51 protein-coding genes, 1 tRNA gene, 1 pseudogene and 1 riboswitch are annotated in these 55,729 nt (G+C 72.0%); of the genes and pseudogenes, 31 read left to right on the top strand and 22 right to left on the bottom strand.

Translation table 11 applies throughout. The annotated features are described in order from the left end of the window. Positions 1-109: 109 nt before the first annotated feature. Genes ACFC0G_RS14530 through ACFC0G_RS14520 form a run of 3 tightly spaced genes read right to left on the bottom strand, consistent with a single transcriptional unit; the run spans position 110 to position 4,028 of the window. A complete protein-coding gene (locus tag ACFC0G_RS14530) occupies positions 110-709 on the bottom strand; it encodes a DUF6262 family protein (RefSeq protein WP_376402544.1) in 600 nt (199 codons plus the stop codon). Further along, the gene (locus tag ACFC0G_RS14525) at positions 706-2,910 is read right to left on the bottom strand and encodes a tyrosine-type recombinase/integrase (protein ID WP_376402541.1); all 2,205 of its coding nucleotides are present in this window, start codon (positions 2,908-2,910) and stop codon (positions 706-708) included. The genes ACFC0G_RS14530 and ACFC0G_RS14525 overlap by 4 nt, the downstream gene beginning before the upstream one ends. After that, positions 2,907-4,028 carry a tyrosine-type recombinase/integrase gene (locus ACFC0G_RS14520; protein ID WP_376402538.1) on the bottom strand — a complete coding sequence of 374 codons (1,122 nt, stop codon included), beginning with the start codon at positions 4,026-4,028 and terminating at the stop codon, positions 2,907-2,909. The genes ACFC0G_RS14525 and ACFC0G_RS14520 overlap by 4 nt, the downstream gene beginning before the upstream one ends. Before the next feature lie 123 nt (positions 4,029-4,151). On the opposite strand from ACFC0G_RS14520, the pseudogene ACFC0G_RS14515 reads away from it, so the two are divergent. Further along, positions 4,152-4,592, top strand: a pseudogene (locus ACFC0G_RS14515) (HNH endonuclease family protein); the annotation flags it as partial. A gap of 60 nt (positions 4,593-4,652) precedes the next feature. Next, a complete protein-coding gene (locus tag ACFC0G_RS14510) occupies positions 4,653-5,399 on the top strand; it encodes an N-acetyltransferase (RefSeq protein WP_376402536.1) in 747 nt (248 codons plus the stop codon). Between the two features lie 7 nt (positions 5,400-5,406). Here the strand turns inward: ACFC0G_RS14510 and ACFC0G_RS14505 are convergent, their stop codons facing one another. Both ACFC0G_RS14505 and ACFC0G_RS14500 read right to left on the bottom strand, forming a co-directional pair. Continuing rightward, positions 5,407-6,228 (bottom strand): hypothetical protein, encoded by an 822-nt coding sequence (locus tag ACFC0G_RS14505; protein ID WP_376402533.1) that lies wholly within the window; start codon positions 6,226-6,228, stop codon positions 5,407-5,409. Positions 6,229-6,337: 109 nt separating this feature from the next. Beyond that, positions 6,338-7,129: a DUF4190 domain-containing protein gene (locus tag ACFC0G_RS14500; protein WP_376402530.1), complete on the bottom strand. Its 792-nt coding sequence runs from the start codon at positions 7,127-7,129 to the stop codon at positions 6,338-6,340. Positions 7,130-7,319: 190 nt separating this feature from the next. Between ACFC0G_RS14500 and ACFC0G_RS14495 the strand changes: the two genes are divergently transcribed. From ACFC0G_RS14495 to ACFC0G_RS14480, 4 genes are all read left to right on the top strand, one after another. Continuing rightward, positions 7,320-9,551, top strand: a complete 2,232-nt coding sequence (locus tag ACFC0G_RS14495) for an N-6 DNA methylase (RefSeq protein ID WP_376402527.1) — start codon at positions 7,320-7,322, stop codon at positions 9,549-9,551. 98 nt (positions 9,552-9,649) lie between these two features. Beyond that, positions 9,650-10,246: a hypothetical protein gene (locus ACFC0G_RS14490; protein ID WP_376402524.1), complete on the top strand. Its 597-nt coding sequence runs from the start codon at positions 9,650-9,652 to the stop codon at positions 10,244-10,246. Beyond that, positions 10,243-11,823, top strand: a complete 1,581-nt coding sequence (locus ACFC0G_RS14485; protein WP_376402521.1) for a protein kinase — start codon at positions 10,243-10,245, stop codon at positions 11,821-11,823. The genes ACFC0G_RS14490 and ACFC0G_RS14485 overlap by 4 nt, the downstream gene beginning before the upstream one ends. Before the next feature lie 122 nt (positions 11,824-11,945). Further along, a complete protein-coding gene (locus ACFC0G_RS14480; RefSeq protein WP_376402519.1) occupies positions 11,946-12,353 on the top strand; it encodes a hypothetical protein in 408 nt (135 codons plus the stop codon). Between the two features lie 77 nt (positions 12,354-12,430). Here ACFC0G_RS14480 and ACFC0G_RS14475 read toward each other — a convergent pair whose 3' ends face one another. After that, positions 12,431-13,231, bottom strand: coding sequence for an ArsR/SmtB family transcription factor (locus tag ACFC0G_RS14475; protein WP_376403290.1), 801 nt, complete (start codon positions 13,229-13,231; stop codon positions 12,431-12,433). Positions 13,232-13,381: 150 nt separating this feature from the next. Here ACFC0G_RS14475 and ACFC0G_RS14470 point away from each other — a divergent pair, with 150 nt between their 5' ends. From ACFC0G_RS14470 to ACFC0G_RS14445, 6 genes are all read left to right on the top strand, one after another. Then, on the top strand, positions 13,382-13,777 hold the full coding sequence (locus ACFC0G_RS14470; RefSeq protein ID WP_376402516.1) for a VOC family protein: 396 nt from the start codon (positions 13,382-13,384) through the stop codon (positions 13,775-13,777). Positions 13,778-14,196: 419 nt separating this feature from the next. Then, a complete protein-coding gene (locus ACFC0G_RS14465; protein WP_376402513.1) occupies positions 14,197-15,027 on the top strand; it encodes a helix-turn-helix domain-containing protein in 831 nt (276 codons plus the stop codon). 23 nt (positions 15,028-15,050) lie between these two features. Continuing rightward, the gene (locus tag ACFC0G_RS14460; RefSeq protein ID WP_376402510.1) at positions 15,051-15,353 is read left to right on the top strand and encodes a CopG family transcriptional regulator; all 303 of its coding nucleotides are present in this window, start codon (positions 15,051-15,053) and stop codon (positions 15,351-15,353) included. Beyond that, positions 15,350-15,766 (top strand): type II toxin-antitoxin system VapC family toxin, encoded by a 417-nt coding sequence (locus tag ACFC0G_RS14455; RefSeq protein ID WP_376402507.1) that lies wholly within the window; start codon positions 15,350-15,352, stop codon positions 15,764-15,766. Before ACFC0G_RS14460 ends, ACFC0G_RS14455 begins: the two co-directional genes overlap by 4 nt. 92 nt (positions 15,767-15,858) lie before the next feature. Beyond that, complete coding sequence (locus tag ACFC0G_RS14450; RefSeq protein ID WP_376402504.1) at positions 15,859-16,587, top strand: DUF2625 domain-containing protein; 729 nt, start codon at positions 15,859-15,861, stop codon at positions 16,585-16,587. Beyond that, complete coding sequence (locus ACFC0G_RS14445) at positions 16,584-17,084, top strand: GNAT family N-acetyltransferase (protein WP_376402501.1); 501 nt, start codon at positions 16,584-16,586, stop codon at positions 17,082-17,084. The genes ACFC0G_RS14450 and ACFC0G_RS14445 overlap by 4 nt, the downstream gene beginning before the upstream one ends. 34 nt (positions 17,085-17,118) lie before the next feature. Here ACFC0G_RS14445 and ACFC0G_RS14440 read toward each other — a convergent pair whose 3' ends face one another. After that, positions 17,119-17,934 (bottom strand): tetratricopeptide repeat protein, encoded by an 816-nt coding sequence (locus tag ACFC0G_RS14440; RefSeq protein WP_376402499.1) that lies wholly within the window; start codon positions 17,932-17,934, stop codon positions 17,119-17,121. A 9-nt stretch (positions 17,935-17,943) separates the two neighbouring features. Further along, entirely contained in the window at positions 17,944-20,280 is a 2,337-nt protein-coding gene (locus ACFC0G_RS14435) for a YfhO family protein (protein WP_376402496.1), read from the bottom strand. A gap of 126 nt (positions 20,281-20,406) precedes the next feature. Between ACFC0G_RS14435 and ACFC0G_RS14430 the strand changes: the two genes are divergently transcribed. From ACFC0G_RS14430 to ACFC0G_RS14420, 3 genes are all read left to right on the top strand, one after another. Beyond that, on the top strand, positions 20,407-21,402 hold the full coding sequence (locus ACFC0G_RS14430; protein WP_376402493.1) for a glycosyltransferase family 2 protein: 996 nt from the start codon (positions 20,407-20,409) through the stop codon (positions 21,400-21,402). A gap of 80 nt (positions 21,403-21,482) precedes the next feature. Next, the gene (locus tag ACFC0G_RS14425) at positions 21,483-22,133 is read left to right on the top strand and encodes a SurA N-terminal domain-containing protein (RefSeq protein WP_376402490.1); all 651 of its coding nucleotides are present in this window, start codon (positions 21,483-21,485) and stop codon (positions 22,131-22,133) included. Positions 22,134-22,275: 142 nt separating this feature from the next. Continuing rightward, entirely contained in the window at positions 22,276-23,241 is a 966-nt protein-coding gene (locus tag ACFC0G_RS14420) for a nucleoside triphosphate pyrophosphohydrolase (protein WP_376402487.1), read from the top strand. 54 nt (positions 23,242-23,295) lie between these two features. Here the strand turns inward: ACFC0G_RS14420 and ACFC0G_RS14415 are convergent, their stop codons facing one another. Beyond that, a complete protein-coding gene (locus ACFC0G_RS14415) occupies positions 23,296-24,513 on the bottom strand; it encodes a globin domain-containing protein (protein ID WP_376402484.1) in 1,218 nt (405 codons plus the stop codon). 81 nt (positions 24,514-24,594) lie between these two features. Here ACFC0G_RS14415 and ACFC0G_RS14410 point away from each other — a divergent pair, with 81 nt between their 5' ends. From ACFC0G_RS14410 to ACFC0G_RS14370, 9 genes are all read left to right on the top strand, one after another. Beyond that, a complete protein-coding gene (locus tag ACFC0G_RS14410; protein WP_376402481.1) occupies positions 24,595-25,842 on the top strand; it encodes a cytochrome P450 in 1,248 nt (415 codons plus the stop codon). Between the two features lie 184 nt (positions 25,843-26,026). Then, the gene (locus ACFC0G_RS14405) at positions 26,027-27,115 is read left to right on the top strand and encodes a transglycosylase family protein (protein ID WP_376402478.1); all 1,089 of its coding nucleotides are present in this window, start codon (positions 26,027-26,029) and stop codon (positions 27,113-27,115) included. Positions 27,116-27,373: 258 nt separating this feature from the next. After that, positions 27,374-27,547, top strand: a riboswitch (cyclic di-AMP (ydaO/yuaA leader). Between the two features lie 3 nt (positions 27,548-27,550). Beyond that, positions 27,551-28,291 (top strand): transglycosylase family protein, encoded by a 741-nt coding sequence (locus tag ACFC0G_RS14400; RefSeq protein WP_376402475.1) that lies wholly within the window; start codon positions 27,551-27,553, stop codon positions 28,289-28,291. A 370-nt stretch (positions 28,292-28,661) separates the two neighbouring features. Then, positions 28,662-29,948 carry a phosphopyruvate hydratase gene (gene eno, locus ACFC0G_RS14395; protein ID WP_376402472.1) on the top strand — a complete coding sequence of 429 codons (1,287 nt, stop codon included), beginning with the start codon at positions 28,662-28,664 and terminating at the stop codon, positions 29,946-29,948. A 90-nt stretch (positions 29,949-30,038) separates the two neighbouring features. Beyond that, positions 30,039-30,509: a septum formation initiator family protein gene (locus tag ACFC0G_RS14390; protein WP_376402469.1), complete on the top strand. Its 471-nt coding sequence runs from the start codon at positions 30,039-30,041 to the stop codon at positions 30,507-30,509. Between the two features lie 40 nt (positions 30,510-30,549). Beyond that, a complete protein-coding gene (locus ACFC0G_RS14385; protein WP_376402466.1) occupies positions 30,550-31,092 on the top strand; it encodes a DUF501 domain-containing protein in 543 nt (180 codons plus the stop codon). Continuing rightward, positions 31,089-32,003, top strand: coding sequence for an exopolyphosphatase (locus tag ACFC0G_RS14380; protein ID WP_376402464.1), 915 nt, complete (start codon positions 31,089-31,091; stop codon positions 32,001-32,003). The genes ACFC0G_RS14385 and ACFC0G_RS14380 overlap by 4 nt, the downstream gene beginning before the upstream one ends. Before the next feature lie 380 nt (positions 32,004-32,383). Then, positions 32,384-33,763 (top strand): NAD(P)/FAD-dependent oxidoreductase, encoded by a 1,380-nt coding sequence (locus ACFC0G_RS14375; RefSeq protein WP_376402461.1) that lies wholly within the window; start codon positions 32,384-32,386, stop codon positions 33,761-33,763. A 171-nt stretch (positions 33,764-33,934) separates the two neighbouring features. Next, positions 33,935-35,248, top strand: a complete 1,314-nt coding sequence (locus tag ACFC0G_RS14370; RefSeq protein ID WP_376402458.1) for a class I SAM-dependent methyltransferase — start codon at positions 33,935-33,937, stop codon at positions 35,246-35,248. A gap of 62 nt (positions 35,249-35,310) precedes the next feature. Here ACFC0G_RS14370 and ACFC0G_RS14365 read toward each other — a convergent pair whose 3' ends face one another. Beyond that, the gene (locus tag ACFC0G_RS14365) at positions 35,311-37,842 is read right to left on the bottom strand and encodes an ABC transporter permease (protein WP_376402456.1); all 2,532 of its coding nucleotides are present in this window, start codon (positions 37,840-37,842) and stop codon (positions 35,311-35,313) included. Between the two features lie 87 nt (positions 37,843-37,929). After that, positions 37,930-38,700 (bottom strand): ABC transporter ATP-binding protein, encoded by a 771-nt coding sequence (locus tag ACFC0G_RS14360; RefSeq protein WP_030315258.1) that lies wholly within the window; start codon positions 38,698-38,700, stop codon positions 37,930-37,932. Positions 38,701-39,079: 379 nt separating this feature from the next. Here ACFC0G_RS14360 and ACFC0G_RS14355 point away from each other — a divergent pair. Beyond that, positions 39,080-39,166 (top strand) — tRNA-Leu (locus ACFC0G_RS14355). Positions 39,167-39,223: 57 nt separating this feature from the next. Here the strand turns inward: ACFC0G_RS14355 and ACFC0G_RS14350 are convergent. Continuing rightward, positions 39,224-39,838 carry a hypothetical protein gene (locus ACFC0G_RS14350; protein WP_376402453.1) on the bottom strand — a complete coding sequence of 205 codons (615 nt, stop codon included), beginning with the start codon at positions 39,836-39,838 and terminating at the stop codon, positions 39,224-39,226. 183 nt (positions 39,839-40,021) lie between these two features. Here ACFC0G_RS14350 and ACFC0G_RS14345 point away from each other — a divergent pair, with 183 nt between their 5' ends. Further along, the gene (locus tag ACFC0G_RS14345) at positions 40,022-40,921 is read left to right on the top strand and encodes a Bax inhibitor-1/YccA family protein (RefSeq protein WP_376402450.1); all 900 of its coding nucleotides are present in this window, start codon (positions 40,022-40,024) and stop codon (positions 40,919-40,921) included. Between the two features lie 66 nt (positions 40,922-40,987). Here the strand turns inward: ACFC0G_RS14345 and ACFC0G_RS14340 are convergent, their stop codons facing one another. Next, complete coding sequence (locus ACFC0G_RS14340) at positions 40,988-41,545, bottom strand: TetR/AcrR family transcriptional regulator (protein WP_376402447.1); 558 nt, start codon at positions 41,543-41,545, stop codon at positions 40,988-40,990. Positions 41,546-41,646: 101 nt separating this feature from the next. Here ACFC0G_RS14340 and ACFC0G_RS14335 point away from each other — a divergent pair, with 101 nt between their 5' ends. Continuing rightward, positions 41,647-42,519, top strand: a complete 873-nt coding sequence (locus ACFC0G_RS14335; RefSeq protein WP_376402444.1) for an alpha/beta fold hydrolase — start codon at positions 41,647-41,649, stop codon at positions 42,517-42,519. Between the two features lie 53 nt (positions 42,520-42,572). After that, on the top strand, positions 42,573-42,902 hold the full coding sequence (locus tag ACFC0G_RS14330; RefSeq protein WP_376402441.1) for a hypothetical protein: 330 nt from the start codon (positions 42,573-42,575) through the stop codon (positions 42,900-42,902). A gap of 109 nt (positions 42,903-43,011) precedes the next feature. Here ACFC0G_RS14330 and ACFC0G_RS14325 read toward each other — a convergent pair whose 3' ends face one another. From ACFC0G_RS14325 to ACFC0G_RS14315, 3 genes are all read right to left on the bottom strand, one after another. Beyond that, the gene (locus tag ACFC0G_RS14325) at positions 43,012-43,884 is read right to left on the bottom strand and encodes a hypothetical protein (protein WP_376402438.1); all 873 of its coding nucleotides are present in this window, start codon (positions 43,882-43,884) and stop codon (positions 43,012-43,014) included. A gap of 351 nt (positions 43,885-44,235) precedes the next feature. Further along, positions 44,236-45,456, bottom strand: a complete 1,221-nt coding sequence (locus ACFC0G_RS14320) for an acetyl-CoA C-acetyltransferase (RefSeq protein ID WP_376402435.1) — start codon at positions 45,454-45,456, stop codon at positions 44,236-44,238. A 253-nt stretch (positions 45,457-45,709) separates the two neighbouring features. Beyond that, on the bottom strand, positions 45,710-46,732 hold the full coding sequence (locus tag ACFC0G_RS14315) for an SGNH/GDSL hydrolase family protein (protein ID WP_376402432.1): 1,023 nt from the start codon (positions 46,730-46,732) through the stop codon (positions 45,710-45,712). A gap of 103 nt (positions 46,733-46,835) precedes the next feature. Between ACFC0G_RS14315 and ACFC0G_RS14310 the strand changes: the two genes are divergently transcribed. Both ACFC0G_RS14310 and ACFC0G_RS14305 read left to right on the top strand, forming a co-directional pair. Further along, positions 46,836-48,224 (top strand): cystathionine beta-synthase, encoded by a 1,389-nt coding sequence (locus ACFC0G_RS14310; protein ID WP_376402430.1) that lies wholly within the window; start codon positions 46,836-46,838, stop codon positions 48,222-48,224. A 441-nt stretch (positions 48,225-48,665) separates the two neighbouring features. Then, entirely contained in the window at positions 48,666-49,511 is an 846-nt protein-coding gene (locus ACFC0G_RS14305; protein WP_376402427.1) for a MurR/RpiR family transcriptional regulator, read from the top strand. A 33-nt stretch (positions 49,512-49,544) separates the two neighbouring features. Here ACFC0G_RS14305 and ACFC0G_RS14300 read toward each other — a convergent pair whose 3' ends face one another. The 6 genes from ACFC0G_RS14300 to ACFC0G_RS14275 form a co-directional block, all read right to left on the bottom strand. After that, positions 49,545-49,916: a hypothetical protein gene (locus tag ACFC0G_RS14300; protein WP_376402424.1), complete on the bottom strand. Its 372-nt coding sequence runs from the start codon at positions 49,914-49,916 to the stop codon at positions 49,545-49,547. Between the two features lie 83 nt (positions 49,917-49,999). After that, complete coding sequence (locus ACFC0G_RS14295) at positions 50,000-50,392, bottom strand: roadblock/LC7 domain-containing protein (RefSeq protein WP_376402421.1); 393 nt, start codon at positions 50,390-50,392, stop codon at positions 50,000-50,002. A 41-nt stretch (positions 50,393-50,433) separates the two neighbouring features. After that, the gene (locus tag ACFC0G_RS14290) at positions 50,434-51,252 is read right to left on the bottom strand and encodes a transcriptional regulator (RefSeq protein WP_376402418.1); all 819 of its coding nucleotides are present in this window, start codon (positions 51,250-51,252) and stop codon (positions 50,434-50,436) included. Then, the gene (locus ACFC0G_RS14285) at positions 51,249-51,680 is read right to left on the bottom strand and encodes a hypothetical protein (RefSeq protein ID WP_376402415.1); all 432 of its coding nucleotides are present in this window, start codon (positions 51,678-51,680) and stop codon (positions 51,249-51,251) included. The genes ACFC0G_RS14290 and ACFC0G_RS14285 overlap by 4 nt, the downstream gene beginning before the upstream one ends. A gap of 140 nt (positions 51,681-51,820) precedes the next feature. Then, on the bottom strand, positions 51,821-52,300 hold the full coding sequence (locus tag ACFC0G_RS14280; RefSeq protein WP_376402412.1) for an SRPBCC family protein: 480 nt from the start codon (positions 52,298-52,300) through the stop codon (positions 51,821-51,823). Between the two features lie 150 nt (positions 52,301-52,450). Beyond that, positions 52,451-53,776 (bottom strand): diaminopimelate decarboxylase, encoded by a 1,326-nt coding sequence (locus ACFC0G_RS14275; protein WP_376402409.1) that lies wholly within the window; start codon positions 53,774-53,776, stop codon positions 52,451-52,453. A 105-nt stretch (positions 53,777-53,881) separates the two neighbouring features. Between ACFC0G_RS14275 and hutU the strand changes: the two genes are divergently transcribed. Then, positions 53,882-55,597: a urocanate hydratase gene (hutU, locus tag ACFC0G_RS14270; protein WP_376402408.1), complete on the top strand. Its 1,716-nt coding sequence runs from the start codon at positions 53,882-53,884 to the stop codon at positions 55,595-55,597. The last annotated feature ends 132 nt before the right edge of the window (positions 55,598-55,729 follow it).

The following is a 55,729-nucleotide window of genomic DNA, read 5'->3' as shown; positions in this document are numbered from 1 at the left end:
ACGACCGGGACCGTGCATCGGCGAAGCCCTGACCACTTCGCCGATGTCCCTCGCGGCTGTCCGGCAGAAGGCACGGAAGACGCTGCGAGCTATGGCCGTACAGCATGGGCTATGGAGACGGAACGGCCCGCATCGCACGGCGGAGACTTGCCCGCGCGGCGGTGAGATCGTCTTCCGCCTCGTGCAACTGGCCCTCCAGGGAGGCGATCCGATCCCTGGCCACTGATAGCTCTTGGTCCAGAGCGGTGTTCCGCCGCTCCAGCTGCTGCACTCGCTCGATCAGCTCGTTTCGGTTCACCCCGTCCAGCTCGGCACCGAGAGACAGCCGGACCCGGTTCCGGAGCCGGTCGCGTTCCTTCTTGAGGTCCTTGATCTCTTCGCGTGCCAGGGCGAGATCCGTCCGCAGCCCGGCAGGGGACACCTGTTGTGCTTCCGAAACGGTGGAGTTCTGACGTCCCTGCTCTCGCTGGGTGGTGATGCCGTCCTGAACGGCCTGGTGCACCTGGGGCTGGTTGTAGACGAACCACGTGGACACGGCCGCCTCCCGCGCCACCTGAGCGACGGTGACACGCCGTCCCGTACGGAGAAGGCCGTCTACTGCCTCAAGCGAGCGCCTGGTCTTGGCCTCACTGTCCTTGGCGCGGCTGGTGCGCAGACGCTCGACTCGCGCATCCCGGTCGTTGGAGCTGGAAGAGTCGGGGCGTTTCATTCAGGGCTCCGTGTTGTCAGCGCTTGCAAGGGGACGAAAGCCGCCGCGGAACGCGCCTTGCGCAGCTCGCGCGAAGCGGATTCGACGGCTGCCCGTTCCTCGGCGGGCATCGCTTCGAGTTTTCGCCGCATCTCGTCGGCCGACTTCGAATAGGCGCGGATCTGGTCGTCGAGATTGCGCACGACCCAGTCGGCAGCCTCCATCGCCCGGGCGGCCTCCTTGTCGGCCCGCAAGTCCGCGATCTGCTGTTCCAGGGCTGGCAGGTAGGAGGGATCGGGTCGGTAGAAGTCGCAGCCGGCGCACTGGAAGCGGATGCGACAGTGCCCACCCCCGGCCTTGACGTTGCTCGGTTCGGTGCAGCCGCCGTACGGAACCCCGACGCTCTCCACCTCATAGGCCAGAGGGTCGCTGAAGCCACGGGATGCACCGTGCCGGTCGACGGCGAGCGCCGCGACCGTTCGTATGGCCTCCTGCTTCCGGCTGAGGGAGACCTTGTAGTACCCCATGGTGACGTCCAGCGAACGGTGGTCCATGAGTTCCCGAAGGACATCGGGGCGGGTGCCCGCGTCCGCGTGACGCTGGGCGTACGCGTGTCGGAAGCCGTACGGAACGACCTGGGTGCGGTCGTGGGCAAGCGGGGCGCCGTCCTCGTCGAGTCGGTCGTCCACGAGGTCCGGGATCAGCTCGTCGACCCAGTCGCGGAAGATCCTGTTGCAGAATTGCGCGGCAGTCAGATGACCACGGCGCGGGCGGTTGCGCTGCCCTGGCGAAGGAAACAGCCACTGGGTACATCCCGGTACGGTCGGCAGCGTGTCGAGTTCCTTCTGCCAGGCTTCGACCACCTGGGCGGTGCTCTCCGAGACCGGCAGCCGACGGCCGTGCCGTCGCCGCTTGTGGTTGTCGTAGATCAGCGTCGGTTTGCCGTCGACTCGCTGAAGGCAGTCGCGGCGCAGGCTGGTGACCTCACCTGGACGTCGACCGGTGTCCCGGAGGACTGCATAGACCACCTGGTACATCCGCGTGAAGTCGGCGGCCGTCCAGCCGCCGCTCGCGTACGCCGTCGAGGTGCCCAGCAGGTCGAGGTGCGCGTCGAGCTGGGCGATGACGTGCTCGGGGATCGCACGGCCGAGGTCGTCCTCGGTCACCTCCACGGCGGCGATGGAATGGAAGCGGGGATTGAGCGCGAACCCGCCGGGCACGTGGTCCATCATCCCGGCCTGGCGTGCGTACTCCAGGAGCGTGCGCCAATGGCGGAGCAGAGCCCGGCGGTGACTGGTGGAGTAGTCGTGGCCGTCCTCGGGACGCTTGGTGATCCGGAACATGTCCACCACGGCGTTCATGTCCGCCATGGCGAGGAGCTCCGGCTCCTCCCCATGAGGCCTTTCTGCCAGGGCGGAGGATGCGATGGTCGCCGCGTAGACGGTCTGGCGAAGATCGATGACGTTGGGGCGTGCGGTACGGCCGTACTCCTTGACCAGCTCCCGCAGCCATCGCTGCCGTACCGGGCGGAAGTCGATGTCGCCGTGGACAGCGGCGTACTTGCGGCCACGCCCGGCGGTCAGTCCGATCAGGGCGCATTGCCACACGTCGCCCGAGCTCGGGTCGACGCCCTCGAACTCGACGCGGGCGCGGCGGACATGCAGGAGGATTCCGTTCAGGACACCAGCGGTTGCCGCGGGGAGCCCAGCGGGGAAGTTGGCGTCCAGGTCGAGGAGTGAGCTGAGACCGGCGGGGAGACCGGCCACGATGCGGCGTACGCGCTGGGGGCCCAGGCTGATCCCGGCGGCGTCACGCTGCTGAAGCCCGTACAGGATCTCCTGGCGAACCGCCGGGCTCGCACCGGCGAGCGAGAACTGGGAGACGCCCGGCATCGCCCCGCCCACCGAGGTGTTGGGCCTGCGGCGGGACGGAACCGGGGCGTGCGTGGTGTCGAAGTCCGCAGGGTTTCCCTGGAGGTAGCGGGCTTTTCTGCAGGCATCGCAGCGGGACCCATTGCTGGCCACATGGGTGGGACAGGCGGCCACGAAGCAGACGAACACGCTGGTCGTCGGGTTGCCGGGAGCGGCAGTGAACAGTGCCTGGTTGGGGTCCCATTCATCTGCGCGCCAGCCGGAGAGGAGACGTGCTGCGAGCCACGACGGCCACTTTGACCCGCTGGGGTCGGGAAGAACGGCAGCGGAGCGAAGGAGCGCATGGGTCATCGCCCTACCTCCAGCGGGAGGCTGTCGACGGCTGCGCGGAGATCCTCGTCCTGGGCGTGCAGGTACACGGCGGTACTTGCCGAGGAGGCGTGGCCCAGGAGGGTCTGCACGACGTCCGGAGCGACTCCGTTACGGATCCAGCGGGTGGCGGCCGTGTGCCGCATCATGTGCGGTCGGGCGCTCAAGCCACAGCGCCTCCCGATCCGTTCGATCACCTGCTTGGCGTTGGAGTACGACAGGGGACGTCCCGCGTGGATGCCGACGAGATTGACGAAGACGTAGTCGCACGCGTCCGAGCCGGCCATCTGCTCCCGCTCGGCGAGGTGCTCGCGGTATCGGTGCACCACTTCCGGCGTGAGCGGAACCATGCGATGACGCCCGGCCTTGGCCCGTGCCCCGTTGCTGTTGTCCTGCCGGGGCCTGACGTGCAGGTGTGCGCCACCGGTTCGACAGCCGAGGTGTGTGGAGTCGGGGAGCAGATGCATGTCCTCACGCCGCAGCCCGAGGACTTCACCGATGCGGAGGCCCGCCGCCACCAGGACGGTCAGCAGCAGCCGGTCACGCGCGGTACGAGCGGCATCGAGGACCTGATCCATCTGGGCGCCGGTGAGAGTCTGTGGCGCCTGCTCGATCTCCGGCGCCTTCAGTACACGGGCTTTGACCATCAGATGCTGGCCACCCTCGCCGGGGTTGAAGCCGGCCGGGGCGTGGGTGAGGAAGCGCGGCTCGCTGAGACGGGCGGCGACCTCGTGATCCACGTGGCCCTGGACGGCGCAGAAGCGGAGGAACTCGCACACCGCAGTGAGCGTGGCGTTGACCGTCTTGCCGGACGGAAGCCGCCCGTACCGGGTCGGTGTCCGCTCGATGTGGAACTTGAACAGACTCATGTCCCCGAGCCGGACGGTCCTCCAGTCGGTGCCCCGCGCCGCGCACCAGTTGAGGAAGCGACCGATTCTGGGGATGTACGCGCGCTGTGTCTGTGGTGATCGCCCGACTCCGCGCAGGTACAGGGAGAACTCGCGGGCTTCGGGATGAGGCGCGTACGTCTCCTCCTCGACCAGGAGCCAGGTGACCTCGCCGGTGGCAGGTGAGACGGCCTTCTCTGTGCGTAACGTCACGGGATCTACTTCCTGTCTCCAATGTCTCTCATGTGCCTCATGGCATGACTGATAACAGCGAGGGACAGGAATGGGTTACGCCTGTGCCTCATGTGCATCGGACTCAGGAGGGAGATAGAGATAACCCGCGACGACATACTCAAGCGCGACCTGACCGGCGTCCGCTTCACGGACGGCCACTGCAAGGTCGCCTCCGGCACCCTCACCGACGACCCGTACACCGGCACGACCGTCGCGTACGTCCGCGGGCGCAGCAAGGTCGACATCGACCATGTCGTGGCGCTCTCCGACGCCTGGCAGAAGGGCGCCGGGAAGTGGGACGCGGACACCCGCCGCCGCTTCGCCAACGACCCGCTCAACCTGCTCGCCGTCGACGCGTCGACGAACCGGCGCAAGTCCGACGGCGACGCCGCGACCTGGCTCCCGCCGAACAAGGCGTACCGCTGCACGTACGTGGCCCGGCAGGTCGCCGTGAAGAAGAAGTACGGGGTGTGGGTGACCGGGGGCGAGCGGGACGCGATGAAGCGGGTGCTCGGCGGCTGCCCGCAGCAGAAACTCCCGTAGGGAGCCGACCCGTCGGGAAAATCGTTTTGGCGGGCCGAAGATGATCTTTATCCTGCTCGCATGGACCTGAACATATCGACCCTCGCCGCACGCCCCGAGCTGGAAGGGCCGATGTGGAGCATGCTCGACCTCTGGCCCGAGTTCATGATGTACGACCCGGTCGGCTGGGCGAACATCGGCCGGATCGTGCGCGAGCTGCCGGAGTACGTCCTCGTCGCCACCGACACCGAGGGCAAGGTCGTCGCCCGCGGCTTCAGCGTCCCCTTCCGGATGGACGTCGACGGCCGCCGCGAGCTGCCGCCCCGGGGCTGGGACGAGGTGCTGCTCTGGGCCTTCTCGGACCTGCGGGCCGGCCGTGAGGCGGACACCGTCAGCGCGATCGAGATCACGGTCGACACGAGCGCACTGGGCAACGGCGTCTCGCACCGGATGCTGGCCGCCATGCGGGAGAACGTGAAGCGGCTCGGCTTCTCGGAGCTCGTCGCCCCGGTCCGTCCCAACGGCAAGCACCTGGAGGCCGGGTCCTCCATCCACGAGTACGCCTTCCGCACCCGCGAGTCCGACGGCCTGCCCGTCGACCCGTGGCTGCGGGTGCACGTCCGCGCGGGCGGTGTCATCGAGGCGGTGGCCCCGGCGTCGATGACGGTCTCCGGCTCCGTCGAGCAGTGGCGGAAGTGGACGGGCCTGCCGTTCGACACGGACGGTCCGGTCGAGGTCGACAAGGCCCTCGTCCCGGTCCACTGCGAGGTCTCGCGCGGCTACGCGGTCTACGTCGAGCCGAACGTCTGGGTGCGTCACACCATCTGACGTTCTTTCAGTCGAGGGCGGCGATGTCCTTGGCCGGCGGGGCCTTCACCTCGACCGGCCGGTCGTAGTGCGAGAACGTGATCGTCCCCGGCTCGTCGCCGCCCGTCGTGACGAGCCTCAGGATGTACGGCTCGCCCTCGGTGGCGACGTAGACGGTGTTCGTCTCGGCGCCGGCCGTGCCGCCGGCGGTGCCTCCGGCGGTGCTGTCGGCGGTGCCGTCGGCCGTGCCGCCCGGCTCCGTCAGCTTCAGCGCCTTCCGTCCGCCGACGGTGGTCTCCCCGCCCTTCGCGATGCCGCTCCCGCCCTGCTCGAACTGGGCGAGGAGCCCCTTCAGGTCGCAGAGCGCCAGCATGTCCCGGGTGTCGGGGTCGTTCACGGGCGTCTTCGTCCAGCGGCCCCTGAGCTGCGTGAGCAGCGCCTGCTGGACCTCCGGGCTCTCGCCCTTCCCCTGCGCGCGCAGGAACGACTCGTCGAAGCGCAGGTACGCGTTCTCGTCGTCGGCCTTGATCAGCTCGACCGTGCCCGTCGCGCCGACGGTCAGCGTGCCCGTGCACTTCCCCCGGGTGTCCACGGAGAGGTAGGCCTTCAGCGGCTCCCCGTCGGACATCACGTCGACGTCCAGCGTCAGGGACTTCGCCGTCTTCGTCGCCGCGACGGCCCGGTCCAGGATCTGCGGGCCGGTCGACTCCCCGAAGGGGCCCGTGGGCCCGGGCGCGGGCTTCGCGGACGCCGGGCCGCCCCCGAACGGGCCGCAGGCGGTGGCGGAGAGCGCGACGGCCGCGCAGAGAAGGCTGACGGCGAGCGGGCGGCGGCGGGGCGTGACGTGCATGGTGACGGTGTCTCCGAGGGGATGGTGCGGGGGAGTCGTACGGGGGATGGGGGCCCCGCGGGGCCCCCGGTCCGGGTGGCGGCCGCCCTGGGCGGCCGGTGGTCCTGCGTCAGCCGAGCTTCAGCTCCCACTGCGAGGCGTTGTAGTCGAAGCCGGGGTTCACCTCGACGGTCAGGTTCTTGGCGTCCTTCGGGGCGTCGAAGGCGACGGTGAGGGTGGCCTTCTTGCCGGGCAGGACGGCGCCCTGGAAGCCCGCGCCGACCTTCTCGTCGAAGATCTGCTCCGCCTCGACACCGTTGGCGCCGGCCCGCGCGCTCAGCTGGACCCCGACGGCGTCGAAGTTCTTCTTGCCGCCGTTCTCGACGACGACCGTGACCTGGTAGGCCTTGTTGCCCTTGGTGTGGCCGACCGCGTACTCGCTCGCGGTGTACGGCTTCGGGGCCGAGACCGTGACCTTGAGGTCGTCGTCGTAGACCGAGGTGTCGCCGTCCTCCAGGGCCTTCCCCTTGTCCGCCGCGCCGGCGTCACCCGACGGGGCCTCGGTCTTCTTCGGGTCCTTCGGGGCCGAGTCCTTGATGCTCTTGTCGATCTCGTCCACCGCGTCGCTGACCGCCGTGACCGTGATGATCAGGCCGACCGTCGCGAGGATCAGGGACACGAGGCCGAGGATCGCGCCGGTGAGTGTCACGCCCTTGTTGTTCGCCTCGCCCCGCTTCACGCGGCCCTTGCCGACGAGGCCCAGGACCAGGGCGATGAGGCCGAGGGTGCCGGCCAGCCAGAAGAGCAGCGGGATGAGGCCGGAGACCGTACCGATGATGCCGAGGATCAGGGCCGCGGTGCCGAGCCCGTTGCGCATGACCTGCCGCGGGGCGGCGGCCGGGACCTGGGTGTCGTACGACATGGGTGTGTCCTCCCGGACAGAGAAGCTGTCTGAAGCGATGGGTCAATCACAGCAGAGCTTGTGAACCGAGTCAACACGGTTCACGGAAAACGAGTTCGCTCACACTGTGAAGTGGTTTCGTGGACCTTCGGCAGTAAGATCGATGTCACACGAGGGCGTGCATGCGCGTGGACGAGGGCGAGTCAGGGAGATGAGTCAGGTGCCGGAGAGGGCAGCAGACGCGGGCTCGGGAGACGTGGGCTCCGGAGAGGTGACCGCCGCCGGGATCGCCCGGCTCGCCGGGGTCGGCCGGGCCGCCGTCAGCAACTGGCGCCGCCGCCATCCCGACTTCCCCAAGCCCGTGGGCGGGACGGAGGCCAGCCCCTCCTTCGCCCTCGCCGATGTCGAGCGGTGGCTCCGCGACCAGGGCAAGCTGGCCGAGGTCCCGCTGCGCGAGCGCGTCTGGCAGCAGATCGCGGGCCACCCCGCCGGCGCCGTCACCGCCCTCGTCCACGCGGGCTGCGCCCTCCTTCTCGTACGGGACCGGTCGGCGGCCTGGCCGGCGCTCGCCGCGCTCCCGGACGAGCGGCTCACGGGCGTGCTCCCCGTCGCCTTGGAGGAGACGCTGACCGAGCGCCTCGGCCCCGAGCGGGCCGTCCTCACCCCCACCTCCTCCGCGCTCGTCCCCTCCGTCCCGCTCCTGCGCGGGGTCGCCGAGCTCGCGGCGGAGACGGGCGGGGTCCGGCCCGCCTTCGAGTTCCTGCTCGGCCGGCACCTCGACGCCAACCCCCGGCAGTACACGCTGACGCCGCCCGGCCCCGCCTCCCTGATGGCCGCCCTCGCGACCGGCGTCCCGACCGGGGGCAAGGACGGCGCCGCCGGGGGTACCTCCGACGGCACTCCCGGCAGCACCCTCGACAGCACCCCCCACGGCTTCGCCGCCCCGCTCACCGTCCTCGACCCGGCCTCCGGCACCGGCGGCCTGCTCAGCGCGGTCGAGCGGCCCGGCGCGCTCAGCGGCCAGGACGCCGACCACGACCTCGCCGCGCTCACCGCGCTGCGCCTGGCCCTCGCGACCGACGCCGACATCCGTGTCCGCACCGGCGACAGCCTCCGTGCCGACGCGTTCCCGACGCTCGCCGCCGACGCCGTCCTCTGCCACCCGCCGTTCAACGAGCGCAACTGGGGCCACGACGAACTGGCCTACGACCCGCGCTGGGAGTACGGATTCCCGGCCCGTACGGAGTCCGAGCTCGCCTGGGTGCAGCACGCCCTGGCCCGCCTCCGCCCCGGCGGCACCGCCGTCCTCCTCATGCCGCCGGCCGCCGCCTCCCGCCGCTCCGGCCGCCGGATCCGCGCCGACCTGCTGCGCCGGGGCGCCCTCCGCGCGGTCGTCGCCCTCCCGGCCGGTGCCGCACCCCCGTACGGCATCCCGCTCCACCTCTGGGTCCTGCGCAAGCCCGTACCCGGCGAGCGCCCCGCCGCCGAACTGCTCCTCGTCGACACCGCGTCCGAGCACACCGGCCAGGGCCGCGACGGCCAGGGCAGGGACGGCAGGGACAGCAGGGACCGGCTCGACTGGCCGGCCGTCCACGCGGCCGTACTGGACGCCTGGACGGCCTTCGACCGGGACGGGACCGTCGTCCCGACGCCCGGGGAGAGCCGCGCCGTCCCCGTCATCGAGCTCCTCGACGACGACGTCGACCTCGCCCCCGCCCGTCATCTGCCGCCCCCGGCCGCCGCCGAGGGAGCGACCCAACTGGCCCTGGTCCGCGAGCGTCTCGCCGAGACCCTGCACCGGACCCGCGAGCTGACGCCGCCGCCCGTGACCGGCCCGGCCGCGGCGGCCGGCGCCACGGCGGGACCCCTCACGGCCACGGCCGGCACGACCACCGTCGGTGAACTCGCGCGCGCCGGGGCCCTGACCCTGCACGCGGGCGGCGCGGGAACGGCCCCGGCCGGCACCCCCGTCGCGGTCCTCACCGACCACGACGTCCTCGCCGCCCAGCAGCCCTCCGGCACGCTCCCCGACGGCCCGCCCGAGGAACCGGTCCTCCTCGCCGCCGGTGACGTCGTCGTCCCGGTCCTCGGCGGCGGCGCGGCCGTCCGGGTCGTCGACGCCCACGCCGAGGGCGCCGCCCTGGGCCGGAACCTCCAGCTCCTGCGCCCCGACCCGGCGGCCCTCGACCCGTGGTTCCTGGCCGGATTCCTCCGGGCCACCGCCAACACCCGGCAGGCCAGCAGCTACGCCTCCACCGCGACCCGGCTCGACGTGCGCCGCCTCCAGCTGCCGCGCCTGCCCCTGGCCGAACAGCGCCGGTTCGGCGAGCGGTTCCGCGCCCTCGCGGAGTTCGAGGAGAGCCTGCGGCAGGCCTCGCGGCTCGGCGAGCAGCTCGTGCAGGGCCTGTACGACGGCCTGGCGGACGGCACGGTCGCGCCCTGATCCGGTTCGACAACGGTTCCGGACAACCCGGAACCGTTGTCGGCGACGGTGTATACGCTCGTACTCGACCCGATCCGTTCGAGCAGGAGCAGCAGCCGATGTACGGCCCCCCGCAGGCCCCGCAGCCGTCGCCGACGCCGCCAGGCCCCGCCTCCGGCGGCCTGATCGCGCTGCGCGTCCTCTTCGTCGCGCTCCCGCTGCTCAGCTGCGGCTTCCTGGCCTGGGCGCCGATGCTGCGGCTCGCGATCCTCACGGGCAAGGTGCGGGACTGGGTGTTCTGCGGCCTGACCTTCGTCGTGGCCACCGCGCTCTTCGTGTACATGGGCGTCACGGGCGAGAAGGAGAGCAGCGACCTGGAGGCCTTCGTCGGGGTGGGCACGATCCTGGCGCTGGGGGCGGGTTCGATCGCCTACTACCTGGTCGGGGAGATCCGGCACCACGACCGCCGCCGCGCGATGCCGCTGCCGGGTCCGGTGCCGCCCCCGTACCGGCCGCTCGGGTACGTGTACGGGCCGGACGGAGCCCCCGTCACGACGACACCGAGCGGGGGCCCGGCTCCGTACATCTGCGCCCCTCCGGCCCCGGCCCAGCCGCAGCCGCCCACCGCGCCGCGCATCGATCAGGTCCGTGCCGAGCTCGACGAGCTGAGCGATCTGCTGCGCAAGGACGGACGGGAAGGCGAAGGCAGCAGGTGAACGGACGTGTCATCGGCGGGCGTTACGAGCTCGCCACCGTCATCGGGCAGGGCGGCATGGGCCAGGTCTGGACGGCGTACGACGGGCGGCTCGACCGCCGGGTCGCGGTGAAGCTGCTGCGCCCCGCCGGGATCGTCGGGCCCGCGACCGCCGCCGGCGAGCTGCGGCGCCGGTTCGTGCGAGAGTGCCGGGTCACGGCGCAGGTCGACCACCCGGGCCTGGTCACCGTGCACGACGCCGGCAGCGACGGCGAGGACCTGTACCTCGTCATGCAGTACGTGGACGGCGCGGACCTCGCCGACCACCTGGCCGAGAACGACCCGTACCCCTGGGCGTGGGCCGTCTGTGTCGCCGCGCAGCTGTGCGCGGTCCTCGCCGCCGTCCACGCGGTGCCGATCGTGCACCGCGACCTCAAGCCGCGGAACGTCATGGTCCGCCCCGACGGCACCATGACCGTCCTCGACCTGGGTGTCGCCTCCGTCCTGGACACGGACACCACCCGTCTCACCCACACCGGTTCCCCCATCGGCAGCCCGGCGTACATGGCGCCCGAGCAGGCCATGGGCGGCGCCGTCGGCCCGTACACCGATCTGTACGCGCTCGGCGCGCTCCTCCACGAACTCCTCAGCGGGGACGTGCCGTTCTCCGGTTCGACCGCGCTCGGCGTGCTGCACCGGCACCTGTACGAGCCGCCGCGCCCGATCCGCCAACTCCGCCCCGAGGTCCCCGAGGTGCTCGAAGCGCTCGTGCTGCGCCTCCTCGCGAAGGACCCGCGCGACCGGCCGTCGGGCGCGCAGGAGGTGTACGAGCACCTCCTTCCGCTGCTGCCGGCGCGCGGCGCCCCGGCGGGCCCGATGGACCCGACCCGCCCGTTCCTGCGCCCGCACGCGCCGTGGCCGGACCGGAGTGCGCCGACGGTGGCGGCGACCCCGGCTCCCGTCCCCGTACCGCCCCTGCCCCCGTCCCCACCCGCCGATCCCCGGATGTACGCGACGCCGCCGCCACCGACGCCGCCCAAGCCCGACGTCGCCGCCGTCGTCGACGAGGTCAAGCGGCTGCTCGGGGAGGGCTCGCTGACGCAGGCCGTGGACCTGCTCGGCGGCATCCTGCCCGCCGCCGCCGCGGAGCACGGCGAGCGGTCGCCGGTCGTCCGCATCCTGCGCAAGCAGTACGCGTCGACGCTGATGGACGACGGCCAGTACCGTCGCGCGCTGCCGGAGCTGCGCCGCCTCGCGGAGGACCGCGCGGCGGAGGCGGGCCCGGCGGACCCGCAGACGCTCCAGTTCCGGTACGACGCGGCGGTGTGCCTGGAGCAGCTGGGCGAAACGGCGGCCGCGCTCGCGGAGTTCCGCGCGGTCCTGCCGTTCTACGAGCAGGGCACCGATCCTGCCCGGGCCTTCGACATCCGGCACCGGACGGGGCTGCTGCACCTGGCGACGGGGGAGCACACGGCCGGACAGGCGGAGCTCCAGCGGCTGTTGTTCGACGCGGAGCGCGCGTACGGCCCGTATCACCCGCTTCCTGCGGACTTGCGCAGGGCTCTGGAGCACCAACGGCAGCTGGGACCGCGATCCTGACGTTGTACCAGGGTCACGACTCGGCATCTGATCCGGAAGTGGATCTTCGTGATCCGTTTTGCCTGTTTTGGCGGATGTAACGTTCGCGTCTGATCATGTCCGCGTCCCCCAAGGAATCCTCAATGACGACGCCGCCCGCGCCCTTCACTCCCGAGCAGCAGCCCGCCGCCTTCGGCGCCCCCGAGGCCCCCGCGGCCCCCTCGAAGGGCAAGAAGATCCTCAAGAAGGTCGGCGGCGTCCTCGTCGCGATCGTGGCCGTCCTCGCGTGGAAGCTCGGCGTCCCGTACCTCACGGGTGAGGCGCCGGTGCACGCCGAGGCGGGCGAGTGCGTCACCGTGACCGGCCCCGACAACGACCCGAAGGTCGACACCGTCGACTGCGGCTCCGGCAAGGCCGACATGTTCAAGGTCGCCAAGGTCATCGACGACACCTTCGACGTGAACGCGTGCGGCGAGGGCTTCGCGGCGCTCGCGCAGCAGCTGGAGTCGGACAAGTTCGTGCTCTGCATGACGCCGGTCACCGCGAAGTAGTCCCGCGGACGCGACGTTCGGAGAAGGGCCGGAACCCCACGGGGTTCCGGCCCTTCTCGCGTCCTGCGCTCCGGCCGTCAGGCGTGGGAGGCCGGGGACATCTCCCACGGCGCCTGCGGCAGGACCTCGCCGGTTTCGAGCAGCGACTTGAGGTTGGAGAGCACGGCCGGCCAGCCGCGCGAGATCCCGTTGAGCATCTCCGTGTTGGGGAGGTTCTCGTGGGTCACGGTGAGCCGGACGATGTCCTCGTGCGGTTCGGCGAGGAAGGTCACCACCGAGGGCCCTTGCGGCTTCTCGGTGTCGACCGAGTCGTCGAAGGTGATGACCAGGCGGTTCGGCGGCTCGGCCTCGATCACACGGCCGACGACGTCGACGGCGCCCGACCCGTCGACGCGCCGGTGCTCCCAGTCCGAGCCCGGCTTCCAGTCCGAGACGTTGGCGTGCGCCCAGTAGCGCGCGGTCAGGTCGGCGTCGGTCAGCGCCTGCCACACCTGGTCGGCGCTGGCGCGGATGTAGGTGACGTAGACGTAGGTGGGCACGGGCGTGGGCGTGACGGTATCGGTCGTCATGGCGTACTCCTCTGCCTGGTGCTTGATGCTGCTGAGGGTGAGCAGGCGGGGCCTGTCGAACCCGGCGATCCAGCGCTCCTCGATCTCGTGGATCGGTGCGGGGTTGAGGTAGTGGAGCCGTTCGCGTCCGCGTCGTACGACGGTGACGAGTCCGGCCTGGCCGAGGACGTCGAGATGCTGGGTCGCCGACTGGCGCGCCATGTCCAGGTGCTCGCACAGGTCGCGGAGCGTCTGGCCGTTGTGCTCGCGCAGACGGTCGAGGAGGAGTCGTCGGGTGGGGTCGGCCAGCGCTTTGAAGACCGCGTCCACCGCTCTCGCTTCGAGGGCCATGATTCGATTATGCAGGTAGTTACCTGCATATCGTCAAGCGCGGCAGAACGGCCGGAAACCGCGTGTCCCCGCGCGCTTCCCCGCGCAGCCCCCTTGGCTCGCCCGCGGGCGAGGCCTACCGTCGGCCGGATGGGACATCCCTCTGATGCGATCCAGCTCAACCACACCATCGTCCGTTCCTACGACCGCGCCCTCTCCGCCCACTTCCTCGCGGACATCCTCGGCCTGGAGGTCGGCGCCCCCTTCGGCCCGTTCCTCCCCGTCGACCTCACCAACGGCGTGACCCTCGACTACTGCGAGTCGAAGGACGCCCCGATCCAGTCGCAGCACTTCGCGTTCCTCGTCCCCGAGGAGCGCTTCGACGCGATGATCGACCGCCTGGAGGCGGCCGGCGTGACGTACTACGCCGACCCCGGCCACACGGCACCGGGCAAGGTGAACGACCTCTTCGGCGGCCGGGGCGCGTACTTCGACGACCCGGACGGCCACAACATGGAGATCATGACGAGGCCGTACGCGCGGTAGCGGCGGTAGCGGGTGCGGGTGCGGGCGCGGGTACGCGGAAGGGCCGGGCCGCGGAATTCCGCGACCCGGCCCGCGTTCTCGTAGCTCCAGCTGGTCATACTGCGGGGCGCATGGCTCGCGCCGCTCAGCGTGTGCGGCTTCGGGGTGGGCGCTCCACCGGGGCGTGAGGGGGCGCGACGCGGTCGCTCACGACATCCCTTAAGTACCCCGGCAATTACCCACCCCACCCTTCCCATCCCCCCGGTGGTTACCTTGAGGAGGGGCGTCACCCACACGAGCGAACTCTGCCAACTGGGCTGGATCTGAGGCCGGTTGCCTGGCATATGCTCGCGGCGACCCCAACTGAAAACAGTTCGGCCCCCGCCCGGGACTCGCAATCCCGATCGAGGGCCTGACCACGAGGAAGAAGACGCTTCCCCATGGATACCCGGCACTTTAGCGCGCCCGTTTCTCGCGGGGGCGTCATCCACGTCAACGTCCCCCATACGACGGACTACGTCGTCGTCGGCAACCACCTCGCGCAGAACCACGGCCTCTCGTTCAGGGCCAGGGGCCTGGGTGCGTACATCCAGTCGCTGCCCGCCGGTCGGAAGATCGGCATCAAGACGCTGGCGAGTGTGGCCAAGGAGGGCGAGATCAGCATCGCCGCCGCCCTCCGCGAGCTGGAGGCCGCCGGCTACGTGAAGCGGATCCGCGTACGGCTCCCCGGCGGCCGGATCGTGACGGAGACGTACTCGTACAACAACCCGGGCGCACTGCGGGACCCGGACCCGGACCCGGACCTTGACCCGGACCCAGAGGGCGCCCCCGAACCCGAACCCGAGCCCGAGCCCGCACCGGCCCCGGCCCCGGCACCCGCACCCGCACCTCACGGGACCGTGCGGCTCCCCAAGGGCCCGGCCGCCGACCTCCTCGCGGGCCTGCGCCGCACCGACCCCCGCCTGCTGCTCTCCGTACGGGACATCGCGAAACTGGCCCCGGCCGTGGACGCCTGGTTCGCCCGGGGCGCGACCCCGGAGGCCGTGACCCGCACGCTGACGGCCACCCTCCCCGCGACCCTCCAGCGCCCGGCGGGCCTGCTCGCCCACCGCCTGACCACGCTCCTCCCGCCACCCGTACCGGACCGGCCCCGCGCGCCCGCCCCGCACCCCATCCAGTTCTGCGTGACCTGCGACGAGACGGCCTTCCGCGCCCCGCAGCCAGGCCAGTGCCCGGACTGCGCCGCCCTGTCGAGGGGGCGTGCGGCGTGACCGGCGCGGGTATGCTGGCATACATGAAGCGGACGACGATCAAGATCGACGAATCGCTGGACGCCCGAATGCGTCACGAGGCCGCACGGCGAGGCATGACCGTCTCGGAGTGGACGCGCGAGGCCATCGCCGCGCACCTGCCCGGTGACGAGCGGGGAGACACGGCTGTGCGACGCCGGTTCCACTCCACCGCGTCGGGGGCCAGTGGACGCAGTGACATCGCGGAGCGCATGGAGGAACTGTTGGCCGGACTGGCCGACGGGCGGGACCTCATCGCCGAGGAAGAGGGCGAGGCCGCGCGCGACGCGCGGCGACGCACCACATGAGTGCACTGATCGTCGACGCCGGTCCGCTCTACGCCCTGCACGACGGGGACGACGCGTGGCACCACCGCTGCGTCCGCCTCCTGGAGACGCACCCGGGCCCGCTCGTCGTTCCCACGCTCGTCATCGCCGAAGTGGCCCACCTCCTCGGACGGCGGCTCGGGGCCCGCTCCGAACTCCTCCTCGCCCAGGACTTCGCCGAAGGCCTCTTCACGGTGGAACCGGTACACCCGGGGGACTGGCTCAGGATCGCCGAGCTGACAGCCCGGTACGCGAGCTTTCCGCTCGGCCTCGTGGACGCGTCCGTCATCGCCTGCGCGGAGCGCCTCGGCGTGCGGGAGGTCGCCACCGTGGACCGCCGCCACTTCGGTGCCGTCCGCCCCGCGCACGCCGAGGCCTTCACGCTCCTGCCCTGACCTGCGGCGCGTGGTTCTGGAAGCACGGTCCCTGCTCCGGCGCCCTCTCGCCCAGGAGCACCCGTAGCGCCCGCACGTGCGAGCATGCTCCGGTGCGTGAACTGAGTGAGTTGATCGAGGTGGAGGACCCGGCGTGGCCGGTTCTCGGTGGGGAGCTGCGGGACGCGGCCGTGCCCGTCGAGGTGCTGGACGCCGACGCGGAGCGCGCCGCCGCCGCGCTGGTGCAGACGCAGGTGACCGTGCGGTCGTTCCTGGGGGCGTTCGTGCTGCACAGCGGCGGGGCGTTCGTCGACGACGGCTGGCTGCGGGTGTACGGGAGCCCGGCCGCCGACAACGACCGGCGGCTGCCCTCGCTCGCGCGGGTCAACGGCTACCCGCCCGTGACGATCCCCGACTGGCGGCCCCGGGCCGGGCTCGTCGTGGCGCACGACGTGCTGGGCGGGGTGTTCGTCATCCAGGGCGGACCGGCCGATCAGGTCGGGCTTCCGGGGCAGCCCGGGGAGATGGTCTACTTCGCGCCGGACTCGCTCCGGTGGGACGCGCTGGGCGCCGGGTACGGGGCCTGGCTGTCATGGATGCTCGCCGGCGGCACGGAGGAGTTCTACGAGGGACTCCGCTGGCCCGGCTGGCGCGACGAGGTCCGTGAACTGGACGGCGACCGGGGGCTCACGCTCTACCCGCCGCTGTGGTCCGCCGAGGCGCACCAGGACCTGGCGGCGACGAGCCGGCGGATCGTGGAGATGGCGGAGCTGCTGGATTTCGAGAAGGACATGAGCGTGCAGTTCGACGAGGCCGACCCCGGATTCCTGGGGGCGCTGTGAGGGAGACGGTCACACGGACCGAGCGGCTCGATCTGGTGCCGCTGGCCGTCGCGCACGCGGAGGAGATGGCCGGGGTCCTGGGCGATCCCGCCCTGCACGTGTTCATCGGCGGCGAGCCGCTGCCCGCGCCCGAACTGCGTGCCCGGTACGAGCGGCTGGCCGCCGGGTCGCCGGACCCCTCGGTCGTCTGGTGCAACTGGGTCGTGCGGCTGCGCGACGAGGACCGGCTCACCGGGACCGTACAGGCGACGGTCACCGACGGCGGGCGGGTCGCGGAGATCGCGTGGGTCGTCGGCACGGACTGGCAGGGCCGGGGGATCGCCCGCGAGGCGGCCCGGGGGCTCGTGGAGCTGCTCGCGGCCGGGGGCGTACGGACGGTGCTCGCGCACGTCCACCCCGAGCACGCGGCCTCGGGCGCGGTCGCCCGCGCGGCCGGCCTCGCCCCGACGGAGGAGTGGGAGGACGGGGAGGTCCGCTGGCGCCTGGACCTCCCCTGACGGCCGTAGCGGGCCGCCGCCCCGCCCGGCGGCGTCAGCCGTCGTACGCGCCGCCGCTGCCGCCCCACACCGTGGCGATCAGGGAGTCCGCCGCCTCGGCGTCGCCGGCCAGGCGGCCCGCCTCGCGGACCTGCTCGGCGTCCACGGCCCCGGACTTGGCCATCTCGATCGCCTCGTGGACGCCGTCCCCGTCGCCGTGCGCGAGCATCGCGAAGAACCAGCGGACCGCCTGCACCGGGTCCGGCTCGGTGCCGAAGCCGTCGCGGTACCAGCAGGCGGCGGCCTGCATCGCGCCGGTGTGACCGCGCTCGGCCGCCCAGAGGTACCAGGTCAGCGCCTCCTCGTCCCGGTCCAGCTCCGACAGCCGGTCGGCGAGGAGCGCGCCGGCGATGTCGACGCCCTCCCGGGTGGCCGTCTCCAGAAGGCGCATGGACTCGTCCGGGTCGTCGACGAGCTGGGCGAGATTGAGGCAGGCGTACGCGTCCCCGGCCTGCGCGGCCGCCCGGAACAGCTCGGTGGCGAGGCCGTCGTCCTCCTCGACACCGATCCCTCCGAGCAGCATGTACCCGTATGTGCGCTGCCCCGCCGGATGCCCGGCCTCGGCCGCCGCCCGGGCGTACCGCACGGCGTCGGAGAGCGCCGACTCGTCGAAGTACTCCAGGTAGATCCCGGCCAGCAGCGCGGCGGCCTCCGCTGACCCCGCGTCGGCCAGGGGCACGAGCCCGACGGTCACCTGCGTCGCCAGCTCGGCCCCTTCGGCACTGCCCTCCATCGCGGCCCGCACGAACGCGTGTCCCGCGGCCACCCAGTCCCCGGCCTCGACGGCCTTCCGTCCCTCGTCCAGATGCATGCGACGACCTTACGGCCGACCCCGGGAACGTCTGAGGGCGGCCAGACGCCAGAGCAGGAGACCCGTCAGCGCCGCCGCCCCTCCCGCCAGGCCCGCCCGCAGTCCCGGCGGGCGGAACACGCAGTCGACCGTCCCCGACGCGGCCGGGACGGCGAGGAGACCGCCGTACGAGGTCGTCCGTTCCGTCCCGGTGGTCGCGCAGTGCCAGCCCGCGATGCGGGGGGTCGCCATGACGACCGTGCCCGAGGACGCGGGGACCGTCGCGGTGATGCGGTTCGGGGTGGGGGTGATCGCCGTGGCGGAAGCGGTGCGGAGGGACCGCACCGCCGCCCGTAGCCGCTCGTGGTCCAGGCAGCCGACCTCGGCTCCCCGCCCTCCGCCCGGCACCTCCACCCGCGTGCCCGCCGTCCGCTGGACTCCCAGCGAGGTCATGGCCGCGCTGCGCTTCGGCCGGCCGCCCAGCAGGTCGGCCGTGCGCGTGCCCAGGCGGGCCCGGCCGCTCGCGTCCGGGGCCCAGAGGAAGACCTCGGTGCCGACCCGGCAGGCGCCCGCGCGCGGAGCCTCGTACACCCGGGCTCCCAGCAGGAGTTCCTGGTTGCGGAAGGGGGACGGGCCGTAGGCCGGGGGCGGGCCCGGCGGGCGCACCGTCACCAGCGGGAGGTACGTCTCCGTGCGGACGACGTCGCCGTCACGCCAGCGCGCCCCCACCCCGAACACCGCGTCCGTCACCGGATTGTCCAGGCTCAGCAGGTTCCGGCCCCGCGAGGTCCAGCCGCCGCCGAGCGCCGTCAGCGTCTCCGTGAGGACCGCCGGGGTGTGGCTGCTGTAGTACGCCGCGCCCTGACCGCCCAGGAGCAGCGGGTCGTTCCCGGCGAACCGGGGGAGGCCCGTGTCCGTGCGGTACGCGGGCCAGCCGTCGGCCGCCGCCAGGGCCGCCGCCCGGCGCTGCTGCTCCGGACCCAGCGGCGGGTAGTCGTCGAGCCGGGTCAGCCGCTCCCGGTCCGCGTAGGCCGTCGTCGCCGCCGCCTGCCCGACGAGCGTGCCCGTGACCAGGAGCGCGGCGAGCACCCCGTACCGGCCCCGGCGGGGGAGGAGCAGCGCCCCCGCCACCGCCGCGAGGCCCGCGCCCGCGAGCAGCAGCGCCCAGCGGGTGACGACCGGGCTCGGCAGCGCGCCCGCCGCGAGGGCCACGACCACGCCCGCGCCGCCGAGCAGCGCCCGGCGGTCCGGAAGGCCGTGGGAGAGGGCCGTCCAGGCGGCGAGGACGAGGACGCCGGAGAGGACGAAGGTCTGCCGGTACGGGCTGCCGTTCGGGGTGGCGAAGACATGCCAGACGAGATGGGTGGGGCCCCACTGCATCGACAGCGCGACCGCGGCGCACAGGGCCGGCCACAGCCACCGCTCACGGCCCGGGACGTCCCGGCGGAAGAGCAGCGTCCCCGCGAGCAGCGGCACCGCCGTGCAGACGAAGGCCGCCGGGGTCGCGAAGCTGTACGTCGCCGGGAGCAGCCGCGCGAGCACGTCCGTGCCGGCCGCCGGGTCGAACTCCCTGACCACGCCGGGGTACGCGTGACGCGAGCCGAGGAAGACGGGGACGAGGACGGGGGCCGCGAGGCCGATCCCGAGCGCCGTCGTCGCCGCCGCCCGGAGCAGCGTCCGGAGCGACGTGCGGAGCGGCGTCCGACCCAGGGAGGCGTCCGTCGTCGCCAGCCGGACCAGGAGCACGAGGGCCGCGCCGAGCGTCGCCATGTACGCCGTGTAGAAGTTCGCCAGCCAGCAGACCGCCACCACCAGCGGCCCCAGGAGCGGCCTGCGGCCCTCCCGTACCCACTCGCCGACCAGACAGAGCAGCGGGAACGCGATCAGGCCGTCCAGCCACATCGGGTTGTACGTGCCCTCCGCGAGCGACCAGCCGCACAGCGCGTACGCCGCGCCGAGGACGGACGCCCACCACCAGGTGCCACCGCCCAGGCGGCGCAGCAGGAACGTCATCGCGGCCGCCGCGACCGCCGTCTTCAGGACGGTGACCGCGTACACCGCGTACTCGATGTCCGTACGGGGGAAGAGGGCGACCAGCGGGGCGAAGGGGCTCGACAGGTAGGTGCCGTAGTCCGGGAGGAAGCTCGTGCCCCAGCCCGCCCGCCAGTCCAGCAGCAGCCCGCCGTCCGCGCGGCCCCGCAGCAGGTCCCAGAGGTGCGCGTGGAACGGCACGAACTGGTTCGCGAGGTCGTTGACGGCCCGGTGGCGCGGCCCGAAGGGGAAGACGCGGGCGACGGCGTCCCCGGCGCAGACGGCGGCCGTCGTGAGGAGGGCCGCGAGCGAAAGGGAGCGGGTGGTGTTCGGCATGACGGGTCGAATATGCCAGCGCCCACCCGGGAAGGGCCCGGCCCGGCGGGCCAGTTCACGCGATGGTCGCCTGCCCGTCATCCGCGCGGACCGGCCGGGTCACCGGGCTCCGTTGTCGTGGTCCGCGTGCTGCTCTCGATCGTGGTCCCGTGCTTCAACGAGGACGACGTCCTCACCCGCTTCCATGCCCGCGTGACCGACGAGTTCTCCCGTCTCGACGGGGAGTTCGAGCTGGTCTACGTGGACGACGGGAGCCGGGACCGGACCCTCCCGCTCCTCCAGGAGCTCGCCGCCGCCGACCCCGGCCGCGTCCGCTACGTCTCCTTCAGCCGCAACTTCGGCAAGGAGGCCGCGATGCTCGCCGGGCTCCGGCACGCCGCGGGGGACGCCGTCGTCATCATGGACGCCGACCTCCAGCACCCGCCCGAGCTCGTGCACCGCATGGTCGCCCTGCACGCCGAGGGGTACGACCAGGTCGTCGCCCGCCGCACCCGCGAGGGCGACCGCGTCACCCGCACCCTGACCGCCCGCCTCTACTACCGGGCGATCAACCGGCTCGTGGACGTCGAGCTCGTCGACGGCGTCGGCGACTTCCGGCTGCTCTCCCGCCGCACGGTCGACGCCCTCCTCGGCCTCGGCGAGTACAACCGCTTCTCCAAGGGCCTCTTCGCCTGGGTCGGCTTCCGCACCACGACCTTCTCCTACGAGAACGCCGTGCGCGAGGAGGGCCGCTCCAAGTGGACCTTCGGCAAGCTCCTCAACTACGGGCTCGACGGGCTGCTCTCCTTCAACAACAAGCCCCTGCGGGCCGCCGTCTACCTCGGCCTGCTCCTCGTCTCCCTCGCCTGCGTCTACGCCGCCTGGATCGTCGCCGACGCCCTGGCGAACGGCGTCGACACGCCCGGCTACGTCACGCTCCTCGTCGCCGTCACCGCGCTCGCCGGCGTCCAGATGGTGATGGTCGGACTCATCGGCGAGTACGTCGGCCGCATCTACTACGAGGTGAAGCGGCGCCCCCACTACCTGGTGCAGGAGACGGAGACGGGTCAGGAGGAGAGGGAGTTGCGGGCCGACACCCGGCGGTCCGGTGAATCGTTGTGGGAAACAGTCGCTCCGAAGTAGTGGCTACGGCCCCGGCGACTCCCTACCATCGATCACCGCAAGGTCGTTCAACTGACGCACGACCCGCCCGGGAGGCTCCTGTGCACCGCCGCGATCGCCGCATTGCTCTCTCCGTCTCCGCCGCGCTCCTCGCGGCGCCGTTGCTCACCGCCTGCGGGAGTGACGCCCATCCAGGAGCGGCGGCCGTCGTCGGCGGCGACCGGATCGAGGTCTCCACGCTCCAGGCGCAGGTCAAGGACGTGCGGGCCGCGCAGGCCGCCTCGCCGCAGGCCGCCCAGCTCCTCGGGGCCAGTGGCGACCTGAACCGCCGCAAGCTCAACGGCCTGATCTTCGACCGGGTCGTGGACAAGGTCGCCGAGGACAGCGGCGTCAGCGTCACCCGCGCCGAGACCCAGCAGACGCGCGCCGCGTTCGTCCGCCAGAGCGGCGGCGAGGACCGGCTCGCGGCCGTGCTGCTCCAGGAGCAGGGCGTGGCTCCCGACCAGATCGACGACGTCGTCCGCCGCAACGTCCTCATGAACAAGATCGCCGCGAAGCTGGGGATCGCCGAGACCCCCGAGGGCCAGAAGAAGCTGACGGACGTCTTCACCGCCGCCTCGAAGTCCCTCGACATCGACGTGAACCCGCGCTTCGGCGCCTGGGACGACGCGCAGGTCCAGCTGGCCGCCGCGACCAGCCCGTGGCTGCGGCAGATCAGCCGGGACCCGGGCGCGACCCCGGCCGGAGCCTGACGCCCCGCTCCGGCCGCCGGGGCCCGACGCCTCCGTCCGGTCCCGGGGCCCGAGTGCCGTGTCCGGTCCCTGGGGCCGAGGGCCGTGTCCGAGGTCCGGGCCTCCGTCCGGGCCCGGGCCCGGCTCCGGGTAGGTTCGAGGGGTGACATCTGAGAGCCCCGGCCGCATCGTCCTGCTGACCGCCAGCCACCGCGTGGCGCCCGGACTGCTGTCCTGGCCCGCGTGGCAGGCGCTGCACGGAGCGGACCGGGTGCTCTGCCCCGACGCGCACCACCCCCAGCTGCCGTACCTGACGGAGGCCGGGGTCGCCGTCGAGCACGTCCTGCCCACCGCGCAGGAGCTCGTCGAGGACTGCGCCGGAGGCCGGACGATCGTGCTGCTGCCCTCCGGCGAGGGCGACCGCGCCCTGACCGACGGGCTCGCCCGGCTCGCCGGCTCCGGCCGGGTCTCCATGCCCGACCTGGAGCTGCTCCCCGGCTCGTACGACCTGCCCGGCTCCCGCCTCCTCGACCTGGTGCAGGTCATGGACCGGATCCGGCGCGAGTGCCCCTGGTCCTCGCAGCAGACGCACAAGGCGCTCGCCAAGTACGGCATCGAGGAGGCGTACGAGCTCGTCGAGGCGATCGAGGAGGGTGACCGCGAGGAGCTCCGCGAGGAGCTCGGGGACGTCCTGCTCCAGGTCGTCTTCCACGCCCGGATCGCCGAGGAGGACCCGGAGGAGCCGTTCTCCGTGGACGACGTCGCCGGCACGATCGTCGAGAAGCTGATCCACCGGCACCCGCACGTCTTCGGGGACGCGACCGCCGAGACGCCGGAGGAGGTCAAGGCCCACTGGCTGCGGACCAAGGCCGTCGAGAAGCAGCGGGAGTCCGTGACCGAGGGCGTGCCGCTCGGCCAGCCGGCGCTCGCGCTCGCCGCGAAGCTCGCGGGCCGGGTGCGGACGGCGGGGCTCGGCGTGGCCCTGCCGGAGGGCGAGGGCATCGGGTACGAGCTCCTCGGCCTCGCCGCACGCGCGGAGGCGGCCGGCGTGGACCCGGAGGCGGCGCTGCGCGCGGCGGCCCGGACGTACCGCGACGCGATCCGCGCGGCGGAGGGCCTGTCCTCGTAACAGCGTCTCGTCACAGCGCTTCGTCACAGCGCCTCGTCACAGCGCTCGCGGTTTCTACGGCTCGCGCGGCGCCCGGGCCTCCGGGTTGTGCCAGAGGAGCTGCGGCGGGCCGAGGAGGCGTTCGGCCGCGGTGCTCGGGCGGACCGTGAAGCGGCCGACGGCCGGCAGCGTGTCGTGGTGGATCCGGTGCGGGTCGGTGCCGAGCTCCGTCAGGACCTCGACGACCTCCGTGAGGAAGCCGGGCGGCCCGGCGAGGTAGACCTCGTGCGCGGCCCACTGCTCGCAGGCCTGGAGCGCGTGGACCAGCCGCTCGGTCGCCTGGTCGCGGCGGCGGCCCGGGGCGGCGGTGATGTAGGTGACGTTCAGTCCGGGGAGACGTTCCTTCAGGGACTCGGCGTCGGGGCGTCCGTACAGGTGGTCCTTCGCACGGGCCACGACGAACAGCCGGCCCTCCAGCTCCGGCTCCGTCTCGGCGGCCTCCTCCAGGAGGGCCTTCACCGGCGCCCAGCCCGTACCCGCGCATATATAGGAGCGGAGTCCGGCCGGGGGCGTCCGTGCGATGAGGCCGCCGCCCGCCGCGCTCAGCCGCAGCACCTCGCCGGGGCCGGTCTCCCCCACGAGCGCCGTGCTCATCGCGCCGCCGGGTATCCGGCTCACATGGAGGTCGAGCGTGCCGTCCTCGCGGGGCGCGTTCGCGACGGAGTAGGTGCGCCAGACGCGGGGGACGCGCAGCGAGCTGACGCTGACGTACTGGCCGGGGACGTACGGGAAGGGCTGCCGCGGCCGCAGCGTCAGGACGGCCAGGCTGTCGCCGTACCGCTCGTGGCGGACGACGTCCGCGTCCCACCACGCGGGCTCCCCGACCCCGGCGGCCTCGTCGGCGCCCGCCTGCATCAGCTCGACGACGAGCCCGTACGCCTCGGTCCAGGCCTTCTCCGCCTCGATGGTCCACGCGGAGCCGGCGGCGTGCGCGAAGGCGCCGATCAGGCTCTCCCCGACGGCCGCGTACAGCGCGGGCGACGCCAGGAACTTGCGGTGGTCGCGCCCCAGATGCCCCAGGTAGGCGGCGAGTGCGGGGTCCTCCAGGTGGGTCACCACATGCGTCAGCGCGGCGAAGAGCCGGTCCCGCTGCGGAACCATGTCCTCGGGGAAGAGCTCGCGCACACCGGGGTTGTTCCAGAACAGGTGCGAGTAGAAGAAGGTGACGGCATGCTCGGCCCGTCTCTCGACGACCGCGAACGTGCTTCTGATCAGCTGGGGATCCACTGACATGAATCTAGGGCACGTCCGGCGCCTCTTGATCACAGGTTCTCCACATACGTGCTCCTCCGGGCCTCCCTGTACGGTCGGACAGTGAGTACTAGCCCCGCCCCCGAGCTCTTCACCTGGGAGTTCGCCAGCGATCCGTATCCCGCCTACGCCTGGCTGCGGGAGCACGCGCCCGTGCACCGGACGAAGCTGCCCAGCGGGGTCGAGGCCTGGCTCGTGACCCGGTACGCGGACGCCCGCCAGGCCCTCGCCGACCAGCGTCTCTCCAAGAACCCGGCGCACCACGACGAGTCCCCGCACGCGAAGGGGAAGACGGGCATCCCGGGCGAGCGCAAGGCCGAGCTGATGACGCATCTGCTCAACATCGACCCGCCCGACCACACCCGGCTGCGGAGGCTCGTCTCGAAGGCCTTCACGCCGCGCCGGGTCGCGGAGTTCGCGCCGCGCGTGCAGGAGCTGACCGACCGGCTCATGGACGACTTCGTGGAGAAGGGGAGCGCCGATCTCATCCACGAGTTCGCGTTCCCGCTCCCCATCTACGCGATCTGCGACCTGCTCGGCGTGCCCCCGGAGGACCAGGACGACTTCCGGGACTGGGCCGGGATGATGATCCGGCACGGCGGCGGGCCGCGCGGCGGGGTCGCCCGGTCGGTGAAGAAGATGCGCGGCTATCTCGCGGAGCTGATCCACCGCAAGCGCGAGGAGCCCGGCGAGGACCTCATCTCGGGGCTCATCAGGGCCTCCGACCATGGTGAGCACCTCACCGAGAACGAGGCCGCCGCCATGGCGTTCATCATTCTCTTCGCCGGTTTCGAGACGACCGTGAACCTCATCGGCAACGGGGTCTACCAGCTGCTCCGGCACCCCGAGGAGCGCGAGCGGCTCCAGGCCTCGATCGCGGCGGGGGAGACCGGGCTCTTGGAGACGGGCGTCGAGGAGCTGCTGCGGTACGACGGGCCGGTGGAGATGGCGACCTGGCGGTACGCGACGCAGGCGCTGACCGTCGGCGGGCAGGAGATCCCGGCGGGCGATCCGGTGCTCGTGGTCCTCGCCGCCGCCAACCGGGACCCGGAGCGGTTCGCGGACCCGGACACGCTGGACCTCTCCCGGCGCGACAGCCAGCACCTCGGGTACGGGCACGGCATCCACTACTGCCTGGGGGCGCCGCTGGCCCGGCTGGAGGGCCAGGCCGCGCTCGCCACCCTGCTGACTCGCCTGCCCGACCTGCGACTTGCGGCCGATCCGGCCGAACTGCGGTGGCGCGGAGGGCTCATCATGCGGGGATTGCGCACGCTTCCGGTGGAATTCTCCCCTTCCGTACGGCTGCGGTGAACTGACGGATCGTCAAGACTGTGATCTTTACGTGATCGGGGGGCCATCGACTTGTGATGGGTGTTCGAATGCCGCTACGTTTCCCGGCAGTCTCAGCCGTCACGCGAAAGGCCTCCCTATGCGCTCCGGGAACGGACGACACCGTCGCCCCCGTCAGGCCCCCGCCATCGTCGTCGCCGCGGGAGTGACCGGATCCGCCCTGGCGCTGCCGCTGCTCGCCACCGGCTCCGCCTCCGCCGCCGACGCGGCCACCTGGGACCGGGTCGCCGAGTGCGAGTCCGGCGGCCAGTGGAGCGCCAACTTCGGCAACGGCATGTACGGCGGCCTCCAGTTCACCCAGGACAGCTGGGAGCGGAACGGCGGCCTCGCCTACGCGCCCAGCCCCGACCTGGCCAGCCGCGCCCAGCAGATCGCGATCGCCGACAAGGCGCTCGCCGCCGGCGGCACCGACTGGGCCACCTGCGCGCCCATCGCCGGCCTCACGAACGACGGCAGGGCCACCGGGATCAACCCCGGCCCGGCCGCCGCCCCGAAGGCGCCCACCGGGCCCGTGGCGGAGTCGAACCGGACCGCGGGCGTCCCGATCACGCCCTCGGAGGCCGCCGCGGACGAGAAGGCCGCGGAGAAGACCGCCGGGTCCACCGGGTCCGCCGAGGCCGGTACGCCGTCGAAGGCCCCCGCCGGGTCGACCGCCTCCGCCACGCCCACCGCGCCCGCCACCACGGGCACCCCGACCGCTCCGGCGACGGGGGCCACCACGGGCACCCCGACCGCTCCGGGTACCGCCGGTACGCCGACGGACCCGACCACGCCGACGGGCGGCTCGACCACCCCGGCCACGCCCGATGCGTCCCTTACGCCCGTATCGCCCGAAACGCCGACAGGTGACACCTCGTCGGCCACGCCCGGCACCGGCAAGCACCGGGGCGAGGCGGCCCCGGAGGAAACCGGCAAGACGGACACCTTGTCTGAATCCGGCCGACACGCCTCATCGACGGACGAGCTGGCGGAAAGCTCCGCCGCCACGCCCACGACTGACGCGACGAAGGATTCGGGCACAACGGACAGTCAGGGCACTTCGGGCGCGTACACCGTGCAGCCCGGTGACAACCTGTCCGAGATCGCGCAGGAGAACGAACTCCCCGGCGGATGGAACGCCCTCTACGACGCCAACCGCGGCACCGTGGGTGTCGACCCGGACCTCATCGTCCCTGGTCAGAGCCTTGACCTGACGATCGGTTCGGAGAAGAAGGCGGAGACGAAGGTCGGGTAGTTCGGGGGCGTATGTCCGGTTCTGGGTAAGTGAGACATGGGTCTCTTCGCCCCAACTGGCGTGTCACGTCCGCGAACTTTGCTCCCGTCACCTCTCACCTGCGCAAACACCCCCCGCCGGAAGGCAAGTAGGGGCGATATTTCCGCAATACGCCTCTTTGAACTTCCGGTGGGTCTGTGTCTACGGTCGTAACCGCTCGCCACCGCGGGCCCCGTCGACCGAAACGCCGAATCCTGCCGTCGGCCGATGGGAACAGTCGTCGCGTAAGCGCCGAAGGCAGGAGTGGGGGACCCAAGGTAAGTGCCGGTCCCGGCCGTTGAGACAGACGGCCGATGACCGGCTTGGGGTGAAGCCGCGTGCTAGGACACGCGGCCGGGCAACTTTCCGGCCCGAACCCGACAGCTCACCTCACAGGCGTCGGTGAGGAGAATCTCCATGCTGTTTTCCGGTAAGGGCAAACACCGTCGTCCCTCCAAGGCCACCCAGGTCGTCACCCTCGTCGGTGTCACCGGTGTCGCCGTCGCCGCCCCGCTGATGACCGCGGGCACCGCCTCGGCCGCCACGGTCTCCGAGTGGGACACCGTCGCCGCCTGTGAGTCCGGCGGCAACTGGGCCATCAACACCGGCAACGGCTACTACGGCGGCCTCCAGTTCTCGGCCTCCACCTGGGCCGCGTACGGCGGCACCGCCTACGCCTCGACCGCCAACCAGGCGTCGAAGTCCCAGCAGATCGCCATCGCCGAGAAGGTCCTCGCGGGCCAGGGCAAGGGCGCCTGGCCGTCCTGTGGCGTGGGCCTCTCCGGCGCCTCGTACGACGGCGGCTCCGCCGAGAGCGCGCCGCAGCAGGCCGCGCCCCAGCAGCAGACGCAGCAGCCGCGCCAGGAGCGGAAGGCCGAGCAGCCGACCACCCGCAGCGAGCAGCGCCAGGCCCCGAAGCAGTCGACGCAGCAGCACGCCGCGCCGAAGGCCGCCACCAAGAAGACGGTCACCACCCCGACCGGCAAGGTGGTCAAGAAGGGTGACGGCGAGTACAAGGTCGTCGCCGGCGACACCCTCAGCAAGATCGCCGAGGCGCACGGCGTCAAGGGCGGCTGGGCCAAGCTCTTCGAGCTGAACAAGGACGTCGTCGAGAACGCCGACCTCATCTACGTGGGCCAGCAGCTCCACCTCAAGTGAGCCCGGCGGCTCGGGTGAGTCCGGCGGCTCACCCGACCCCGACGACCCTCCCGCGGTGACCACCCCGGTCCGGCGCACTCTCCCCCGTGCGCGCCGGACCGGGGTTCCGTGCGTCCGGGGTTCCGTACATACGGGGTTCCGTACATACGGGGTTCCGCGTGTACCGGGACCCTTTCGGGAGGACTTCGTAGTTACCGCCCAGTAGATCTGGGGTCCTTCGTCCCGAGATGCATGCCCTTGGGTCCTTTTTCGTCCCAGGGGGCGGGCGCACGGCCGACCGGACCCCCTGAGCCGGTTAGGCTCTTGTCGCAAGGCCGAGCGACCCTGCACCGGCCATGCGTCACATCCAGCGTCACATCCCAAAAAGGAGATGCTCGTGCCGTCCATCGACGTCGTCGTAGCCCGGGAAATCCTGGACTCCCGAGGCAACCCCACGGTCGAGGTCGAGGTCGGCCTCGACGACGGCAGCACCGGCCGTGCTGCTGTTCCGTCCGGCGCCTCCACCGGTGCGTTCGAGGCCATCGAGCTTCGCGACGGTGACCCGAACCGCTACCTGGGCAAGGGTGTCGAGAAGGCCGTCCTCGCCGTCATCGAGCAGATCGGCCCGGAGCTCGTCGGCTACGACGCCACCGAGCAGCGCCTGATCGACCAGGCCATGTTCGACCTGGACGCCACGGAGAACAAGGGCTCGCTCGGCGCCAACGCCATCCTCGGTGTCTCCCTCGCCGTCGCGCACGCCGCGGCCGAGGCCTCCGACCTCCCGCTCTTCCGCTACCTCGGCGGCCCGAACGCGCACCTGCTGCCCGTTCCGATGATGAACATCCTCAACGGTGGGTCGCACGCCGACTCCAACGTGGACATCCAGGAGTTCATGATCGCCCCGATCGGCGCGGAGTCCTTCTCCGAGGCCCTCCGCTGGGGTGCCGAGATCTACCACACGCTCAAGGGCGTGCTGAAGCGCAAGGGCCTCTCCACCGGCCTCGGCGACGAGGGCGGCTTCGCCCCGAACCTCGAGTCGAACCGCGCGGCCCTCGACCTCATCATCGAGGCCATCAAGGAGGCCGGCTACACCCCGGGCTCCGACGTCGCGCTCGCGCTCGACGTCGCCGCGTCCGAGTTCTACAAGGACGGCACGTACGAGTTCGAGGGCAAGTCCCGCTCGGCCGCCGAGATGACCGAGTACTACGAGGAGCTCGTCTCCGCGTACCCGATGGTCTCCATCGAGGACCCGCTGTACGAGGACGACTGGGCCGGCTGGAAGGTCCTCACCGACAAGCTGGGCGCCAAGGTCCAGATCGTCGGCGACGACCTCTTCGTCACCAACCCGGAGCGCCTCGCCCGCGGCATCGAGGAGGGCACCGCCAACGCCCTCCTGGTCAAGGTCAACCAGATCGGCTCGCTGACCGAGACCCTGGACGCCGTCGAGCTCGCCCAGCGCAACGGCTTCAAGTGCATGATGTCCCACCGCTCCGGCGAGACCGAGGACGTCACCATCGCCGACCTCGCCGTCGCCGTGAACTGCGGTCAGATCAAGACCGGTGCCCCGGCCCGCTCGGACCGCGTCGCCAAGTACAACCAGCTCCTGCGCATCGAGGAGATCCTCGACGACGCCGCGGTCTACGCCGGCCGCAGCGCCTTCCCGCGCTTCAAGGGCTGAGCCTCTCCGTAGGGCAGCTTCCGTACGTCCCCGTACTCGGTCCCGTACCGTGTGCGGGGACGTACGCATGAACAGGGGAGGCGACACGACATGGCCGCGAAGGACCGGGACCGGTTCTCGACCGCGACCCGGATCAGACTGCTCGGCGAGCAGACAGCCGCCCGTGTCTACCGCTCCCAGACCCGCCGGCAGGCCCGCCGCTCCCGGCTCACCGGCCGCGCGGCCTTCCTCGCGCTCGTCGTCTGCTCCCTCGTCGTGGCGCTCGCCTACCCGATGCGGAGCTACGTCTCCCAGCAGGGCGAGATCGCCGACCAGGAGCGCCGGGCGGCCGAGGCCGCACGCCGGGTCGAGGAGCTGCGGGACGAGAAGGCCCGCCTCCAGGACCCGTCCTACGTCCGCCGGCTCGCCCGCGAGCACCTGCACTACGTGCGGCCCGGCGAGACCGGCTTCACCGTGAACGACCCCGACGCGGAGCAGCGGCCCCGCGCCGACCAGGGAGCGGCGGAACGCCCCTGGTACGACAACCTCTGGGACGGCGTCGACCACGCCGACCGTCCCTGACCCCTCCTCCGCGACACACGAGCAAGGCAACCGAAAAAACATGGAAACGCCCCCTCCGCAGACCGAACGCACCGAGCCCACCGAGAAGGACATCGCCGCCTTCGAGCTCCAGCTCGGCCGGCCGCCCCGCGGCCTGCGCGCCATCGCGCACCGCTGCCCGTGCGGCAACCCGGACGTCGTCGAGACCGCGCCCCGGCTCCCCGACGGCACGCCGTTCCCGACGACGTACTACCTGACCTGCCCCCGGGCGGCCTCGGCCATCGGCACCCTCGAGGCCAACGGGGTCATGAAGGAGATGCAGGCCCGGCTCGCCACCGACCCGGAGCTGGCCGCCGCCTACCGGGCCGCGCACGAGGACTACATCGCCCGCCGTGACGCGATCGACGTCCTGGAGGGCTTCCCGAGCGCCGGCGGCATGCCGGACCGGGTCAAGTGCCTGCACGTCCTCGTCGGCCACTCGCTGGCCGCCGGACCGGGCGTCAACCCGTTCGGCGACGAGGCGCTCGCGATGCTGCCGGAGTGGTGGGCGAAGGGCGCCTGCGTCACGCCGTGCGCCGACAAGGAAGAGGAGAAGGGCGAGTGACCCGGGTCGCCGGAATCGACTGCGGTACGAACTCCATCCGCCTCCTCGTCGCCGACGTTCACCCCGAGACGGGTGACCTCGTCGAGCTGGACCGGCGGATGACGATCGTCCGGCTCGGGCAGGGCGTCGACAAGACGGGCCGGCTCGCGCCCGAGGCGCTGGAGCGGACCTTCGCGGCCTGCCGCGCGTACGCCGAGGTCATCAAGGAGCTGGGTGCCGAGCGGCTCCGCTTCGTCGCCACCTCCGCCTCGCGCGACGCCGAGAACCGCGACGAGTTCGTGAACGGGGTCGTGGAGATCCTGGGCGTCGAGCCCGAGGTCATCACCGGCGACCAGGAGGCCGCGTTCTCCTTCACCGGCGCCACCGGAGAGTTGCACGGCCCGGAGACGTACCTCGTCGTGGACATCGGCGGCGGCTCGACCGAGTTCGTCACCGGCAACAAGCACGTCGAGGCCGCCCGCTCCGTCGACATCGGCTGCGTCCGGCTGACCGAGCGGCACGTCCGGCACGACCCGCCGACCGCCGAGGAGGTCGCCGCGATCCGCGCCGACGTCCGGGCCGCGCTCGACCTGGCCGCCGAGACCGTGCCGATCGGCACGGCGGAGACCCTCGTCGGGCTCGCCGGCTCGGTCACCACCGTCGCCGCCATCGCCCTCGGGCTCACGGAGTACGACTCAGAGAAGATCCACCACTCCCGGATCTCCGCCGCTCAGGTCGCCGAGGTGACCGACCGGCTCCTCGCCTCCACGCACGACGAGCGGGCCGCGATCCCCGTCATCCACCCGGGCCGGGTCGACGTGATCATCGCCGGTGCGCTGGTCCTGAGGGAGATCGTGGAGCGGGTCGGAGCGAGCGAGGTCGTCGTCAGCGAGCACGACATCCTCGATGGGATCGCCCTATCCGTGGCATAGCGGGCATCTATCGAGCCTCCCGGCGACATGCCGTCGGGAAAGTTCGTGAAGTTCTTCACAAGGAAAAAGGCCCTGATGGCGTCGGAAGAGGGTCCGAAGGGGGTCTTTGGGCCCTCCGGGGGGCGTCTCAGGGCCCTTTCGTAGGTACGGGGGCCTCTTCGCTCGTTGTTTCCATCGCGTGAACGCACCCGGTGGTTCAGCGTTAACGAGGCCTCTCCAGGCCAGTTCACGAGGGGTGAACAACGTTCACCACCGCACCCCGGTTCCTTTGCAACGCCATGACATGGATCACGTGGGCGGCGGAGTGTAGCAGAGGTGTGCCAGGACCTTGTGAAGGGGCGCACGAGCACCCCCCTCGGACGGGGTGGATACTCGATCCCATGAGCACCACGGAGCGTCCCAGGATCCTCGTAGTAGGCGGCGGGTACGTAGGCCTGTACGCAGCTCGGCGCATCCTCAAGAAGATGCGCTACGCGGAGGCGACCGTCACGGTCGTCGACCCGCGGTCGTACATGACCTACCAGCCCTTCCTGCCCGAAGCCGCCGCCGGCAGCATCTCGCCGAGGCACGTCGTCGTCCCGCTGCGACGCGTCCTCCCCAAGGCCGAGGTGCTCACCGGTCGGGTCACCACCATCGACCAGGACCGCAAGGTCGCCACCGTCGCGCCGCTCGTCGGCGAGGCGTACGAGCTGCCTTTCGACTACCTCGTCATCGCCATGGGCGCGGTCTCCCGCACCTTCCCGATCCCCGGTCTCGCCGAGCAGGGCATCGGCATGAAGGGCATCGAGGAGGCCATCGGCCTGCGCAACCACGTCCTCGAGCAGCTCGACAAGGCCGACTCGACCACCGACGAGGAGGTCCGCCGCAGGGCGCTGACCTTCGTCTTCGTGGGCGGCGGCTTCGCCGGCGCGGAGACCATCGGCGAGGTCGAGGACCTGGCCCGTGACGCGTCGAAGTACTACCAGAACGTCAAGCGCGAGGACATGCGCTTCGTCCTGGTCGACGCGGCCGACAAGATCCTCCCCGAGGTGGGCCCCAAGCTCGGCCAGTACGGCAAGGAGCACCTCGAGGGCCGCGGTATCGAGATCTACCTCGAGACCTCGATGGACTCCTGCGTCGACGGCCACGTCGTGCTGAAGAACGGCCTCGAGGTCGACTCCAACACGATCGTGTGGACCGCCGGCGTGAAGCCGAACCCGGCGCTCTCCCGCTTCGGTCTGCCGCTCGGCCCCCGAGGCCACGTGGACTGCAACGAGAAGCTCCAGATCAACGGCCTCGACTACGCGTGGGCCGCGGGCGACAACGCCCAGGTGCCGGACATGGTCGGCCGCAAGGCCGGCAACCCGAACGCCTGGTGCCCGCCGAACGCCCAGCACGCGCTGCGTCAGGCGAAGGTCCTCGGTGACAACGTGGTGGCCGGCATGCGCGGCTTCCCGCAGGCCGAGTACAGCCACGCCAACAAGGGCGCCGTGGCCGGCCTCGGCCTCCACAAGGGCGTCGCGATGATCGTCATGGGCAAGGTGAAGATCAAGCTCAAGGGCCGTCTCGCCTGGTACATGCACCGCGGCTACCACGGCATGGCCATGCCGACCTGGAACCGCAAGATCCGCGTCTTCGCGGACTGGACCCTCGCGATGTTCCTCAAGCGCGAGGTCGTCTCGCTCGGCGCCATCGAGACGCCGCGCGAGGAGTTCTACGAGGCCGCCAAGCCCGCCCCCGCCCCGGCCGCGCCGGCGCAGGAGAAGGCCAAGGCCTCCTAAGGCACCGCCGTACACGCAGTACCCCGAAAGGGCCGTCCGCCATCCGTGGTGCGGACGGCCCTTCGCGTGTTTTGCCGACTCGTTGCGCTGCGCCGGGATGGGAAACCCCTACAGAGGGTGTTCCCTTGGTGACGAGCATTTCTGGGGCACGAGATCACGGAGGTGTGCACCATGGCCGACGCCGCGTCGCGGCTGACGACTCTCGCCGAGGAACTCCTCGGAGGACCGCTCCCGGTCCGTCTGCGAGCCTGGGACGGCAGTGAGGCCGGACCGGCGGGAGCCCCCGTCCTGATCGTCCGCGACCGCCGCGCCCTGCGGAGGATGATCTGGAAGCCCGGCGAACTGGGCCTGGCCCGCGCCTGGGTGGCCGGGGAGCTCGACGTCGAGGGAGACCTGTACGAGGTCCTGGACCGCATCTCGGGCCTCCTCTGGGAGCGCCCCGAGGACACGAGGAGCCGCCTCACGGCCCTGCGCGACTCCGTCCGCGACCCGAAGCTGCGCGCCGCCGCCCGCGCCCTGCTGCGGCTCGCCGGGCCCCTGCCGCCCCCGCCGCCGCCCGCCGAGGAGATGCGCGGCCGCAGCGGCAGCAGCCACAGCAAGCGCCGTGACAAGCAGGCGATCAGTCACCACTACGACGTGGGCAACGACTTCTACGAGATCGTCCTCGGCCCGTCCATGGTCTACTCCTGCGCCTACTGGACGGAGGACGGGACCCTGGAGGACGCCCAGCGCGACAAGCTGGACCTCATCGCCCGCAAGCTGAACCTGAAGGAGGGCGACCGGCTCCTCGACGTGGGGTGCGGCTGGGGCTCCATGGCCCTGCACGCAGCCCGCGAGTACGGCGCCCGGGTCGTCGGCGTCACCCTCTCCCGCGAACAGGCCGCCTACGCCCGCAAGCGCGTCGCCGACGAGGGCCTGACCGACCTCGTGGAGATCCGCGTCCAGGACTACCGGGACGTCGCCGACGGCCCGTACGACGCGATCTCCTCGATCGGCATGGCCGAGCACGTCGGGGCCGTGAAGTACCGGGAGTACGCCGACACGCTGTACGGGCTCCTCAAGCCCGGCGGACGGCTCCTCAACCACCAGATCTCCCGCCGCCCCGAGCCCGACGAGGAGGCCTACGAGATCGACCCCTTCATCGACGCGTACGTCTTCCCCGACGGCGAACTCGCCCCCATGGGCCGGACGCTGTCCACCCTGGAGGACGCCGGCTTCGAGGTCCGCGACGTCGAGGCGCTCCGCGAGCACTACGCGCTGACGCTGCGCCGGTGGGTGGCCAACCTGGAGCGGGAGTGGGACCGGGCGGTCCGGCTCACCTCGCCCGGCCGGGCGAGGATCTGGCGGCTGTACATGGCGGCCTCCGCCGTCTCCTTCGAGCGCAACCGGATCGGCGTGAACCAGTTCCTCGCCGTGAAGACCCCGCTCGCGGGGACGAGCGGGACGGCGCTGCGGCCGCGCGTCTGGAACGAGAAGACGGCCTGACGCACGTACGGCGAAGGGCCGGCCTCCCAGGTGGGAGACCGGCCCTTCAGTCGTATCCGTGGCTACTCGGCCTTGATGGCGGAGAGCATGTTCAGCCGCGCCGCGCTCCGGGCCGGCCACAGGGAGGCGAGGACGCCGACCAGGGCGGCCAGGACCAGGAAGATCCCGATCCGGTCCCAGGGCAGGACCAGGGCGTAGCCCGGGATCTGCTCCTTGATGGTCTCGCCGATCGCCCAGCCGAGGAACGAGCCGAGGCCGATGCCGACGACCGCGCCGAACACCGAGATGACCACGGCCTCCAGGCGGACCATCCGCTTCACCCGGCGCCGGTCGAGGCCGATCGCCCGCAGCATGCCGATCTCCTGCTGGCGCTCGAAGACGGACATCGCGAGGGTGTTGACGACGCCGAGGACCGCGATGATCAGGGCCATGCCGAGCAGGCCGTACATGATGTTGAGGAGCAGGTTGATCGGGCCGCCGAAGGCGTCACGGATGCCCTTGTGGTCCAGCACCGTGATGTCGGGGTTGTCGCCCATGGCCTTGGCCAGGGCCCGCTCGTTGGCCGCGCTCGCGCCGCCCTCGGTGGAGACGAAGATCTGACGGATCTCCGCCCGCTCCTCGTGCGCGGTGACCAGCTTGTGGTCGATCAGGACCGGCGAGAGGAACTCGTTGGGCTCGAAGACCGCGCCGACCGTCAGCTTGGCCTTCTGCTTGTCGAGGTACTCGACCGGGACGGTGTCGCCGACCTTCAGGCCGCGCTTCGTGGCGGTCTTCTCGTCGACGGCGATCGCGCCCTTGCCGAGGGAGTTCAGCGAGCCGTTCACGACGCTGAGCTTGAGGACCTTCTCGATGTCGCCGGGGGTGACGCCGGAGGCCGAGACGTACGAGCCCTTGATCTCCAGCGCGCCCGCCTGCTGCGGGGAGATCGCGGTGACGCCCGGAGCCTTCTCCAGGGCGGTCAGCGCCTCCTGGCTCAGGCTGTTGCCACTGGCCATCGAGACCATGTAGTCGGCCTTGACCTGGTCGGTCGTCGCCTTGTCGAGGGCCGTGCCGACCGTGGCGCCGAGCACCGAGAGGCCGGTGACGAGGGTCAGGCCGATGGCGAGCGCGGAGGCGGTGGCGCCGGTGCGGCGCGGGTTGCGGACCGCGTTGAGGCCGGCGAGCTTGCCGGAGACCCCGAAGAGGTTCACGAACAGCGGGCGGATCACGGCGATCACGGGCCGGGACAGGAACGGGATCAGCACGATCACACCCATGAGGGTGAGGAACGCGCCACCCGCGATGAGCATGCGGCCGTCGTCGCCGCCCTGGCCCGCGCCGAGCACGATCAGGACCGCGCCGAGCGCGGTGAGCGCGGCACCGATGGAGTTCCGTACGACGAGCGACTTCGTGCTCGCGGTGGCGTGGACGCTGCTCATGGCGGCGACCGGCGGGATCTTCGCGGCGCGGCGGCCGGGCAGCCAGGCGGCGAGCATCGTGATCAGGACGCCGACGGCGAACGCGCTGACGGCCGGGGTGGCGGTGAGGACCAGATCGCCGCCCGGGACCTTCATCTCGAAGGCGCTCATGGCCGAGCGGAGGGCGACGGCCAGGCCGATGCCGAGCACGTAGCCGACGGCGGAGGCGACCAGACCGACCAGGCCGGCCTCGGCGAGGACGGAGCGGGTGATCTGCTTGCGGGAGGCGCCGACGGCGCGCATCAGGGCCAGTTCCTTGGTGCGCTGCGCGACCAGCATGGTGAAGGTGTTGGAGATCAGGAAGATCCCGACGAAGAGCGCGATGCCCGCGAAGCCGAGCAGCACCTGGTTGAGCGCGCCGAGACCGGCTTCGATGTCCTTGGCCTGCTGCTCGGCGAGGTCCTCGCCGGTCTGCGCGGTGGCGGCCTTCGGGACGACCTTGAGGACCTCGTCGAGGAGCTTGTCGGCGTTCGTGCCGGGCGCGGCGGTGACGGTCAGGCCCCGGTAGTACCCGGGCTTCAGGTAGAGCTGCTGCGCGACGGAGGAGTCGAAGACGACGAGGCTGCCGCCGGCGTTGACGGCGCCGTCCTCGGTGGTGAAGACGCCGGAGAGCTCGTACTCCTTCACGGGTCCCGTGGTCGCGACGCGGACGGTGTCGCCGACCTTGTAGCCGCCCTTGTCCGCGGTGTCCTTGTCGAGCGCGACCTGCCGGTCCTCGACCGGGCCCGTACCCGTGGTGAAGGTGTACGCGCGGTCCTTGCCGTCCTTGCCGGGGGCGAAGTTGGTGCCCTTGTTGGACCAGCCGACGCCGATCAGCTTGCCGTTCTTGTCGGGCACGCCCGCGAAGCCGTCGACGCGGGGGGTGACGGAGGCGACCCCGTCGAGCCCGGCGACCTTGTCGACGTCCTTCTGGGAGAGGCCGGGGGCCTTCCGGGCCTGCTCGGCGTTCGGGTACATCTCGACGGCGACGGCGACGTCGTCGTAGCTCTTGGCCGACTGGTTGCGGAAGGCCTGGCCGAGGGTGTCGGTGAAGACGAGCGTGCCGGAGACGAAGGCCACGCCGAGCATCACGGCGAGGACGGTCATCAGCAGTCTCGCCTTGTGCGCGAGGACGTTGCGCAGGGCGGTACGGAACATGGGTGTGTCCTGAAGGAAGGGTGGGGCGGGACGGAGGGACGGGGACGCGGGCCTGACCGGTTCGAGGCCGGTCGCGGCGCTACGGCGTCAGCTCGTACGGCCCTTGGCGTCGAAGGCCTTCATGCGGTCGAGCACCCCGTCGGCCGTCGGGTGGAGCATCTCGTCGACGATCCGGCCGTCGGCGAGGAAGATCACGCGGTCCGCGTAGGAGGCGGCGACCGGGTCGTGGGTGACCATGACGACGGTCTGGCCCAGCTCGCGCACCGAGTTGCGGAGGAAGCCCAGGACCTCGGCGCCCGAGCGCGAGTCCAGGTTTCCGGTCGGCTCGTCACCGAAGATGATCTCGGGGCGGGAGGCCAGGGCGCGGGCCACGGCCACGCGCTGCTGCTGGCCGCCGGAGAGCTCGGTGGGGCGGTGGCTAAGCCGGGCGGACAGGCCGAGCATGTCGATGACCTGCTGGACCCACTGCTTGTCGGGCTTGCGGCCGGCGATGTCCATCGGCAGCGTGATGTTCTCCAGGGCCGTCAGCGTCGGCAGCAGGTTGAAGGCCTGGAAGATGAAGCCGATCTTGTCGCGGCGGAGCTGGGTGAGCTGCTTGTCCTTGAGGGTGGAGAGCTCGGTCTCGCCGATGCGCACGGAGCCGGAGGAGAAGGAGTCCAGGCCGGCGACGCAGTGCATCAGGGTCGACTTGCCGGAGCCGGACGGGCCCATGATCGCGGTGAACTCGCCCTGCCGGAAGTCCACGGTGACGTGGTCGAGCGCGACCACCTGGGTCTCGCCGTGTCCGTAGACCTTGGAGAGATCCGTGGCGCGGGCGGCCACCGCGGTGGCTCGGGACACGGTGGGGGTGGTGGTCACGAGGAGGACTCCTGTCACTGCGGGGCTGCTGCGGGAACCCCTCCATCGTCTCGACCGTTCCGGCCCGGAGCGTCCGCCCACGTGCCCGTTCTCGGGGCAGTCTCGAGTCGGACCGGAGCCCTCGTCCGTCCTCCTGAGGTATGACGGCACCCCTGAGAGGCTGCTTCGAGCCGAGGTGACAGACCTGCGATGACTTTTCGTCATTCCGATGGGCTCGGCTTTGCGCCTGCGACCCCCGTCACAGTTGGGGGAAAACGCCCTCACCTGCACTGACGCACCCTCAGGCGTCAATAAAATAAGACAACATCGGGCCGATGTTCCGCTGAACGAGGGAAGGGGCCCGGATAGGCTCCTGTGCCAACGCGGAGCTTCGCGGAACGCCCGGATGGTGGAATACGCAGACACGGCGAGCTTAAACCTCGCTGGCCCTCGGGCCGTACCGGTTCAAATCCGGTTCCGGGCACCACCCCGGGCCACAGGCGAGTGCCTGGGGCCCGGCGCAGTCCCTCCGTCAGGCCCTCCGTCAGGCCTTCGGCAGACGGTCGAGCAGCCAGGTGCCGAACTCCTTGGAGAGCAGCGCGCCGCCCCCGCTTCCCTCGCCGGTCGTCGTCTCGTCGGCGAGCTCGTCGCTCAGCCCGTCCTCGACGCCGCTCTCCACCAGCCGCAGGAACAGAGGCGCCTGCGGCCGGTCGCCCATGCGGTCGAGCTCGGCCGCCTCGTCCAGGTCGGGCGCGGCGGCGTCGTGGCAGAAGAGGACGGCGGTCCGGTGGTCCACCCGCTGGTACTCCAGGCTCGCCAGGCCGTAGCGGGCGGCGAGGGCGCCGCGCCCGGTACCGCCGACGGCCAGCCGCTCGCCCGATCCCTCGGCGATCGCGCGCGTGACGGCCTCCGTCACGGCCGAGCCGTGACCGGAGAGACCGGTGTCGGCGGGCAGTCCCACCAGGACCAGGTCGTTGCCGCGCGCCTTCAGCTCCGCGAGGAGCGAGTACGAGCCGTCGTCCACGCTCGCGGCCAGCGCCTCCAGGTCCTGGCCGGCGTCGCCGACCAGGACGACGGGCGCGGCGAGGTGCTTGCCGGCGCGGAACGCCCACGCGGTCCCGTTGCGCAGCTGCCAGGTGTCATGCGGTGCGGTGGTCATCGGCTCTCCTTGTAAGGGGGGGTGTGCCTGACAGGGCGAGCGTCGCGGAGCGGGGTCCTCCGGGGTGGGCGAAGATCGGAATCTTCCGGGAAAAGATCCTCCCCGAGCACTAGGGAGTTTCTTTTGCCTACCCATTACCCTTGACGCAAGGCCGCGCCGTGCGGTCTGCCATGGAGGAGTGAGATGAGGAGCAGCAACCCGGTCTTCTCGCGACGGGGGTTCAGCCGCGACAACGGCTACGCGGTGAACGCGCAGCAGCCGCAGGCCGGGGGCCCCGCCGTCGGAACCAACCCGTACGCCACCGGCAACCCGTATGCCGAGGGCGCGACGAACCCGTACGCCACCAACCCGTACGCCCCGCAGGACGCCGCGCTCGGCGCCCCGCCGCAGGCCCGCGGCAACGTGATGACGATCGACGACGTCGTGAGCCGTACGGCCATGACGCTCGGCACGGTCGTGGTCACCGCCGTCCTGTCCTGGTTCCTGCTGCCGGTCGACTCGGCCAACCTGGGCAAGTCCTACGGCATCGCCATCGGCGCCGCCATCGTCGCGTTCGTCCTGGCGATGGTGCAGTCCTTCAAGCGCAAGCCGTCTCCCGCGCTGATCCTGGGCTACGCGGCCTTCGAGGGTGTCTTCCTCGGCGTGATCTCGGCCGCCGTCTCGACGTACATCGCCGACGGCGTGGTCATCCAGGCGGTCCTGGGCACGATGGCGGTCTTCGCCGGCGTCCTGATCGCCTACAAGATGGGCTGGATCCGGGTCAATCGACGCTTCTACGGCTTCGTGATGGCCGCCGCCATGGGCTTCATGCTGCTCATGGTGGTGAACCTGCTCTTCGCCGTCTTCGCCGGCGGTGACGGCCTGGGCTTCCGCAGCGGTGGCCTCGGCATCCTCTTCGGTGTCATCGGCGTCATCCTGGGCGCCTGCTTCCTCGCCCTCGACTTCAAGCAGGTCGAGGACGGCGTGAACTACGGCGCGCCGCGCGAGGAGGCCTGGCTGGCCGCCTTCGGTCTCACCATGACCCTGGTGTGGATCTACCTGGAGATGCTGCGTCTGCTGTCGATCCTGCAGGGCGACGACTGACGCCTCTGAGCTCGGGGGAAGGGCCCGTCCGGCTTCGTGCCGGGCGGGCCCTTTCCGCGTTCCGCGTCAGACGGCGGCGTCGATGAGGACGCGGGCCGCGGCCTTCGCCTGGGCGGCGGGCTCGGGGGAGCCGGTCATGCCCGCGACGACCATGGCCCCGTTGGCGAGCAGGGCGAGCTGGTCGGCGAGGGCGGGCGGGGCGCCGAGGGCGTCCGTCTGGGCGGCGAAGTACGCCCGCAGGGCCTCCTTGTGGTCGCGGGCGAGGCCGGCGACGTTCGGGGCGACGCCGCCGAGCTCCCCGAACGTGTTGATGAACGCGCACCCCCGGAACCCGTCCTCGGCGAACCAGGCGCCGAGCCAGTCGAAGACCGCGAGCGCCCGCTCGTACGGGCCGTCGGCGACCCGGTCGCCGTGTGCCGCGAGGGCGTCGCGCACGGCGCCGTCGCGGCGCCGCAGGACCGCCTCGACGAGGACGTCCTTGGACGGGAAGAGCTGGTAGAGCCGCTTGAGCGAGACCCCGGAGGCGGTGCGGAGCGCGTCCATGCCGACCGCCTGCACCCCGCGCTCGTCGAAGAGCCGCTCGGCGGTGTCGAGCACCTTCAGTTCGGCGGCTTCCGCGTCCATCTGCCGATCACCCCTTGCGTAGAGAACCATCGTTCTCGTAGCCTACAGGGCATCGGGAGAACGATCGTTCTCCCGACGGGAAAACGAAACGGGGAGTTCCCATGTCCGCCTTCGCCCTGCGCGCCCGCACCGTCACCGTCGACGGGCTCGACGTCTTCTACCGGGAGGCCGGCGACCCGGCCAATCCCACGCTCGTCCTGCTGCACGGCTTCCCGTCCAGCTCGCACATGTACCGCGGGCTCATGGCCGAGCTGGCCGACTCGTATCACCTGATCGCCCCCGACCACATCGGCTTCGGCGCCTCGGCCGCCCCGGCCGTCGAGGACTTCGCGTACAGCTTCGAGAAGCTCACCGAGATCACCCTCGGACTGCTCGACAAGCTCGGCGTCGACCGGTTCGCGCTCTACATCCAGGACTACGGGGCGCCCATCGGGCTGCGGATCGCCTCCCGCGACCCCGAGCGGGTCACCGCGATCGTCACCCAGAGCGGAAACGCCTACCTGGAGGGCTTCACGCCCTTCTGGGACGTGCTCTTCGCCCACGCCAAGGACCGCGAGGCGAACGAGGCCGGGGTGCGGGAGCTGCTGACCGCCGAGGCCACCCGGTGGCAGTACACCCACGGGGTGCCGGCGGACCGGCTCGACCGGATCGGCCCGGAGGCGTGGACCCTGGACCAGGCCGGCCTGGACCGGCCCGGCAACAAGGAGATCCAGCTCCAGCTCTTCTGGGACTACCAGTTCAACCTGGACGGCTACCCGGCCTTCCAGGAGTACTTCCGCACCCACCGGCCGCCGCTCCTGGCGGCCTGGGGACGCGGCGACGAGATCTTCGGACCCGCGGGCGCGGAGGCCTTCGAGCGGGACCTGCCGGAGGCCGAGATCCACCTCCTGGACGCCGGGCACTTCGCCCTGGAGACGCACGGCGAGGAGATCGCCGGGCTCGTCCGCGACTTCCTCGGCCGGCACGCGAAGTGAGGCGCGGGGCGGTCTGTTGGTCAGGGTCCCCGGGCGGCGCGTAGGGTCGCGGGGTGCGTGATACGAGTGAACTGACCGCCGCCGTCGAGCGCTTCGCCGACCGGCTGCGGGCCGCCCCGCAGAGCCGCCTCCAGCGCGGGGCGGCGGCCGAGGGGCTCGCGCTCGCCCGGGAGCTCGCGACGCGCGCCCAGCGCGCCGAGGACCCGGAGCGGGAGCCGCTGACGATGCCGGACGCGGGGGTCTTCACCGTCGCCGACCAGCTCGTCGTCGCCGGGAACGACCTGGCGGAGATCCTGCGAACGGCCCCGGCCGATTCCCGCGAGGGGGAACTGGGCGAGGCCGTGAGGCTGGTCCGGGAGGCGGCGGAGCGCTCGGGGCTCTGAGGCCGCCGGAGCTCTGGTGCTCCAGGGGCCTACGCCGCCTTGCTGCGGGGGTCACACGCCCCCGCCTTGCTGCGGGGGGTCAACACCGCCCCGCTGTGCGCTGTGCGGGCTACAGCGAGGCGATGACGCGGTCCGCCAGGATGTAGACGTTCTCCTCGTCGGTGTCGCCGTACGAGAAGGTCAGGGCGAAGGCGCCCGAGACGCCCGAGCCGCCGAGCAGGACCGGGGTGCGGCCGGCGCGCAGGGCCTCCGCGAGGCGCTCCGCGGTCTCGCGGTGCCCGGGGGTCATACAGAGCGTCGTGCCGTCCGCGAAGACGTACACGTCCAGGGTGCCGAGCGGGCCGGGGCGCACGTCGGTCAGCGCGGTACGGGTGTCCGCGAGCTCCTCCAGGCGGGACACCGTCCGCTCGTGGTCGGTGACGACCGGGGTCTGCACCGGCACGAAGTCCGGGTGCGAGGGGTGGCGGCGGCGGGCCGCGGCCAGCTCCGCGGAGTCCTCGGGGTACTCGTCCAGCGCGTCGGCGAGCTCGCCGAGGCCGTCGACACCGTCGAGCCCGCCGAGGCCGTCGAGTCCGCCGGAACCGTCGAGCGCGGCCGCCTCCGCCTCCATGGCCTCCAGGGCCATCGCCTCCAGGCCCACGAAGTCGGCCTGGCGCGGGACGAAGAAGGCGCCGTCCTCGCCCGGGCCGCCGAGGCCGCCGAGCAGGGACGGGGCGTCCGCCGCGTCACGGGCCTCCTGCGCGGCCCAGAAGGCGCGGGCCTCCGCGAGCTCGCGCTCGCGCTCCTCGGCCAGCGCTTCGGCGACCGCGGCCCGTATCTCCGCGGCGGGCGTGGCCCTGGCCGCGGGGACCGTGATGCCGCGGGCGGCCGCCAGCTCGCTGCGGAGGCCGGTGACCTCCTTGCGGAGACCGTGGACGGCGTGCAGGGCAGCAGCGCCCACGGCCGTGGCAGCGGCCGTGGTCAGCAGCAGGGCAAGAGACATGGCGCTCACTGACGTACTCCCGATTCCGAGTCGATCCCCCGACTTCCTACATCAGCTTGTCCTGGGGTGGTGCTCGCTGTCAGTGCATTACGTCACGAATTGGACAGGTATTTCGGCCGGGTGTTTAGTCCCAAAGCGCCTCTGACCTGGGAAAACGAACTCCCCCGGGACGTAGGTCACATCCTGGGGGAGATTCGGTCACGGCTCGGACGCGGAGCGGTTAGCCCCGGGCCGTCAGGACAGGCGCCGCCTTAGCTCAGCCGCTCGCTTCTTTGGTCGCGCTGAGCCTCGCCACCGCTGCGGGCAGGTGCCGCCTTCGTTCCTCAGGCGACCCCTACCCTTCGCTACGGCTCAGCTCAGCCGCTCGATGACCATGGCCATGCCCTGGCCGCCGCCGACGCACATGGTCTCCAGGCCGAACTGCTTGTCGTGGAACTGGAGGCTGTTGATGAGCGTGCCGGTGATCCGGGCGCCCGTCATGCCGAAGGGGTGGCCGACGGCGATGGCGCCACCGTTGACGTTGACCTTGTCCAGGTCCAGGCCCAGGTCCTGGTAGGACGGGATGACCTGGGCGGCGAAGGCCTCGTTGATCTCGGCGAGGTCGATGTCGCCGATGGTGAGGCCGGCGCGCTTGAGGGCCTGCTTCGACGCCTCGACCGGGCCGAGGCCCATGATCTCGGGGGAGAGGCCGGAGACGCCGGTGGAGACGATGCGGGCGAGCGGGGTCAGGCCGAGCTCGCGGGCCTTCGTGTCCGACATGATCACGAGCGCGGCGGCGCCGTCGTTCAGCGGGCAGCAGTTGGCGGCGGTGACCAGGCCGTCGGGGCGGAAGACCGGCTTGAGGCCCTGCACGCCCTCCAGGGTGACGCCGGCGCGCGGGCCGTCGTCGGCGGAGACGACGGTGCCGTCCGGGAGCGTCACCGGGGTGATCTCGCGCTCCCAGAAGCCGTTCTTGATGGCCTGCTCGGCGAGGTTCTGCGACCGTACGCCGAACTCGTCCATCTCCTGGCGGCTGATGCCCTTCCAGCGGGCCAGGTTCTCGGCGGTCTGGCCCATCGCGATGTACGCGTCCGGGACGATGCCGTCCTCGCGCGGGTCGTGCCACGTGGAGCCCTCGGAGGCCGCGACCTCGGCGGTACGGCCCTCGGCCTCGGCGAAGTACGGGTTGTGGGTGTCGGGCCAGGAGTCCGAGTTGCCCTTCGCGAAGCTGGAGACCATCTCGACACCGGCCGAGAGGAAGACGTCGCCCTCGCCGGCCTTGATGGCGTGCAGCGCCATGCGGGAGGTCTGGAGCGAGGAGGAGCAGTAGCGGGTGACCGTGCAGCCCGGCAGGTGGTCCATGCCCATCTGCACGGCGACGATCCGGCCCAGGTTGTTGCCCTGCTCGCCGCCGGGCAGACCGCAGCCCAGCATCAGGTCGTCGATGTCCCGGGGGTCGAGCTCCGGCACCTTGGCCAGGGCGGCCTGGATGATGGTCGCGGTGAGGTCGTCCGGCCGCAGGTCCTTCAGGGAGCCCTTGAAGGCCCGGCCGATGGGCGAGCGGGCGGTCGAGACGATCACGGCTTCGGGCATCACGGCTCCATGAGGGTGCGGAGTGAGCGGACTGAAAGGGAAGTTACCCGTACGTACCGCACGGGTCACCGCCCTGGCGGTGTGACGCGGGCCTCTTTTCTAAGCGAGCGCTCAGTCGGCCCGGGCGCCCTTGTGCGCAATCGTCCCGCAGGGCTGGGGCCCTGGGGGAGGGTGGGAACACGGGACGGCGCCCTGGCGGGCGCGTCCGCTCCCTGTACCCCGAGCCGTTCCCGGGCGTTCCCGGGCGGTTCCGTCACGGGTTGCGGGCGTCCTCCGGGGCCTCTTCCGAGCCTGCCTCCGGTCCGCCGGCCGCAGGCACCGGCAGTCGCCGCCTCCGGCGGTGCTTGAGCAGCGCCCACGGCGCCCGCGCGCCCGTGACCTCCGTGCCCGCCTCCTTCGCCGCCTCCGCCGCAGCCTTCGCCACCGGCAGGATGTTCTCCCGCCGCGTGGGCTCCAGCCGGTCGGTTTCCGGCCACACGCCCAGGGACGCGCACAGCGTCGGCAGCACCGCCATCGCCGCCGTCGCGTACCCCTCCGCCGACGGGTGGAAGTTGTCCACCCCGAACATCTCGCGCGGATTCGCCGCGAACTCGGGGCCGAGCAGGTCGCCCAGCGACACCGTCCGCGCGCCCTGCTCCACCACCACGATCGTCTGCGCCGCCGCCAGCTGCCGCGAGGCCCGCCGGGCCAGCCAGCGCAGCGGCTGGTAGACCGGCTCGATCGTGCCCAGGTCCGGGCAGGTCCCGACCACCACCTCCGCGCCCGCCGTCCGCAGCCGCCGCACCGCCGCCGCGAGGTGCCGCACCGACTCCGTGGGCGGCATCCGGTGCGTCACGTCGTTCGCGCCGATCATGATCACGCAGACGTCCGGCGGCCCGACCGGCCGGGCGAGGAGCAGCGACACCTGACGCTCCAGGTCGTCCGAGCGCGCTCCCGACAGCGCCACGTTCCGCAGGACCACCGGCCGCTCCGCCACCGCCGCCAGCCCCGAGGCGAGCAGCGCGCCCGGCGTCTGACCCGTGCGGCGCACCCCCTGACCCGCCGCCGTGGAATCACCCAGAAGGGCCAGTCGCAGGGGCCCCTCCGTACCGAAGGACCGGCCGTAGAGGCCGTCCGCCACCGGCGGCAGGGGTGCCGTCCCGTTCCCCACCGACCTCTTCGCCAGCTGCATCTCGGTCAGCAGCAGCCCCACCGCGGCCACACCGAGAAGCCCGATGCTCCCGCCGCCGTAGGCCGCACCCGCCGCGATCCGCCGCGCCACCCTCGCCCTCGACATGAGGCCGTCACCTCCTTCAAGCCGTTCAGGGTCTAACTGCCCCGTAAGCCGCTCCGACTACGCATACGCTGGCCACACCATTACGGAGACCCCGGAGATTACGGTGCAATTCCACGACTCGATGATCAGCCTCGTCGGCAACACCCCGCTGGTGAAGCTCAACAGCGTCACGGCGGGTATCCAAGCGACCGTCCTGGCCAAGGTCGAGTACTTCAACCCGGGCGGCTCGGTCAAGGACCGCATCGCCGTCCGCATGATCGAGGCGGCCGAGCAGAGCGGCGCGCTCAAGCCCGGCGGCACCATCGTCGAGCCCACGTCCGGCAACACCGGCGTCGGCCTCGCGATCGTGGCCCAGCAGAAGGGCTACAAGTGCATCTTCGTCTGCCCCGACAAGGTGTCCCTCGACAAGATCAACGTGCTGCGGGCGTACGGCGCGGAGGTCGTCGTCTGTCCCACCGCCGTGGATCCCGAGCACCCGGACTCGTACTACAACGTCTCGGACCGGCTCGTCCGTGAGACCCCCGGTGCCTGGAAGCCCGACCAGTACTCCAACCCGAACAACCCCCGCTCCCACTACGAGACCACCGGTCCCGAGCTCTGGGAGCAGACGGACGGGAAGATCACCCACTTCGTCGCGGGCGTCGGCACCGGCGGCACCATCTCCGGCACCGGCAACTACCTCAAGGAGGTCAGCGGCGGCTCCGTGAAGGTCGTCGGCGCCGACCCCGAGGGCTCCGTCTACTCGGGCGGCTCCGGCCGGCCGTACCTGGTCGAGGGCGTCGGCGAGGACTTCTGGCCGACCGCGTACGACCAGAACGTCACGGACCGGATCGTCGCCGTGTCCGACAAGGACTCGTTCCAGATGACCCGCCGCCTCGCCAAGGAGGAGGGCCTCCTCGTCGGCGGCTCCTGCGGCATGGCCGTCGTCGCGGCCCTGGAGGTCGCCAAGGAGCTCGGGCCCGACGACGTCGTCGTCGTCCTGCTGCCGGACTCCGGCCGCGGCTACATGTCCAAGATCTTCAGCGACGAGTGGATGGCCGGCCACGGCTTCCTGGAGGACACCTCCACCGCCACCGTCGCGGACGTCCTGCGCCACAAGGAGGGCGTCATGCCCTCCCTCGTCCACATGCACCCGGACGAGACGGTCGGCCAGGCCATCGAGGTGCTGCGCGAGTACGGCGTCTCCCAGATGCCCATCGTCAAGCCCGGCGCCGGCCACCCCGACGTCATGGCCGCCGAGGTCGTCGGCTCGGTCGTCGAGCGCGAGCTCCTCGACGCCCTCTTCACGAAGCGCGCCTCCCTGGAGGACCCGCTGGAGCGCCACATGTGCGCGCCGCTGCCGCAGGTCGGCTCCGGCGAGCCCGTCGCCGACCTGATGTCCGTCCTGGGCGAGTCCTCCGACGCGGCGATCGTCCTCGTCGAGGGCAAGCCGACCGGTGTCGTCAGCCGCCAGGACCTGCTGGCCTTCCTGGCCAACGGCGGCGCGAAGTAGGTCGTGGCGGGGTACGTGGAGCCGTTCGTACAACTGGTACGAGGGCGACACGTACCCGCAGCACCCGCTTAACACGCGTCCGGCACATTGGTGGTTGTCGGCGTCACGGACTTCCGGAGCGGCTCCCGGGCCTCCACAGACGCCGCGGACGCGGAGACCGGCCCTGACCCGGGCCCGTGTCCCACGCGGGGACCGCCGTCGTCCCGCCCCCCTTCACCGGGGGTGCGGCGGTCCCCGCGTCACGCTTCTTCCCCGCGCGGCTCTCCTCTGCGCGGTTCTCCTTTCCCGCGCCGCTCTCCTTCCGCCGCGCGCGGCCCTCCTTCCCCGCGCCGCCCTTCTCCTGTGGCTGCCCTTCCCTCGCCCGTTCCCCTCCCGGGGCCCGGCTGCATATCCTTATGCAGAGATATTCGCGGGTGAATAGGTGGAAGGGGGACGGACGGCATGAGCGACAGCCCGGCCGGACGGCTGCAGGCGCTCTTCGAGGGGCACCGGCTGACGCCGACGCAGCGACGGATCGCGCACTGCATGGTGCGGCGCGCCGCCGACGTGCCCTTCCTGTCCAGCGTCGAGCTCGCCGAGCTCGCCGGGGTCAGCCAGCCGTCCGTCACCCGCTTCGCCGTCGCGCTCGGCTTCGACGGGTACCCGGCGCTCCGCCGGCACCTGCGGGAGGTCGCGCCCCCGGAACCCGGCGCCGCCGAGGGGGAGCGCGCGGGGGAAAACGAGTACCAGCAGGCCGTGCTCGCCGAGATCGAGAACCTCCGGCACCTCGCCGGGCTGCTCGCCGACCCCCGGCCCGTCGAACGGGCCGGCCGGGTCCTCGCCGCCTCCCGCCCGCTGCTCGTGCTCGGCCTGCGGGCCGCCTCCTCGCAGGCGCGCGGCTTCGCCTACTTCGCCGCCAAGGTGCACCCCGACGTCCGGCTCCTCGACGAGGGCGGCTCGATGCTCACGGACCGCGTCGACGCGGCCGTACGGGCCGGGGCCACGGCGCTGCTCTGCTTCGCCCTGCCCCGGCACCCCCGGGAGGTCGTGGAGGCCCTGGAGTACGCGCGGGCGGCCGGGCTCACGGTCGTGGCCGTCGCCGACTCGGCCTTCGCGCCCGTCGCCGCCCACAGCGACCTGCTGATCCCGGCCGCCGTCGGCACGGGGCTCGCCTTCGACACCGCCTGCGCGCCGATGATGCTCGGCCGGGTCCTCCTGGAGGCCATGGCGGACGAACTCCCGGACGCGCAGGCGCGTCTGGAGGAGTTCGACAGCAAGGCGGCCGCGCGGGGCCTGTTCGTCGAGTAGCCGGGCAGGGCGCGCGCGGAGGCGTCGCGCGCGTCAGACCTGGAGCTCGGCCGCGATCTTCTTGAGCTGGTGGCGGGCCATCGCGAGGTTCGAGCGCTCCTTGTCCAGGGCGAGGTACAGGAACAGGCCGTTCGAGCCCTGGCCCTTGAGCAGCAGGATCAGGTGGTACTGCCGGCCGAGGGTGATCAGGATGTCCTCGATCGCGTCGCCGAGGCCGAGCATCTCCATCGCCCGGGCCTTGGCCCGGACCACGTCGGTGTTGCCCGCCGCGGCCACGTTCAGGTCGAGCTCCTTGCTGCCGCCGATGGTGCCGAGCGCCATGCCGCTCGTGTAGTCGACGAGCGCCGCGCCGATGGCGCCGTCGATCGCGGCGGCTTCCTTGAGGGAGGTCTCGGTGTTCGCCATGGTGTCGCACTTCCTTTTCGTGATCTTCTGTGTGATTTTCTGCGTGAGCTGCTTGAGCTTCTTGAGGTGTGTCAGGAGTCGGTTCAGGTCGGGTCCCTGCGCTCCAGCGCCCCGTCGACGAGCTCTCCTATCCGGGCGCTGGACCTGCGGGCCTCCAGGTGGAGCCGCCCCACGTTGATCCGGGGCTCCGCGAGGAGCGTCAGGACGGCCGCGCCGCCCGCCGCGTACGTCGCCACGTAACCGCTCTCGCCGCGGACGAGGAGCTCGCGGAAGCGGCCCTGGCCCGTGCAGTCGGTCAGCCGCTGTCCGACGCCGAGCGCCGCCGCCGTCAGCGCGGCCACGCTCTCGGCCTCGCCGTCGACGGTGTCGTGGGCGAGCACGAGGCCGTCGGCGCTGGCGGCGAGGGCTCCGGTCAGCTGGGGCAGCCGCGCCCGCAGCCGTCTGAGCTCGCCGAGGACCTCGGTTTCTGCCGTCATGAGCTGTTTCCTTTCGGCGCGCAGGCGCAGGGCACGCCTCATCACAGGTGTGCCTCCAGGGCGTCACGGAGCCGGCGCAGCAGGGCGATGTCGGGGTCCGCCACCGGCACGGCGGACAGGGGGAGGGGCAGCGGTACGGACTCGGGGCCGGGCTCCGGGTCCGGCGGGGTCTCGACGAGCCCGGCCGCGGCGAGCCGCCGGATGTCGAGGAGCGTGTGGAAGGCGGGGCGGCCGAGCAGCCGGGCGAGTTCCGCCGGGGTCCGCTCCCCGTCGGCGGCGGCGAGCAGGGCCCGCTGCCGGGCCCCGACGGTCTGGCCGGGGGCGGCGGGGCGCGGGACGACCGGGGCGCTGTCGACGGAGGCGTACGGCCAGACGGCGTCGAGGAGTTCGCGGCGGCGGAGGGTCTCGCGCTCGACGGCCTCGGCGGAGACCGGTCGCACCGTGCCGAACCAGTGGCCCACCCCGTACCGGAAGCGGGTCGGCCCGCTGGTGGGGGAGAGGGCGAAGAAGGCCGCGTCGAAGACGGCGCCGAGGTGGCAGATCTCCAGCTCGCCGTCGTGCAGCCGGCCGCTGTCGACGAGGAAGCGGCCGACGGCGCGGTGGGCGCCGGCCCGGTCGACGGCCTCGTCCCAGCCCTCGCGGGGGAGGCGTCCGCCGGTGGTCAGGAGGACGTCGACGCCGGGGGCGGCGGGGCTCTCGGCGTGCACGACACGGCCGTCGACGAGGTAGAGCGTGCCGTGGTCGCGCAGCAGCGCGCCGGTGGCCTTCTCGGCGGCGAGCCGGACCAGCATCGGGGAGACCGGGGGAGCGGGCGGCCCTGGGGCGGGAGCGGCGGCGGGGGCCGTGGCGGCGGGGCTCATCCGAGGACCAGCCTCTCGGCGAGGTCGCGGAGGCGTATGCGGGCGAGGGCGAGGTTGCCGGTGTCGCGGTCGAGCCAGAGATGGAGGAAGACGCTGCTGTCGAAGGAGGTCTCGACGAAGCGGAGCACGTGGTAGCCGGCGCGGGTGGTGACGATCAGATCCTCGACGGGCGGGCCGGGCGGGCCGGGTGGGCCGGGCGAGTCGGGTGAGCCGGGTGGGGGATCCGTCTCCCCCGCTATCGCGAAGGAGTCGAACTCGGCCGCTGCGCGGGCGAGTTCGGCGGTCTCGGCGGCCGTCGTCTCGTGGTCTCCGGTCGGGGACTCGCCCGCCGTCCCGAGGGCGAGCCCGCTGGTCCAGTCGACCAGGGAGGCTCCGCGAGCGCCTGGCAGGGCCATGGCCTCCAGCAGGCACTCGTCGATTCCGGGCACGCGGATTCCCCTCCCGATACGGCGCGCGAACGAACGGCGGTGACCGCGACGTTACTGAACGTTCCGGCCCGTGGGGGTCGTTCTGGCATTTTCCATCGGAACATGCCGGAGGCTGGCGGGAATTGACCGATCCGTTTGCCTCAGGCGTGGGACTCGACGGCGTTCGCGATGTCGGAGAGGTCCTTCGCGAGCGCCTTGGCGACGGCCTTGGCGCCGAAGCGGGCGAGCAGCCGGGCGACGAAACCGGGGGTGCGGCCCTGCGCCGGGCGGGCCGAGAACGCCATCCGCAGGGTCGTGGCGCCCTCGCCGTCGGCCGTGAGGGTGAGCTCGGAGACGTAGTGCATGCCGTGCGAGTCGGCGACCGTGACGTACCGGTCGGGCGGCTCGCACTCGGTCACGGTCATCACCTCCGTCGCCTCCTTGCCGAGCATCCGCCGCGTCTCGCGCCAGCGCGTACCCACGGCGAAGCCTCCCTCGGTGAGCACCTCGACCTTCTCGACGCCCGAGAGGACGCGGGGCATGTCCCGGAGGTCGGTGATCGCCTCCCAGACGCGCCCGGGGGAGGCGGCGACCCGGCGCTCGACGACGACGGAGGTGGTGTCCGTACCCGTTCCAGTCATGTCCTCATCGAACCGGGGCCGCCGCGCCCGCGCTACCCGGCGCACGCGTCCGGCGTGCCTTCCGCCGGGCTTTCCGCCGTGCCGTCCGCCATGCCTTCCGCCGTGCTTCCCGCCGTGCTTCCCGCCGCGCTTTCCGCCGGGATTCCGGCGCTACCGGACCAGCGCGTCCGGCTGCGCCCCGCCCGCCTCCGCGACGATCTCGTCGAGCGTCTGGGCCTTCCGGACGGTCGAGAAGGTGACGGCCCCGTCGTCGGCCACCGTGAAGCCGTGGATCCCGGGCCGGGGCAGGCTGTTGTACGCGTAGTGGTGGGCGAAGTAGTACGCGCCGGTGTCCGGGACCGCGACCACGTCGCCGGGATGCAGCAGCGGCAGCGCCCGGCCGGTGGCGAGCAGGTCCCCGGCGAAGCAGGCGGGGCCCGCCACGTCCTGGACGGTGACGTCCCCGGCGCGGGGGCGGCCCTCGGCGTCGTACGCGAGGATCCGCAGCGGCCAGGAGTCGGGGGCGTAGACCGTACGGGTGGCGAGCTGGACGCCCGCGTGGGTGACGGCGATCGGGCGGCCGCCGGAGGTCTTCGTGTACTCGACCCGCGCGAGGACCGTGCCGTGCTTGGCGAGCAGGGAGCGGCCGAACTCGGTGACCAGGCGGTAGCGGCCGTCGAGGAGGCCGGGGGCGGTGTCGGCGAGCAGCCGGGCGTACTCGGCGTACGTCGGCGTCTCCTCGTCGGAGGCGAAGTTGACCGGCAGGCCGCCGCCGATGTCGAGGGTGTCGATCTGCTGCCGGCCCGCCTTGTGGTTGATCTCCTCGGCGAGCGCGTACGCCTCTCCGACGCCCTCCGCCATCAGGGCGAGCGGAACGCCCTGGGAGCCGGTGTGGGTGTGCAGCCGGGTCAGCCAGGGGCGGTCCAGGTACGCCTGGACGACGGTGGCGCGGGCGCCCTCGTCGCGGAGCGCCACGCCGAACTTGGAGGTGGCGGTCGCGGTCGAGAGCGCACCGATGGAACCGGCTCCGACCTGCGGATTCACCCGGAGACCGAGGGGTGAGGCGGTGGGCGCGGACGCGACGAGCGCGTCGAGCCGGTCCAGCTCCTGGAGGTTGTCGGCGTTGACGGCGATCCCGAGCGCGAGGGCCTGGCGCAGCTCGGCCGGGGTCTTCGCGGGGGAGTCGAGCACGGTGTGGGTGGGCGGGATCCCGGCGGCGCGGGCGAGGGCGAGCTCACCGGGGCTGGCGACCTCGACGCCGAGCCCCGCGGCGTGGAGGAGGCGCAGGACGGGGACGAGCGGGGCGGCCTTGACGGCGAAGGCGTGGAGGACGTGGGCGTCGGTGACGGCGGCGAATGCGCTGGTCAGGGCGGCGGCGGAGGCGCGGATGCCGACGGTGTCGAGGAGGGCGACGACCGGCTCGCCGGGGGAGAGGAGTCCTTGGTCGACGGAGGCTCGGACGGCGAGATCACGACGGTAGGAGGCCATACGGCCCATCCCATCACTCCGTCTCACCGGGATGGGTGAAGCCCGTCCTGTTGACTACAACTATTCAGCGCGCCAAGATGTGAATATCTGATCGACATTCGAGGAGGCACCCCCATGTCAGGACCCCGCCCCGTCCGAGCAGCACGCGGTACGGAACTGAGCGCCCTGGGATGGCAGCAGGAAGCCGCCCTCCGGATGCTCCAGAACAACCTCGACCCCGAGGTCGCCGAGCACCCCGACAAGCTCGTCGTCTACGGCGGCACCGGCAAGGCCGCCCGCGACTGGCGCTCGTACGACGCCATGGTCCGCACCCTGCGCACCCTGAAGCAGGACGAGACGATGCTCGTCCAGTCCGGCCGCCCCGTCGGTGTCATGCAGACCCACGAGTGGGCCCCGCGCGTCCTCATCGCCAACTCCAACCTGGTCGGCGACTGGGCGAACTGGGAGGAGTTCCGGCGCCTGGAGCAGCTCGGCCTCACCATGTACGGCCAGATGACCGCCGGCTCCTGGATCTACATCGGCACCCAGGGCATCCTCCAGGGCACGTACGAGACCTTCGCCGCCGTCGCCGCGAAGAAGTTCAACGGCACCCTGGCCGGCACCATCACCCTCACCGCCGGCCTCGGCGGCATGGGCGGCGCCCAGCCGCTCGCCGTGACGATGAACGACGGCGTCGCCATCTGCATCGACGTCGACCCGCGCGCCATCGAGCGCCGCATCGAGCACCGCTACCTGGACGTCAAGGCCGACAACCTCGCCCACGCCCTCCAGCTGGCGACCGAGGCCCGCGACGCCCGCCGCCCGCTCTCCATCGGCCTCCTCGGCAACGCCGCCGAGCTGCTCCCGCAGATGCTCGCCGAGGGCGCCCCGATCGACATCGTGACCGACCAGACCTCGGCCCACGACCCGCTCGCCTACCTCCCGGTCGGCATCGCCTTCGAGGACATGGCCGACGCGGCCGCCAAGGACCCGGCCGGCTTCACCGTCCGCGCCCGCGAGTCCATGGCCAAGCACGTCGAGGCCATGGTCGGCTTCATGGACGCCGGCTCCGAGGTCTTCGACTACGGCAACTCGATCCGCGGCGAGGCGCAGCTCGCCGGCTACGACCGGGCCTTCGCCTTCCCCGGCTTCGTCCCCGCCTACATCCGCCCGCTGTTCTGCGAGGGCAAGGGCCCGTTCCGCTGGGCCGCCCTCTCCGGCGAGGCCTCCGACATCCACAAGACGGACAAGGCGCTCCTGGAGCTCTTCCCGGAGAACGAGTCCCTGCACCGCTGGATCAAGATGGCCGGCGAGCGCGTCCACTTCCAGGGCCTCCCGGCGCGCATCTGCTGGCTCGGCCAGGGCGAGCGCGACAAGGCCGGCGACATGTTCAACGACATGGTCGCCAACGGCACCCTCGCCGCCCCGCTCGCGATCGGCCGCGACCACCTCGACTGCGGCTCGGTGGCCTCCCCGTACCGCGAGACCGAGGCCATGCTCGACGGCTCCGACGCCATCGCCGACTGGCCGCTGCTCAACGCCATGGTCAACGTCGCCTCCGGCGCCTCCTGGGTCTCGATCCACCACGGCGGCGGCGTCGGCATGGGCCGCTCCATCCACGCGGGCCAGGTCACGGTCGCCGACGGCACCCCGCTGGCCGGCGAGAAGATCCGCCGCGTCCTCACCAACGACCCGGGCATGGGCGTCATCCGCCACGTCGACGCGGGCTACGACATCGCCGAGCGGGTCGCCGACGAGAAGGGCGTCCGCGTCCCGATGCGCGAGGGCGACACCGAGGGCGACACGAAGGGCGACACCGAGAGCCACACCGCGTCCGAGGCCTCCGCGTGAGCGCGAGCTTCCACGCCATGTGGCAGTCGCGGGGGGCCCACCGCCCCCGCCCCCCCCCCGGGGGGGGCCCCCCCGACCCCCGGGCGGGGGCCCCCCCCCGCGGGCCCGGCGGGGGTGCGGGGGAGGGCGCGG

This window comes from Streptomyces sp. NPDC056169, assembly GCF_042268445.1.
Taxonomy (GTDB): Bacteria; Actinomycetota; Actinomycetes; order Streptomycetales; family Streptomycetaceae; genus Streptomyces.
The sequence above is the reverse complement of the archived record's forward strand: the minus strand, read 5'-3'. Positions and strand labels throughout refer to the sequence as shown.

What these genes read in the sequence shown, in the direction of transcription:
- ACFC0G_RS14530 (WP_376402544.1), bottom strand. Translation starts at nt 709, where the DNA reads ATGAAACGCCCCGACTCTTCCAGCTCCAACGACCGGGATGCGCGAGTC.
- ACFC0G_RS14525 (WP_376402541.1), bottom strand. Translation starts at nt 2,910, where the DNA reads ATGACCCATGCGCTCCTTCGCTCCGCTGCCGTTCTTCCCGACCCCAGC.
- ACFC0G_RS14510 (WP_376402536.1), top strand. Translation starts at nt 4,653, where the DNA reads ATGGACCTGAACATATCGACCCTCGCCGCACGCCCCGAGCTGGAAGGG.
- ACFC0G_RS14505 (WP_376402533.1), bottom strand. Translation starts at nt 6,228, where the DNA reads ATGCACGTCACGCCCCGCCGCCGCCCGCTCGCCGTCAGCCTTCTCTGC.
- ACFC0G_RS14500 (WP_376402530.1), bottom strand. Translation starts at nt 7,129, where the DNA reads ATGTCGTACGACACCCAGGTCCCGGCCGCCGCCCCGCGGCAGGTCATG.
- ACFC0G_RS14495 (WP_376402527.1), top strand. Translation starts at nt 7,320, where the DNA reads ATGAGTCAGGTGCCGGAGAGGGCAGCAGACGCGGGCTCGGGAGACGTG.
- ACFC0G_RS14490 (WP_376402524.1), top strand. Translation starts at nt 9,650, where the DNA reads ATGTACGGCCCCCCGCAGGCCCCGCAGCCGTCGCCGACGCCGCCAGGC.
- ACFC0G_RS14480 (WP_376402519.1), top strand. Translation starts at nt 11,946, where the DNA reads ATGACGACGCCGCCCGCGCCCTTCACTCCCGAGCAGCAGCCCGCCGCC.
- ACFC0G_RS14470 (WP_376402516.1), top strand. Translation starts at nt 13,382, where the DNA reads ATGGGACATCCCTCTGATGCGATCCAGCTCAACCACACCATCGTCCGT.
- ACFC0G_RS14465 (WP_376402513.1), top strand. Translation starts at nt 14,197, where the DNA reads ATGGATACCCGGCACTTTAGCGCGCCCGTTTCTCGCGGGGGCGTCATC.
- ACFC0G_RS14460 (WP_376402510.1), top strand. Translation starts at nt 15,051, where the DNA reads ATGAAGCGGACGACGATCAAGATCGACGAATCGCTGGACGCCCGAATG.
- ACFC0G_RS14455 (WP_376402507.1), top strand. Translation starts at nt 15,350, where the DNA reads ATGAGTGCACTGATCGTCGACGCCGGTCCGCTCTACGCCCTGCACGAC.
- ACFC0G_RS14440 (WP_376402499.1), bottom strand. Translation starts at nt 17,934, where the DNA reads ATGCATCTGGACGAGGGACGGAAGGCCGTCGAGGCCGGGGACTGGGTG.
- ACFC0G_RS14435 (WP_376402496.1), bottom strand. Translation starts at nt 20,280, where the DNA reads ATGCCGAACACCACCCGCTCCCTTTCGCTCGCGGCCCTCCTCACGACG.
- ACFC0G_RS14415 (WP_376402484.1), bottom strand. Translation starts at nt 24,513, where the DNA reads ATGTCAGTGGATCCCCAGCTGATCAGAAGCACGTTCGCGGTCGTCGAG.
- ACFC0G_RS14400 (WP_376402475.1), top strand. Translation starts at nt 27,551, where the DNA reads ATGCTGTTTTCCGGTAAGGGCAAACACCGTCGTCCCTCCAAGGCCACC.
- eno (WP_376402472.1), top strand. Translation starts at nt 28,662, where the DNA reads ATGCTCGTGCCGTCCATCGACGTCGTCGTAGCCCGGGAAATCCTGGAC.
- ACFC0G_RS14390 (WP_376402469.1), top strand. Translation starts at nt 30,039, where the DNA reads ATGGCCGCGAAGGACCGGGACCGGTTCTCGACCGCGACCCGGATCAGA.
- ACFC0G_RS14385 (WP_376402466.1), top strand. Translation starts at nt 30,550, where the DNA reads ATGGAAACGCCCCCTCCGCAGACCGAACGCACCGAGCCCACCGAGAAG.
- ACFC0G_RS14375 (WP_376402461.1), top strand. Translation starts at nt 32,384, where the DNA reads ATGAGCACCACGGAGCGTCCCAGGATCCTCGTAGTAGGCGGCGGGTAC.
- ACFC0G_RS14370 (WP_376402458.1), top strand. Translation starts at nt 33,935, where the DNA reads ATGGCCGACGCCGCGTCGCGGCTGACGACTCTCGCCGAGGAACTCCTC.
- ACFC0G_RS14365 (WP_376402456.1), bottom strand. Translation starts at nt 37,842, where the DNA reads ATGTTCCGTACCGCCCTGCGCAACGTCCTCGCGCACAAGGCGAGACTG.
- ACFC0G_RS14350 (WP_376402453.1), bottom strand. Translation starts at nt 39,838, where the DNA reads ATGACCACCGCACCGCATGACACCTGGCAGCTGCGCAACGGGACCGCG.
- ACFC0G_RS14345 (WP_376402450.1), top strand. Translation starts at nt 40,022, where the DNA reads ATGAGGAGCAGCAACCCGGTCTTCTCGCGACGGGGGTTCAGCCGCGAC.
- ACFC0G_RS14340 (WP_376402447.1), bottom strand. Translation starts at nt 41,545, where the DNA reads ATGGACGCGGAAGCCGCCGAACTGAAGGTGCTCGACACCGCCGAGCGG.
- ACFC0G_RS14335 (WP_376402444.1), top strand. Translation starts at nt 41,647, where the DNA reads ATGTCCGCCTTCGCCCTGCGCGCCCGCACCGTCACCGTCGACGGGCTC.
- ACFC0G_RS14325 (WP_376402438.1), bottom strand. Translation starts at nt 43,884, where the DNA reads ATGTCTCTTGCCCTGCTGCTGACCACGGCCGCTGCCACGGCCGTGGGC.
- ACFC0G_RS14320 (WP_376402435.1), bottom strand. Translation starts at nt 45,456, where the DNA reads ATGCCCGAAGCCGTGATCGTCTCGACCGCCCGCTCGCCCATCGGCCGG.
- ACFC0G_RS14315 (WP_376402432.1), bottom strand. Translation starts at nt 46,732, where the DNA reads ATGTCGAGGGCGAGGGTGGCGCGGCGGATCGCGGCGGGTGCGGCCTAC.
- ACFC0G_RS14305 (WP_376402427.1), top strand. Translation starts at nt 48,666, where the DNA reads ATGAGCGACAGCCCGGCCGGACGGCTGCAGGCGCTCTTCGAGGGGCAC.
- ACFC0G_RS14300 (WP_376402424.1), bottom strand. Translation starts at nt 49,916, where the DNA reads ATGGCGAACACCGAGACCTCCCTCAAGGAAGCCGCCGCGATCGACGGC.
- ACFC0G_RS14295 (WP_376402421.1), bottom strand. Translation starts at nt 50,392, where the DNA reads ATGACGGCAGAAACCGAGGTCCTCGGCGAGCTCAGACGGCTGCGGGCG.
- ACFC0G_RS14290 (WP_376402418.1), bottom strand. Translation starts at nt 51,252, where the DNA reads ATGAGCCCCGCCGCCACGGCCCCCGCCGCCGCTCCCGCCCCAGGGCCG.
- ACFC0G_RS14280 (WP_376402412.1), bottom strand. Translation starts at nt 52,300, where the DNA reads ATGACTGGAACGGGTACGGACACCACCTCCGTCGTCGTCGAGCGCCGG.
- ACFC0G_RS14275 (WP_376402409.1), bottom strand. Translation starts at nt 53,776, where the DNA reads ATGGGCCGTATGGCCTCCTACCGTCGTGATCTCGCCGTCCGAGCCTCC.
- hutU (WP_376402408.1), top strand. Translation starts at nt 53,882, where the DNA reads ATGTCAGGACCCCGCCCCGTCCGAGCAGCACGCGGTACGGAACTGAGC.